Source organism: Desulfovibrio sp. JY (assembly GCA_021730285.1).
GTDB lineage: Bacteria > Desulfobacterota > Desulfovibrionia > Desulfovibrionales > Desulfovibrionaceae > Solidesulfovibrio.
Genome location: CP082962.1, coordinates 3,357,501 through 3,414,294 on the forward strand (window position 1 = coordinate 3,357,501; position 56,794 = coordinate 3,414,294).

51 protein-coding genes and 2 rRNA genes (2 of these 53 only partly in view) are annotated in these 56,794 nt (G+C 63.9%); 23 read left to right on the top strand and 30 right to left on the bottom strand.

Translation table 11 applies throughout. The features are described 5' to 3' along the window. Both K9F62_14945 and rrf read left to right on the top strand, forming a co-directional pair. Positions 1 to 1,280: ribosomal RNA gene (locus K9F62_14945) — 23S ribosomal RNA — on the top strand; it begins 1,644 nt to the left of the window's first position. A 45-nt stretch (positions 1,281 to 1,325) separates the two neighbouring features. After that, a 5S ribosomal RNA gene (gene rrf / locus K9F62_14950) occupies positions 1,326 to 1,440 on the top strand. 575 nt (positions 1,441 to 2,015) lie between these two features. Here rrf and K9F62_14955 read toward each other — a convergent pair. Beyond that, positions 2,016 to 4,001 carry a glycosyltransferase family 39 protein gene (locus K9F62_14955; GenBank protein ID UJX40001.1) on the bottom strand — a complete coding sequence of 662 codons (1,986 nt, stop codon included), beginning with the start codon at positions 3,999 to 4,001 and terminating at the stop codon, positions 2,016 to 2,018. A gap of 215 nt (positions 4,002 to 4,216) precedes the next feature. On the opposite strand from K9F62_14955, the gene K9F62_14960 reads away from it, so the two are divergent. From K9F62_14960 to mltG, 3 genes are read left to right on the top strand one after another with little or no spacing between them, the layout of a single operon-like run. Further along, positions 4,217 to 7,741: an FAD-binding oxidoreductase gene (locus tag K9F62_14960; protein UJX40002.1), complete on the top strand. Its 3,525-nt coding sequence runs from the start codon at positions 4,217 to 4,219 to the stop codon at positions 7,739 to 7,741. Positions 7,742 to 7,751: 10 nt separating this feature from the next. Further along, positions 7,752 to 8,195, top strand: coding sequence for a Holliday junction resolvase RuvX (gene ruvX / locus K9F62_14965; protein ID UJX40003.1), 444 nt, complete (start codon positions 7,752 to 7,754; stop codon positions 8,193 to 8,195). Then, on the top strand, positions 8,165 to 9,178 hold the full coding sequence (gene mltG, locus K9F62_14970; protein UJX40004.1) for an endolytic transglycosylase MltG: 1,014 nt from the start codon (positions 8,165 to 8,167) through the stop codon (positions 9,176 to 9,178). Before ruvX ends, mltG begins: the two co-directional genes overlap by 31 nt. Positions 9,179 to 9,721: 543 nt before the next feature. On the opposite strand, the gene trpS is transcribed toward mltG, so the two are convergent. The 3 genes from trpS to K9F62_14985 form a co-directional block, all read right to left on the bottom strand. After that, a complete protein-coding gene (trpS, locus tag K9F62_14975) occupies positions 9,722 to 10,729 on the bottom strand; it encodes a tryptophan--tRNA ligase (GenBank protein UJX40005.1) in 1,008 nt (335 codons plus the stop codon). 54 nt (positions 10,730 to 10,783) lie between these two features. Continuing rightward, the gene (locus tag K9F62_14980) at positions 10,784 to 11,428 is read right to left on the bottom strand and encodes a site-2 protease family protein (protein UJX43215.1); all 645 of its coding nucleotides are present in this window, start codon (positions 11,426 to 11,428) and stop codon (positions 10,784 to 10,786) included. A gap of 115 nt (positions 11,429 to 11,543) precedes the next feature. Then, positions 11,544 to 11,909 carry a response regulator gene (locus K9F62_14985; protein ID UJX40006.1) on the bottom strand — a complete coding sequence of 122 codons (366 nt, stop codon included), beginning with the start codon at positions 11,907 to 11,909 and terminating at the stop codon, positions 11,544 to 11,546. Between the two features lie 146 nt (positions 11,910 to 12,055). Between K9F62_14985 and K9F62_14990 the strand changes: the two genes are divergently transcribed. Together K9F62_14990 and K9F62_14995 are read left to right on the top strand one after the other, a co-directional pair. Then, positions 12,056 to 12,253, top strand: a complete 198-nt coding sequence (locus K9F62_14990; protein ID UJX40007.1) for a hypothetical protein — start codon at positions 12,056 to 12,058, stop codon at positions 12,251 to 12,253. 392 nt (positions 12,254 to 12,645) lie between these two features. Then, positions 12,646 to 13,554 carry an adenine nucleotide alpha hydrolase family protein gene (locus K9F62_14995; protein ID UJX40008.1) on the top strand — a complete coding sequence of 303 codons (909 nt, stop codon included), beginning with the start codon at positions 12,646 to 12,648 and terminating at the stop codon, positions 13,552 to 13,554. 6 nt (positions 13,555 to 13,560) lie between these two features. Here the strand turns inward: K9F62_14995 and K9F62_15000 are convergent, their stop codons facing one another. After that, the gene (locus K9F62_15000; GenBank protein ID UJX40009.1) at positions 13,561 to 14,697 is read right to left on the bottom strand and encodes an aminotransferase class V-fold PLP-dependent enzyme; all 1,137 of its coding nucleotides are present in this window, start codon (positions 14,695 to 14,697) and stop codon (positions 13,561 to 13,563) included. 146 nt (positions 14,698 to 14,843) lie between these two features. Between K9F62_15000 and K9F62_15005 the strand changes: the two genes are divergently transcribed. Next, positions 14,844 to 15,020, top strand: a complete 177-nt coding sequence (locus tag K9F62_15005) for a hypothetical protein (protein ID UJX40010.1) — start codon at positions 14,844 to 14,846, stop codon at positions 15,018 to 15,020. A 111-nt stretch (positions 15,021 to 15,131) separates the two neighbouring features. Continuing rightward, complete coding sequence (locus K9F62_15010; GenBank protein UJX40011.1) at positions 15,132 to 17,687, top strand: molybdopterin-dependent oxidoreductase; 2,556 nt, start codon at positions 15,132 to 15,134, stop codon at positions 17,685 to 17,687. Positions 17,688 to 17,816: 129 nt separating this feature from the next. Here the strand turns inward: K9F62_15010 and K9F62_15015 are convergent, their stop codons facing one another. Then, complete coding sequence (locus K9F62_15015) at positions 17,817 to 18,038, bottom strand: hypothetical protein (GenBank protein UJX40012.1); 222 nt, start codon at positions 18,036 to 18,038, stop codon at positions 17,817 to 17,819. A gap of 201 nt (positions 18,039 to 18,239) precedes the next feature. Between K9F62_15015 and serB the strand changes: the two genes are divergently transcribed. Then, positions 18,240 to 19,460 (top strand): phosphoserine phosphatase SerB, encoded by a 1,221-nt coding sequence (gene serB / locus K9F62_15020; protein UJX40013.1) that lies wholly within the window; start codon positions 18,240 to 18,242, stop codon positions 19,458 to 19,460. 161 nt (positions 19,461 to 19,621) lie between these two features. Further along, on the top strand, positions 19,622 to 20,287 hold the full coding sequence (gene phoU / locus K9F62_15025; protein UJX40014.1) for a phosphate signaling complex protein PhoU: 666 nt from the start codon (positions 19,622 to 19,624) through the stop codon (positions 20,285 to 20,287). Positions 20,288 to 20,378: 91 nt separating this feature from the next. On the opposite strand, the gene K9F62_15030 is transcribed toward phoU, so the two are convergent. Continuing rightward, positions 20,379 to 22,838 carry a ComEC/Rec2 family competence protein gene (locus K9F62_15030; GenBank protein UJX40015.1) on the bottom strand — a complete coding sequence of 820 codons (2,460 nt, stop codon included), beginning with the start codon at positions 22,836 to 22,838 and terminating at the stop codon, positions 20,379 to 20,381. Between the two features lie 153 nt (positions 22,839 to 22,991). On the opposite strand from K9F62_15030, the gene K9F62_15035 reads away from it, so the two are divergent. The 7 genes from K9F62_15035 (at position 22,992) to K9F62_15065 (ending at position 30,591) form a co-directional block, all read left to right on the top strand. Then, positions 22,992 to 23,333, top strand: coding sequence for a hypothetical protein (locus tag K9F62_15035; protein ID UJX40016.1), 342 nt, complete (start codon positions 22,992 to 22,994; stop codon positions 23,331 to 23,333). Positions 23,334 to 23,412: 79 nt separating this feature from the next. Next, a complete protein-coding gene (locus K9F62_15040) occupies positions 23,413 to 24,000 on the top strand; it encodes a DJ-1/PfpI family protein (GenBank protein ID UJX40017.1) in 588 nt (195 codons plus the stop codon). A gap of 276 nt (positions 24,001 to 24,276) precedes the next feature. Then, positions 24,277 to 24,696 (top strand): hypothetical protein, encoded by a 420-nt coding sequence (locus K9F62_15045; protein UJX40018.1) that lies wholly within the window; start codon positions 24,277 to 24,279, stop codon positions 24,694 to 24,696. A gap of 367 nt (positions 24,697 to 25,063) precedes the next feature. After that, a complete protein-coding gene (locus tag K9F62_15050) occupies positions 25,064 to 26,062 on the top strand; it encodes a cation diffusion facilitator family transporter (GenBank protein ID UJX40019.1) in 999 nt (332 codons plus the stop codon). 56 nt (positions 26,063 to 26,118) lie between these two features. Continuing rightward, entirely contained in the window at positions 26,119 to 26,886 is a 768-nt protein-coding gene (locus K9F62_15055; protein ID UJX40020.1) for a LytTR family DNA-binding domain-containing protein, read from the top strand. A gap of 9 nt (positions 26,887 to 26,895) precedes the next feature. Continuing rightward, positions 26,896 to 28,668, top strand: coding sequence for a histidine kinase (locus tag K9F62_15060; GenBank protein UJX40021.1), 1,773 nt, complete (start codon positions 26,896 to 26,898; stop codon positions 28,666 to 28,668). 111 nt (positions 28,669 to 28,779) lie between these two features. Further along, positions 28,780 to 30,591 (top strand): carbon starvation protein A, encoded by a 1,812-nt coding sequence (locus K9F62_15065; GenBank protein ID UJX40022.1) that lies wholly within the window; start codon positions 28,780 to 28,782, stop codon positions 30,589 to 30,591. Between the two features lie 74 nt (positions 30,592 to 30,665). Here K9F62_15065 and K9F62_15070 read toward each other — a convergent pair whose 3' ends face one another. Further along, positions 30,666 to 31,232 (bottom strand): response regulator, encoded by a 567-nt coding sequence (locus K9F62_15070; GenBank protein ID UJX40023.1) that lies wholly within the window; start codon positions 31,230 to 31,232, stop codon positions 30,666 to 30,668. 514 nt (positions 31,233 to 31,746) lie between these two features. Here K9F62_15070 and K9F62_15075 point away from each other — a divergent pair. Beyond that, positions 31,747 to 32,022 (top strand): iron-only hydrogenase system regulator, encoded by a 276-nt coding sequence (locus tag K9F62_15075; GenBank protein ID UJX40024.1) that lies wholly within the window; start codon positions 31,747 to 31,749, stop codon positions 32,020 to 32,022. Beyond that, positions 32,015 to 33,451: a [FeFe] hydrogenase H-cluster radical SAM maturase HydG gene (gene hydG / locus K9F62_15080; protein UJX40025.1), complete on the top strand. Its 1,437-nt coding sequence runs from the start codon at positions 32,015 to 32,017 to the stop codon at positions 33,449 to 33,451. Before K9F62_15075 ends, hydG begins: the two co-directional genes overlap by 8 nt. Positions 33,452 to 33,984: 533 nt before the next feature. On the opposite strand, the gene K9F62_15085 is transcribed toward hydG, so the two are convergent. The 21 genes from K9F62_15085 to K9F62_15185 all read right to left on the bottom strand — a co-directional run bounded on the left by K9F62_15085 (position 33,985) and on the right by K9F62_15185 (position 54,033). Next, positions 33,985 to 34,581 carry a PqiC family protein gene (locus K9F62_15085; GenBank protein UJX40026.1) on the bottom strand — a complete coding sequence of 199 codons (597 nt, stop codon included), beginning with the start codon at positions 34,579 to 34,581 and terminating at the stop codon, positions 33,985 to 33,987. Next, on the bottom strand, positions 34,578 to 35,591 hold the full coding sequence (locus tag K9F62_15090; protein UJX40027.1) for an MlaD family protein: 1,014 nt from the start codon (positions 35,589 to 35,591) through the stop codon (positions 34,578 to 34,580). Before K9F62_15090 ends, K9F62_15085 begins: the two co-directional genes overlap by 4 nt. Before the next feature lie 32 nt (positions 35,592 to 35,623). Continuing rightward, entirely contained in the window at positions 35,624 to 36,412 is a 789-nt protein-coding gene (locus tag K9F62_15095) for an ATP-binding cassette domain-containing protein (protein ID UJX40028.1), read from the bottom strand. A gap of 6 nt (positions 36,413 to 36,418) precedes the next feature. Next, positions 36,419 to 37,576 (bottom strand): ABC transporter permease, encoded by a 1,158-nt coding sequence (locus K9F62_15100; GenBank protein ID UJX40029.1) that lies wholly within the window; start codon positions 37,574 to 37,576, stop codon positions 36,419 to 36,421. Between the two features lie 194 nt (positions 37,577 to 37,770). Then, entirely contained in the window at positions 37,771 to 38,115 is a 345-nt protein-coding gene (locus K9F62_15105) for a hypothetical protein (GenBank protein ID UJX40030.1), read from the bottom strand. A 107-nt stretch (positions 38,116 to 38,222) separates the two neighbouring features. Then, a complete protein-coding gene (locus tag K9F62_15110) occupies positions 38,223 to 38,996 on the bottom strand; it encodes a prepilin peptidase (protein ID UJX43216.1) in 774 nt (257 codons plus the stop codon). A 190-nt stretch (positions 38,997 to 39,186) separates the two neighbouring features. Next, entirely contained in the window at positions 39,187 to 39,900 is a 714-nt protein-coding gene (locus tag K9F62_15115; GenBank protein UJX43217.1) for a hypothetical protein, read from the bottom strand. A gap of 21 nt (positions 39,901 to 39,921) precedes the next feature. Further along, positions 39,922 to 40,068 carry a hypothetical protein gene (locus K9F62_15120; GenBank protein ID UJX40031.1) on the bottom strand — a complete coding sequence of 49 codons (147 nt, stop codon included), beginning with the start codon at positions 40,066 to 40,068 and terminating at the stop codon, positions 39,922 to 39,924. Positions 40,069 to 40,102: 34 nt separating this feature from the next. Next, complete coding sequence (locus K9F62_15125; protein UJX40032.1) at positions 40,103 to 40,969, bottom strand: hypothetical protein; 867 nt, start codon at positions 40,967 to 40,969, stop codon at positions 40,103 to 40,105. Between the two features lie 7 nt (positions 40,970 to 40,976). Further along, complete coding sequence (locus K9F62_15130; protein UJX43218.1) at positions 40,977 to 41,252, bottom strand: integration host factor subunit beta; 276 nt, start codon at positions 41,250 to 41,252, stop codon at positions 40,977 to 40,979. Between the two features lie 112 nt (positions 41,253 to 41,364). Further along, entirely contained in the window at positions 41,365 to 42,195 is an 831-nt protein-coding gene (locus K9F62_15135; GenBank protein UJX40033.1) for a MinD/ParA family protein, read from the bottom strand. A gap of 8 nt (positions 42,196 to 42,203) precedes the next feature. After that, positions 42,204 to 43,070: a GGDEF domain-containing protein gene (locus K9F62_15140; GenBank protein ID UJX40034.1), complete on the bottom strand. Its 867-nt coding sequence runs from the start codon at positions 43,068 to 43,070 to the stop codon at positions 42,204 to 42,206. Further along, positions 43,060 to 44,167 (bottom strand): peptide chain release factor 2 gene (prfB, locus tag K9F62_15145; GenBank protein UJX40035.1). Its coding sequence is split into 2 segments (ribosomal slippage): positions 43,060 to 44,091 and positions 44,093 to 44,167, totalling 1,107 coding nucleotides; the frame shifts between segments, so codons are not numbered across the junction. Before prfB ends, K9F62_15140 begins: the two co-directional genes overlap by 11 nt. 15 nt (positions 44,168 to 44,182) lie before the next feature. Then, positions 44,183 to 45,685 (bottom strand): apolipoprotein N-acyltransferase, encoded by a 1,503-nt coding sequence (gene lnt, locus K9F62_15150; protein UJX43219.1) that lies wholly within the window; start codon positions 45,683 to 45,685, stop codon positions 44,183 to 44,185. Positions 45,686 to 45,781: 96 nt separating this feature from the next. Continuing rightward, entirely contained in the window at positions 45,782 to 46,597 is an 816-nt protein-coding gene (locus K9F62_15155) for a hemolysin family protein (GenBank protein ID UJX40036.1), read from the bottom strand. 351 nt (positions 46,598 to 46,948) lie between these two features. Further along, on the bottom strand, positions 46,949 to 48,034 hold the full coding sequence (locus tag K9F62_15160) for a hypothetical protein (GenBank protein ID UJX40037.1): 1,086 nt from the start codon (positions 48,032 to 48,034) through the stop codon (positions 46,949 to 46,951). A 45-nt stretch (positions 48,035 to 48,079) separates the two neighbouring features. After that, positions 48,080 to 49,936: a tRNA uridine-5-carboxymethylaminomethyl(34) synthesis enzyme MnmG gene (gene mnmG / locus K9F62_15165; GenBank protein UJX40038.1), complete on the bottom strand. Its 1,857-nt coding sequence runs from the start codon at positions 49,934 to 49,936 to the stop codon at positions 48,080 to 48,082. A 194-nt stretch (positions 49,937 to 50,130) separates the two neighbouring features. After that, positions 50,131 to 50,805, bottom strand: coding sequence for a class I SAM-dependent methyltransferase (locus K9F62_15170; GenBank protein UJX40039.1), 675 nt, complete (start codon positions 50,803 to 50,805; stop codon positions 50,131 to 50,133). A 92-nt stretch (positions 50,806 to 50,897) separates the two neighbouring features. After that, positions 50,898 to 52,121: a M20 family metallo-hydrolase gene (locus K9F62_15175; GenBank protein UJX40040.1), complete on the bottom strand. Its 1,224-nt coding sequence runs from the start codon at positions 52,119 to 52,121 to the stop codon at positions 50,898 to 50,900. 246 nt (positions 52,122 to 52,367) lie between these two features. Next, on the bottom strand, positions 52,368 to 52,610 hold the full coding sequence (locus tag K9F62_15180; GenBank protein ID UJX40041.1) for a PxxKW family cysteine-rich protein: 243 nt from the start codon (positions 52,608 to 52,610) through the stop codon (positions 52,368 to 52,370). An 88-nt stretch (positions 52,611 to 52,698) separates the two neighbouring features. After that, complete coding sequence (locus K9F62_15185) at positions 52,699 to 54,033, bottom strand: amidohydrolase (GenBank protein ID UJX40042.1); 1,335 nt, start codon at positions 54,031 to 54,033, stop codon at positions 52,699 to 52,701. 109 nt (positions 54,034 to 54,142) lie between these two features. On the opposite strand from K9F62_15185, the gene K9F62_15190 reads away from it, so the two are divergent. Then, a complete protein-coding gene (locus K9F62_15190; GenBank protein UJX40043.1) occupies positions 54,143 to 54,658 on the top strand; it encodes an adenine phosphoribosyltransferase in 516 nt (171 codons plus the stop codon). A gap of 141 nt (positions 54,659 to 54,799) precedes the next feature. Beyond that, positions 54,800 to 55,543 carry an S-methyl-5'-thioadenosine phosphorylase gene (gene mtnP / locus K9F62_15195; protein UJX40044.1) on the top strand — a complete coding sequence of 248 codons (744 nt, stop codon included), beginning with the start codon at positions 54,800 to 54,802 and terminating at the stop codon, positions 55,541 to 55,543. A gap of 72 nt (positions 55,544 to 55,615) precedes the next feature. On the opposite strand, the gene K9F62_15200 is transcribed toward mtnP, so the two are convergent. Further along, the gene (locus K9F62_15200) at positions 55,616 to 56,782 is read right to left on the bottom strand and encodes a DUF5343 domain-containing protein (protein UJX40045.1); all 1,167 of its coding nucleotides are present in this window, start codon (positions 56,780 to 56,782) and stop codon (positions 55,616 to 55,618) included. Here K9F62_15200 and K9F62_15205 point away from each other — a divergent pair. Further along, positions 56,775 to 56,794: the 5' end (the start) of a hypothetical protein gene (locus K9F62_15205; protein ID UJX40046.1), read on the top strand. 277 nt of this gene lie beyond the right edge of the window; the window shows 20 of its 297 coding nt (coding positions 1–20); the start codon lies at positions 56,775 to 56,777; its stop codon lies beyond the right edge, outside the window. The two genes, K9F62_15200 and K9F62_15205, sit on opposite strands and share 8 nt — an antisense overlap.

Here is a 56,794-nt window from a genome sequence, read left to right on the forward strand (position 1 = left end):
CGTAAACCAACTCAGGTGGGCGGGGAGAGTATCCCAAGGCGCTTGAGAGAACTCTGGTTAAGGAACTCGGCAAAATGACCCCGTAACTTCGGGATAAGGGGTGCCCCCTTTGGTGAAGTACTTGCTGCGTAAGCCTGAGGGGGCCGCAGAGAAATGGTGGTGGCGACTGTTTACTAAAAACACAGGTCTGTGCGAAGTCGTAAGACGACGTATACGGACTGACACCTGCCCGGTGCCGGAAGGTTAAGGGGTGGAGTCAGCGCAAGCGAAGCTCTAAACCGAAGCCCCGGTAAACGGCGGCCGTAACTATAACGGTCCTAAGGTAGCGAAATTCCTTGTCGGGTAAGTTCCGACCTGCACGAATGGTGTAACGATCTCCACGCTGTCTCAACCAGAGACTCAGTGAAATTGATGTGGCGGTGAAAATGCCGTCTACCCGCGGAAAGACGGAAAGACCCTGTGCACCTTTACTACAGCTTGACATTGGAGCTTGGGCACTCGTGTGTAGGATAGGTGGGAGGCTGTGAAACCGGCGCGCTAGCGTCGGCGGAGCCAACCTTGAAATACCACCCTCGATTGTCTAAGCTTCTAACCTGATGCCGTTATCCGGCTCGGGGACATTGTCTGGCGGGTAGTTTGACTGGGGCGGTCGCCTCCCAAAAAGTAACGGAGGCATGCAAAGGTTCCCTCAGGCTGATTGGAAACCAGCCGTCGAGTGCAAAGGCATAAGGGAGCTTGACTGTGAGAGAGACATCTCGAGCAGGCACGAAAGTGGGCCTTAGTGATCCGGTGGTCCCGCATGGAAGGGCCATCGCTCAATGGATAAAAGGTACGCCGGGGATAACAGGCTGATCGCATCCAAGAGTTCATATCGACGATGCGGTTTGGCACCTCGATGTCGGCTCATCACATCCTGGGGCTGGAGCAGGTCCCAAGGGTTCGGCTGTTCGCCGATTAAAGTGGTACGCGAGCTGGGTTTAAAACGTCGTGAGACAGTTTGGTCCCTATCTTCCGTGGGCGTTGGAGAATTGAGAGGGTTTGTCCCTAGTACGAGAGGACCGGGATGAACGAACCCCTGGTGTTCCTGTTGTCGTGCCAACGGCATCGCAGGGTAGCCACGTTCGGAAGGGATAACCGCTGAAAGCATCTAAGCGGGAAGCCCGCCTCAAGACGAGTTCTCCCCGAAGGACCCAGGTAGACTACCTGGTTGATAGGCCGGATGTGCAAGTACAGCAATGTGCTCAGCAAACCGGTACTAATAGTCCGTTCGACTTGATTTTTGCCATCCAAACAATCCCATCCCTTATTTTAACTTATATATTTGTCCTGGTGGTCATAGAGGAGGGGGTACACCCGACCCCATTCCGAACTCGGAAGTTAAGCCCTCCTTCGCCGATGATACTGCGTACTCTTGCGTGGGAAAGTAGGTCGCCGCCAGGGCTCTTTTTAAAAGCCCCGAAGTTGCTAAACAACTCCGGGGCTTTTTTTATGCCTAAGGCCTAATCCATATGGGACGGGGTGGCCGGTTTGGCGACGCGGTTCAGCTCGCGTCCGGTTGGTGCTCTTGCCGCCTAAAAGGCCAAGTGGCCGTTTCTCCCTCTGTGGGGGGAATGGGGGGGGGCAAGATGCCGCGCAAGGAGTGGCTCCGATGAGCCCGGCCGTCCGCTGTGCGTGGTCGGAATGGCGTTGCGTGAAGATTGGCGTTGACCCGACTTCCCTGTGAAGCGCGTGGCAGAGACGTTTGACGTGGCCCGCTCGCAGTTGTCCGAACGACTGGCGACCGGCCCAAGGAACCGTCCTTCCCGTTACTCCAAGACCCATGACGAAGTCCTGCTGCCTTTGATCCGGTGAGATCGTCGATGGACGGCTGAGTTACGGCTCCCGGCGGGTGTGTGCCCTCGTCAAGGGGCTGCGAATGCGATCGCACGGGAGTTTCTTCGCGCAATCGATATCGCGGCCTGTCCGGTTTAGCAGGGGCAACTCCAGGTGGAGGCAACTCCAGCGGAGCAGAGAGGCTACGGCGCGACGGCTTTTTCCCGTGATGCGCCAGGCGCGAATACCAGCACCTTTCCCCAAGGGGCCTGGGTGGTCATGACGGTTTTTTCTCCGGAAAGGCAGGCCGCGGCGGCCGGGGATTCCATGATCACAGCCACGTCGAACCGGTCCACCAATCGGCGCAGGGAAGGGCATTGGCACATGTCGTAGCGCTCGCCGTCGACGACGGCCGCTGGCGCATCCTCGCCCATGACCAGCCAGTGTTGCCTGTGCCCGTAAAAAAGGATCGGGTAGACCCAGCTGTCCTTGCCGGCGACGAGCAGTCCCCGGCCGCCGGGATAAAGCCCCCGGGACAGGTAGTCGAGCAGCAGCGGGCCGTGAAAATAGGCGTCGTAAACGCCACGCCGGCCTCCCGGGCGATCGAAGAGCGACGCCTCGAAGGGAGGATCGACTTTCGGCAGATACGCCGCGTCAACGAGTGGTCGGTCCTGGTTGGCCAGTTTCGCCGCGCCAAGGGTGCAAACCGCCAGGACGAGCACAGGGAGCCGGACCCATTTCCGGTCGTGCCACCATCCCCGTGCGGCGGCCAGGGCCGGCGCGCTTGCCGCGAAAAAGAGCGTCAGAAACCGGTTGTTGAAGGAAAACCAGGTGATCGTGGCGCAAAGGGCCAGGAAAAAGGTCCACTGGGCGAGGGCGGCCAGACGGACGAGTGTGTCGCGTCGACGAAAAAGGGCCAACAGGCTGCAGGGAACCACGAGTACGCCCCCAAGTAGGCCAAATGCCGCCGAATCCTCCCGCAGGGCGTTGCCCGGAGCGAAATAGGCGTTATAGGCCATGGTCGCGCCCGGCCCCTTGCCCGGGCCGAAAAGGGCTGCATGGATGTCGCGGCGGGTCGTGAACCACCATTTCCCCGGAATATCGATGCTGTTGAGGACGTATCGGGTCAGGTTGGCCGCCGCGCCCGGCAGTCCGTCGTGATTTTCGTGCAGGGCCACGGCCTGGCGCGGACCGAAGGCATCACCGTAACGGGCTAGGTTGATCCATTGGCTGCCGAGGCACAGCGCCAGGACGGCAAGCATGGCCAGGATGCCAAAGGCCAGACGCAGGGGAGCCCTGCGTGACCACTCTCGCACCATTTTGCTCAGTTCCCGGTCTCGCGCGAGGAAAAGGAGTACGGTGAGCGGAGCGCCGAAAAAGGCGAAATGGGCCTTGGTCGAAAGCCCGTAACAGGCGCAGGTGACGAAAAAGACCAGGATCCCGGGACCGGGACGATCGAGCAGTCGGGCGGCGCCGATCAGGCAGGCCACGGCCATGGCCGCCGCGCCGATGTCGTTCTTGGTGGAGGTGGCTTCCAGGGGCAAGAGCGTCAACGAAGCCACGATAAGCGCCGTACGCAGGGCGAAACGGGCGTCGCCGTATCGTCTGGCCACAGAAAAGCTTCCCGCGATGATGGTCAGGTAGGCGAGAAAGGAAAAAATAGCGATGGCCCGGTCCGTGTGGTAGCGGAGAAAGAACCAGTGCAGCAGGTCGAAGCCCGGGCTGAAGGATACCTGCCGGAAGGTGTTTATGTGTTCCGGAGCCAGGGTGTTTTCCTGCATCATGATGCACACCCGGGCCAGATTGTAGGTCATGGAATCCCAGTTGGCCGGCGGAGCGACCCACACCGTCAGCGCCAGCAGGGCGCAGCCCGCGGCCAGCACCCAGGCACTGGCGGAGGTGGCGGCCACGCGGCAGGCCTCGCGAAGATCCGGGAGAAATCGCCTCTTGCCCCGCCGCCAGGCATAGGCGAAAAAGACGGCTGCGTCCGCATCCAAGAGCCAGGGATACCGGGCCAGACCCAAGGCGAAAAGAAATTGGACGGCCAGGCCCAACCCGGCAAGCGTCAGGGCTAGGGCGCACGCGAGTGCCTCGCCGATGCCGGATGCGGGGTCTTGCAGCCTGTACCAGGCGGCAAGGACGCAACCCAGTTCGGCCAATAAAACAAAGGCGATGCAACTTTCGAGCATGGACCTCCCGCGGGCCCTGCGCCAGAAGGCTCGAACGCGGCCAAGGGATGTTTGTGGAAAGGCTTGATCGAAAAAAAACAGGTACACCCATGCATGGTGGGGCACTGCACGAAACGTTACGGGTCCGGAATCGGGGCAGGCGGTCCTTGCCAAACGCCGACATCGGCATTATCTGACTCCCTCCCGTATTTCAACCCTCGCTGGAAGCGCTTAATATGTCTGAGCGAACACCGCATATATCCCTCCCCCTTGAGCGGCTCGTACCCCGCGTCCTCGACATCTCGCCCAAGGAGATCGAGGCGTGGCCCGAGGACGCCAGGAATCTTGCCGTGGCCGTGGCCGCCGAACTTTTCCTCGTGCGCGCCAATCCCTTCATCAACCCCGACGACGTCAAGGCTTCGGTGGAAAAGCGTCTGGCCGGGGCCAATCCCAAGGCCTGGGGCGATTATCCGCGCCTGATCAAGAAGGCCTACAAGGCCTTTTGGGACGTCTACGAATCGGACAAGCGCTTCCGGGAGAACCTGGTCGAGCGGTTACGCCGTTTCCTGCCGGCCGAGGACGTGGTCACCGCCGCCCACTCCCTGGTGGAGTGCTCCACCGACGCCACGGATTTGCGCATGGAGATGCCCATTTGCATGCTCCTGCCCGAAACCGCCGACCATATCCGTCAGATTCTGCGTCTGGCCTACGAGCTGGAATTCGCCATCATTCCGCGCGGCGGCGGCTCGGGGCTGACCGGCGGGGCCGTACCGGCCCATAGGCGTTCGGTCATTCTCAGCCTGTCAAAATTCAAGAAGATCCTGGCCATCGACGAGGAGGCCCGGACCCTTTGCGCCCAGACCGGCGTCATCACCATGCACGCCATCAAGGCGGCCGCGGCCAAGGGGCTGCTTTTCACCGTGGACCCGGCTTCCAAGGCGGCCTCGTCGCTCGGCGGCAATATCGCCGAGAACGCCGGCGGGCCGTTCGCCTTCGAGTACGGCACCACCCTCGACAACATCATCAGCTATAAGATGGTCGAGGCCACGGGCGAGATTATCGAGGTGCGCCGGGTCAATCACCCGCGCCACAAGATTCGCCCGGAAGAGACGGCCGTTTTCGAGATTCTTGACGGGGAAGGCAGCGTGCGCGATGTGGTGCGCCTGCCCGGCCGGGACATCCGCGCCCCCAACCTCGGCAAGGACGTGTCCAACAAGTTCCTTGGCGGGCTTCCCGGCGTGCAGAAAGAGGGCGTGGACGGCATCATCACCGAGGCCTGTTTCGCCCTGTATCCCGTCCCCAAGTATTCGCGCACGCTGTGCCTGGAATTTTTCGGCCGGTCGATGAATAACGCCATGTGCGTCATCCGCGACGTGGTCGGGCTCAGAAACCGTATCCGCGAGGAAGGCGACGCGGTCAAGATTTCGGCCCTGGAGGAGTTCAACTCCAAGTACGTCAAGGCCATCAATTACGCCAAGAAGTCCTCACAGTACGAGGGCGACCCGATTTCGGTGCTGCTGCTCCAGCTCGACTCCGACAAGGAGGACGCGCTCCTGCGCGCGGCGGCCGACATCGTGGACATTGTCGATCCCTATGACAATGTGGACGTTTTCGAGGCCAAGGACGCCAAGACGGCGGAGCTGTACTGGGAGGACCGGCACAAACTCTCGGCCATTTCCAAGCGCACCTCGGGATTCAAGATCAACGAGGACGTGGTCATTCCGCTGTCCGTCGTGCCGGAGTTCGCCCAGTTCCTGGAAGACCTGAACCTCCACTGCATTGCCCACGCCTACCGAACGGCCCTGCAAAACGCCGGCCGGCTGCCCGGCATCCCGGCCTCGGACGAATTCGTGGCCATGGAGCTGGAATTTTGCGACCGGGTGCTGCGCGGCAAGATCACGGCCCGGGACCTGTCGGATTCGGAAGTGGAGGTGCAGACCCACTACTTCTTCACCGATCTGGCCTCGCGCTATCCCAAGCTCAAGGAGCAGCTCGCCGCCATCCACACCGAGATGACCGCCACCCGCATCGAGGTGGCGAGCCATATGCACGCCGGCGACGGCAACTGCCACGTCAACATCCCGGTCAATTCCAACGATCCGGAGATGATGCGGCAAGCCTTGGAAGCGGCGGAAAAGGTTTTCGAGAAGGTCACCACCCTTGGCGGCGCGGTTTCGGGCGAGCACGGCATCGGCATCACCAAGATCGCCTTTCTGGACGACGCCAAGATCGAGGCGCTTCGCGCCTACAAGAAGCGGGTGGACCCGAAAAACATCATCAACCCGGGCAAGCTGACCACCCGTACGCTTCGGGTCGAGCCCTACACATTCTCGTTTAACAGGCTGATTCGCGACATCAAGAAGACCGCACTGCCGGACAAGGATACGCTGATTTCGATTCTAAGCGGCATTCAGTTCTGCAACCGTTGCGGCAAATGCAAGCAGGTCTGCCCCATGTTCGCCCCGGAACATGGCATGCTCTATCATCCGCGCAACAAGAACATCGCCATCGGGGCGCTGATCGAGGCCATCTACTATTCCCAGATCAGCCACGGCGAGCCCGACCCGGCGCTTTTGGACAAGCTGCGCAAGCTGGTTGATCACTGCACGGCCTGCGGCAAGTGCACGAGCGTGTGCTCGGTGAAAATCGAGTCCGGCAAGGTGGCCCTCGGACTGCGCAATTTCCTCGACCAGCAGGGTTGCGGCGGCCATCCCATCAAGCACAAGATTTTGTCCTACCTTGTCGAGGACGTGGAGAACCGCGCGCCCAAGGCGGCCAAGCTCGCGGCCTATGGCCAGCAATTCCACAACAAGGTCATGCCGCTTTTGCCCCGGTTCTGGCGCAACCGCATCGAGAACCCAGGGCTTCGCGGCCCCAATCCGAATCTTGGCCTGCGCAGCCTGAGCGAACGCCTGGACCTGGACAAGGGCTCCATTTTCATTCCCCAGGAAGGGCGCGAGGCTCCGGAGACCGTGCTCTATTTCCCGGGCTGCGGGGCGTCGCTCTTTTCCAGCGCCATCGGTATGGCCGCCATCCACCTGCTGCTTCGGGCCGAAGTGGCGGTGCTCGTGCCCCATCGGCATCTGTGCTGCGGCTATCCGCTTCTGGCGGCCGGCATGGGCGAGGCGTACCGGCAAAACCGGGAGCACAACCGGGCCGCCCTGGCCGCGCTTTTGGCCGAGGCCGAATCCCTTGGCCTTTTGCCGGCATTTAGCCTCACCAGCTGCGGCACCTGTCGGGAAGCCCTGGAGGAGCACGATCTCGTGGCCCTGCGGCCCGATCTCGTGCACATGGATGTGACCCAGTTCCTGCTTGGCCGGCTGGAGTTCCCGGCGGGCGAGGACAAGACGCCCATCCTCTACCACGCCGCCTGCCACAGCGAATGGGCCGGCGTGGCGAAAAACAAGGCCGCGGGCATGTATATGGACGCGTTGCGCAAGGTCACGGGCCGGCCTGTGGACCTTTCGCCCCACTGCTGCGGCGAATCGGGCATGGGGGCCATGACCACGCCGGCCATCTACAACCGGTTGCGGGAGCGCAAGCGCATCACCCTGGCCGAGAATCTGGCCGAGGCGTCGGAGGCCATGCCCATCCTGGTCGGCTGTCCGTCGTGCAAGATGGGCATCCAGCGTATCCTTTCAGAAATGCACGACAAACATCAGGTCATGCATACGTTGGAGTATCTGGCCGAGGCGCTCGACGGGCCGAAGTGGAAAAAGGTGTTGCGTAAAAACGCCAAGGCCGCCCGCGTTCGGGGTTGACCACGGCCGCATGCCGCCACTGCTCGCCATCGATTACGGCCAGGCCCGGGTGGGACTGGCCATAACCGACCCCGAGGCCCGGGTCGTCTTCCCCCTGCGCACCCTGGCCTGGGAGACCCGCGACGCCTTGTTTCACGAACTGCTTGCGGTTATAAGCGACCAGGCCGTCACACGCATCGTGGTCGGCTACCCCGTGCGGGCCGGCGGCGACGAGGGCCTTACCGGACGGCAGGTGCGCAATTTCGTGGCCCGCCTTACCCGGCGCACCAACGTGCCCGTGGAACTCGTCGACGAAGCCCTTTCCACCGAAGAAGCCGCCGAACGGCTGCGGGAAGCCGGATACGCCGGCAAGGAACTCCTCGCCCGCGTCGACGCCCAGGCGGCGGCCGTCATCCTCGAGCGCTATCTGCGCGGCGGAGCATTATGCTGCGAACCATCCTCCTCGGAATCCTGATCTGTGCCCTGGTCGTGGGAGGCCTCGTCGGCTACCACGCCTACACCTTCCTGACCATCCCGCCCCAATCGCCGGGCGAAACGAAAACCGTCACCATCGAGCCGGGCCAGTCCTTCGACGCCACAGCCAAGATGCTCGTGGCCGAAGGGGTGCTGCGCGACGCCGACGGTTTCAAACTCCTGGCCAAAGTCACGGAAATGGGCGGCAAGATCAAAGCCGGTGAATTCGAAGTCAGCACCGGCTGGACCCCCTACAAGCTGCTCAACTACCTGACCACCGCCAAAAGCATCCAGCACAAGCTCGCCGCGCCGGAAGGCCTGACCATGCGCCAGATCGCCAAACTGGCCGATCAGGCCGGTCTGTGCTCGGAGCAGGCCTTCCTCAAGGCCGCCCGCGACCCGCAACTCCTGGCGAAATACCATATCCCGGCCAAGACCGCCGAAGGGTTCCTGTTCCCCAACACCTACCTCTTCACCCGCAGACACGACGACGACGGCACCTACGTCGTCGAAGCCATGCTCAAGGAATTCTGGCGACAAGCCAATTTCGTCTGGCCCACCGCCAAACCCGAAGGCAAGAATCTTCTCGACGCCGTGACCCTGGCTTCCATCGTGGAAAAGGAAACCGGCGTCGACGCCGAACGCCCCCGCGTGGCCGGCGTCTTCCTCAACCGCATGGCCAAAGGCATGCTGCTCCAAACCGATCCCACCATCATCTACGGCCTCGGCGATAAATTTACCGGCAACCTTACCCGCGCCCACCTCGAAGACCCCACCAACCTCTACAATACCTACGTCCACCCCGGACTCCCCCCAGGTCCCATCTGCTCCCCCGGCCTCAAATCCCTCCAGGCCGTCGCCGCGCCCGAAATCCACGACTACTATTACTTCGTCGCCAACGGCCAAGGCGAACACAAATTCAGCAAGACCCTCGAAGAACACATCAACGCCGTCAATAAATACCAGCGCCACGGCCGGAAGTAGAATGTGGTGATGCCTCCGGCGGCCAGCCAGGGGCTCTGCCCCTGGACCCCGCCGGGGGACTTGATGTCCCCCGGACCCCCTTTTACCGGGTTGGGTTGGTGAAGTGGGAGTGGGGTGGGGGGATGTATTGGTTGGTGTTGTTGGGCGGCGGGACGCCGTATGTTTGTTGCCGCAATCGGCCCGGCGACACGAGGCGCTTACGCGCCTCGACGCCGGACACGATTGCGGCAACAACCGCGCCAGCGGCGAAGCGCCGCATTTTAAGAAGAGAATAGTTTTCTGAATGTCGCCCCCTTGGGGCGACCGGCGTGGTGGAGGCGGAATTTGCTCGGGACGAGCTTGTCGCGAAGCGACATGCACCGTCCCGACAAATTCCGCCTCCATCTTCTCCACACTCCGCGCTCCCGCCAGTCAAGCCATCCCCCGCCCGGCCAAAGCACACCGGAAGGGGGGACCGGGGGGCCCGTGGCCTCCCGGCGGGTCCAGGGCAGCGCCCTGGCGGGGTCTGGGGCGGAGCCCCAGCCAGCAAGCCAGCTTGTCAGCCTAAAAGTTGAAGTTCAGCTTTTTCTTGAGGGCGTCGAGGTTGCGGCTGGCGCAGGCGCGGGCTTTGGCGTTGCCTTGTTCGAGCAGATCCCAGACGAGGTTGGGGTCTGTGTCGAAGGCTTTTCGCCGGTCGCGGATCGGTTCGAGGAAGGCGGTCATGGATTCGACGAGCAGTTTCTTGCAGTCGCCGCAGCCCCAGGTGGCGTGGGTGCAGCCTTCGACGATTTCGGGCAACCGCTCGGGGGCTGTGAGCAGTTCGTGGTAGGGGTAGAGGTTGCATTCCTTGGGATCGCCGGGGTCGGTCAGGCGGGCGCGTTTTTCGCAGGTGAGCATGCTCATGACTTTTTTCTTCATGGTGCCCGGGTCTTCGGACAGGCCGATGGAGTTGCCGTAGCTTTTGCTCATCTTGCGGCCGTCGAGGCCGGCCAGTTTGGCGTCCGGGGTGAGCAGGGCCTGGGGCTCGGGGAAGAAGTTCCCGTAGAGGTGGTTGGCCCGGCGGGCGATTTCCCGGGTGAGTTCCATATGGGGCAGCTGATCCTGGCCCACGGGCACGAATCCGGGCCGGTAGATCAGGATATCCGAGGCCATGAGCACGGGGTAGCCGAGGAAGCCGTAGGTGGCGAGGTCCTTGGCGGCCAGTTCGGTGAGCTGGTCCTTGTAGGTGGGGTTGCGTTCCAGCCAGGACACGGGGGTGACCATGGAAAGGAGCAGGTGCAGTTCGACGTGCTCCTTGATCTGGGACTGTTGGAACAGCACGCATTTTTCCGGATCAAGCCCGGCGGCGACCCAGTCCTTGACCAGTTCCGGCACGAACCCCTTGATGCGCTTGGGGGTGGCGTATTCGGTGGTCAGGGCGTGCCAGTCGGCCACGAAGAAGAAGCATTCGTGGGTGTCCTGGAGGGCGACCCAGTTTTTGAGCACGCCGAAGTAGTGGCCCAGGTGCAGGGGGCCGGTGGGGCGCATGCCGGAAACGATCCGTTTGTTTTCCTTGGGGGTGTTTTCGCTCATGGGAAGTGATCCGTTCGCCGTGAAAGGGATGGGGAAGGGACCGGTCGGACCGGTCTAGACCAGTAGTTGATAGAGAAAGGAGACCGGGGGGAGGATGATCTTGCCGAGCACCCCGACCACGGCGAGCAGGATGAGCAGCAAAAATCCCCAGCGGCCGAACTCCTGGTAACGAAGCGCCATGCGTGGCGGCAGGAAGCCGGCCAGGATGTTGCTGCCATCGAGCGGCGGCACGGGGAGCAGGTTGAAGATGCCGAGGGCCAGGTTGACCGTGACGCCGGCCGCGCACATGTAGAGCAGCGGCTCCAGGATGCGGAAGGCCACAGTGCCCTGGACCACGCCGACGCCGAGGTATTCGATGCCATGCACGGACAGGGCGAAGAGTACGGCCAAAAGGAAGTTCATGGCCGGCCCGGCCAGGGCCACGAGCATCATGCCGCGCGCCGGGTTGCGGAAATAGCGCGGGTTCACGGGCACGGGCTTGGCCCAGCCGATCATGCGCGTGATCAGGAAGGCCAGGGTGCCGAGCACGTCGAGATGGCGGATGGGGTTTAAGGTGAGCCGCCCGGCGAGTCGGGCCGTGGGATCACCCAGCCAGTTGGCGACAAAGCCGTGGGCCGCCTCGTGGAAGGTCACGGCCATGAGCACCGGGACGACCAGCAGGGCGATTTCCTGGATTGTTTGGGAAATATCCGGAGACATGGAGATGGCGGCTAGCACGAACGGCTGGCCGGGGCAAGGGGCGCATCCGCAAGGACCGTGGTCCGCCCCGGATATGTTGCCTGCGCTCCGGGGCGGGGACGGTGCATGTGACGGATTACCCGGCTTTTTCCATGGCCAGGGCCACCTTGTTTTTCAGTTCGCCGAGGTCCACGGATTTGACCACGTAATAGTCGGCCGCGATGGACTTCAGGTCGTGCTGAAAGCTGTCGTAGGCCGTGCTCAGGATAACGGGCACGCTCTGGTCCTTGCCGCGGATCTCCTGGAGCAGGTCCAATCCCGAGCGGTTGCCGCCGAGCTTGATGTCGAGCACCACCACGTCCGGCGAGACCTTGGCCATCAGCGGCAAGATGTCTTCCTCGCCGTCGGAGGTCACCACCTCGTAGCCTTCGCCCTCGAGTTCTTCCTGATAGAGCATCCGAATGTGCTTCTCGTCGTCGACGACCAATATCTTCCCGCTCATAGGTACAACTCCTTACAGCACGACACGTTGTCGTCATTTCCTGCGTTTCTCGACTCGATCTTATGCGGAAAAGCTCGGCCCCGGTCAACCGTTTTCCCGGACCGCTGCCTTGATTCCCAAGCCCCGCCGCGCTACACGGCCAGACCATGATCACCGTTACACTTGGTTCGGACAAACAACCAGTCACTTATCCTAAAATCAAGACCGTCTTGCAATTGCTCCAGAAACTCAACCTCCGCGTCAATGATGCCCTGATTATCCGCGACGGCGAGCTGCTCACCCCGGACAGGCATCTGCACGACGGCGACCATGTCACCGTGCGCCCCGTGACCTCGCGCGGCTAGGCCGGGGGGAAGAGGCTGGGGCTCCGCCCCAGACCCCGCCAGGGCGCTGCCCTGGACCCGCCGGGAGGCCACGGGCCCCCCGGCCCCCCCTTCCCGGCTCTGACGGAGCGGGACTCTGGCGGGGGGGCGGTCAGGTGGATGTCTGGAAGATGGAGGCGGAATTTGCCGGGACGGTGCATGTCGCTTCGCGACAAGCTCGTCCCAAACAAATTCCGCCTCCACCACGCCGTCGCCCCTCCGGGGCGAAGGGGATCGGTAAAGCGTACCTGATTTTCGCTACAACCCTTTAAGAGTTTTTGGGGAGGGTGGGGGGGGGCGGGGGGAGGGGACCCCTTTTTGCAAAAAGGGGTCCCCTCCCCCCGCATCTCGCTCCTCCTCTCCCGGAAATATCCATGAAGTGCAAACGATGCGGCGAGACGGCGGCGGTGAAGCTGCCGAGTCATCATGCGGGCTTTTGTCCGGAGTGTTTCGAGCGGTTTTTCAGGAAGCAGGTGGAGACGGCCATACGGCGTCACGGGATGATACTCCCGGGCGAGAAGGTGCTGGTGGCTGTTTCGGGCGGCAAGGATTCGTTGGCGCTCCTGCGGGTGTTGTCCGATCTGGGCCATGACGTGACCGGGCTGCATGTGCATTTGGGGATTCCGGACAGTTCGGACCCGGTGTGCGAGCGCACCGAGGCGTATTGCCGGGAAAATGGCTTTGCGCTGCATGTGTTGCGCTTGGCGGAGGTCGGGTTGGCCATTCCGGAGGTGAAGGATGCGGTACGCCGGCCGATCTGCTCCGTGTGCGGCAAGATCAAGCGCCATTATTTCAACCGGTTCGCCTACGAAAATGGGTATGCCGCCCTGGCCACGGGGCACAATTTGGACGACGAGGTGGCGCGGCTTTTCGCCAACGTACTGCGCTGGGATGCGGCCTATCTGGGCGGGCAAGGGCCGATGTTGCCGGCCGAGGGGCGTTTTGTGCGCAAGATCAAGCCGCTTTATCGCCTCACGGAGTTCGAGACGGCGGCGTACTGTTTTTTCAAGGGCATCGACCACTGGAAGGCGGCCTGCCCGTACAGCGGCGGGGCGAGCTTTACCGGGCACAAGCGGCTTTTTGCCGACCTGGAGGACAGGAGCCCTGGCCAGAAAACGGCCTTTTACGAGGCGTTTCTGGCCAAGGGCAAATCGCATTTCGCCGGTGTGGGCGAGGAGAACGGGCCGGTGCTTCAGCCCTGCGAGCGCTGCGGTTATCCGTCCTCGAGCGAGGTCTGCGGCGTGTGCCGCATCCGGGCTCTGGTGGAGAAGGCGGGGGAATAGCGCGCCTTAGCGCGCGGCCAGCACCGCGCCGAGGGTGTCCAGGAATCCCCGCAGCATGTCCGGGCTGATGTCGCCCATGTGTCCGATGCGGAAGATGGGGCGTTTGCCGGCCGCTTCCAGGTCCTCGTTGAGCTTGGCGTAGCCGGGGTCGAACAGGTAGCCCTTGGCCCGCATGGCTTCCTTGACGTCCCTCAGCCCGGCGAAGGTCATGCCTTCGGGCGCGGCGGCCGTGGTCACGGTCGGGGAGCGGTAGCCCTCCTGGGCGAACGCGGTCAGGCCGGGCTGGGCGGCGACGAAGGCCTGGGCCATGTCCCGCATGGCCTCGTGGCGGGTGAAGCGGGCGGCGATGCCTTCTTCCTTCACGATATATTCGAGCTGGACGAACATCTGGTTGCCGAGCGCGCCGTTGGGCGTGGACTGGGTCTGGTATTTCGCGGCCCGGCCGAGGTGGGAGAGGATGTCCGAGGCGTGTCCCCGGGCCGTGACGTGCCTGGCCTTGTCCACGGCTTCGGGGCTCACGAAGCCGATGCCGAAGCCGGCATGCAGCCCGAGCGACTTCTGGGTGGCGGTGCAGTACATGGCGCAGCCGGATTCCCGGATGCCGGTAGGCGCGCCGCCGAAGATGCTCACGCCATCGACAAGGGCCAGCGCGCCGCGGGCCTTGATTGCCCGGCAAAGGGGCACCACGTCGTTGCACACGCCGGTGGAGGTCTCGTTGTGGGTGATGGCCACCACGGCCGGCTTATGCTGGTCCATGGCCGCCTCAAGGGTGGCGACGTCGGCGGCGCGTCCGGGCTCGAAGGCGAGCAGGGCGGCTTTCTTGCCGTTTTCCAACGAAATCTTGTGCCACATGTCGCCGAAGGCGCCGACCGACACGTGGAGCACGGTCTCGTCCGTGGCGACAAGGGAGCGGATGGCCGCTTCCATGGCCGTGGAGCCGGAGCCGAGGAAGAGGATGGTCTTGTAGTCTTGCGGCAGGTCGGCGATGGCCGCGAGGTCCTCGAAAATGGGGCGGAAGCGTTTGGCGTTTTCCGCATCGCGATGGCCGAATTCCGGCCAGGCGGCGGCCGCACGCACCTCGGGCCGGATATAGGTCGGACCGGTGATGAAAAGCTTGAGTCCCGGAAAAGGCGCGTCTGGCATGGTCATACTCCCTGGTTGCTGTGGGCGCGCACGATACGGCAAAAGCCCGGCCCGGGCAATCGGGCCGCTTTGAGGGCGCTTACGGGCATGCAACATGCATAAACGGAATGGCGGCCGGAAAAATCGGCCGTTCAAGGAGCCCCGCCATGCTGCGCTACCTCGTGCCGCTTCTGGCCTTTGTGGCCGCCGCCTGTGCCCCCATCGCCAACGGCGAGCTGGAGCGGAAACTGGACTTCGAGACCAACAACTGTCTGACCCAGGTACAGGGGCGGCAGGATTTTCGGACGTTCCGGCAGAAAACGCCGTCGTTTCTCCTGCCCTGAGCCCCGCCCGCTTGTCGGGTCACGATTTTAAAAGAAACTGTGTTTGTCATTGACCCCCTGCCGCGTCCCCTTTAGGGGAGAAATAGGAAATACCTGTTAGCGGAGGGCGTCATGATCAGACTTAGCGTCAATGGCCAGCCGCATGAGCTGGACGTTCCGGACGACATGCCCCTTTTGTGGGTGTTGCGCGACGTTTTGGACATCACGGGGCCGAAGTTCGGCTGCGGCGCCGGGCACTGCTGGGGCTGCACCGTGCTCGTCGACGGCAAGGCCCGCCCGTCCTGCGGCATAAAGGCCAAGGCCGCATCCGGCACAACCGTCATCACCATCGAAGGCATCGCCGACGACCATCCGGTCAAAGCGGCCTGGCGGGCCGAGCAGGTGCCCCAGTGCGGTTATTGCCAGCCGGGCCAGATCCTGCGGGCCGTGGCCCTGCTTGAGGAAAATCCCGATCCCTCCGATGCGGACATCGCCAAGGCCATGCGGCGGCATCTGTGCCGTTGCGGCACCTACCAGCGCATTCATGCGGCGATCCGCCGCGCCGCCGCCATGCGACAAGGGCAGGCCGCGCAGCGTCCCGCCGCCTCCCGCCGTCCGGCCGATGCCGACGGCCCGGGAACGTATGTCCTCAATCCCTTTGTCAGCCTCGATGCCGACGGCACGGTCACGGTCCAGGCCAAACACCTGGAGATGGGCCAGGGGACGCATACCGGGCTGGCCACGTTGGTGGCGGAGGAAATGGGCGCGCGGTGGGACGCCGTGCGCTGCGTGGGCGCACCGGCCGACGAGCGGGTCTTCAACAATCTGCTTTTCGGCCCCATGCAGGGAACGGGCGGCAGCACGGCCATGGCCAATGCCTTTATGCAATATCGGCGGGCCGGGGCCGAGGCCCGTGAGATGCTGCGACAGGCCGCCGCGCAACTGTGGGACACGGATGCCGGGGCGTTGCGCCTTGCAAACGGCGAGGTCGTCGACACGGCCTCCGGGCGTCGGGCCGGGTTCGGGGAACTGGCCGCGCGCGCCGCGACAATCGCCCCTCCTGACGACCCGTCCCTGACCGCTCCGGAAGCTTTCCGCTATATCGGCGCAAGCGAGCCCCTGGAACGGCTGGATGTGGCGGACAAGGTGTCCGGCATGGCCCGTTTCGCCCTGGACGTGCGCCTGCCCGGCATGCGTCGGGCCGTGGTGGCCCGTCCGCCGCGCTTCGGGGGCAAGGTCGCCTCGTTCGATCCCGGACCGGCCCTGGCTGTTGCCGGCGTGACCGACGTGGTGGAGATTCCCTCGGGCGTGGCCGTGGTGGCCGAGAACACCTGGGCGGCGCTTCGCGGCCGGGACGCCTTGCGGGTCGCCTGGGACGACGCCGGGGCGGAAACGCGCGGCACGGAGCAGTTGCGCCAGAAGTATGGCGAGCTTCTGGAAACGCCCGGCGTCGTGGTGCGTGACGACGGCGACGCGGCGGCGGCGCTTGCTGAGGCGACGCAACGGCTTTCGGCGGTCTACGAAGCGCCTTACCTTGCCCATGCGCCCCTTGAGCCGCTCAACTGCGTGGTGCGGCTGACCGACGGCGCCTGCGAGATCTTCGCCGGCGACCAGTTCCAGACCGTGGACCAGGAAAACGCCGCTGCCGCGGCCGGGCTTGCGGACAAGCGGGCCGTGACCATCCACACCCTGTACGCGGGAGGCAGCTTTGGCCGCCGGGCCAACCCGGGGTCGGATTACATTGTCGAAGCGGTCGCCGTGGCCAGGGCCATTGGCGGCGAAAGACCCGTCCAGTTGTTGTGGGATCGCGGCGACGACCTGCGCGGCGGGCGCTACCGCCCGATGATGCTGCACCGCGTCGAGGCGGGCCTGGACGGGCAGGGGAATCTTCGCGCCTGGAAGCACCGTATCGTCGGGCAGTCGATCAATACGAACACGCCCTTCGAGGGGGCGCTGATCAAGGACGGCGTGGACATCACCTCGGTGGAGGGCGTTTCGGACATGGCCTACGCCATCCCGAATCTGGCCGTGGAGCTGCATACGACCACGGTCGGCGTGCCGGTCCTGTGGTGGCGCTCGGTGGGGCATTCCCATACCGCCTTTGCCGTGGAATCCTTTCTCGACGAGGTCGCCCAGGCAGCCGGGCGCGACCCGGTGGCCTTTCGCCGGGAGCTTCTGGCCGGGGATGCGCGCCGGCTGGCGGTGCTGGACGCGGCCGTGGCGGCCGCCGGCTGGGAAGCGCCGCTGGAAGCGGGACATGGACGCGGCGTTGCCGTGCACAGGTCCTTCGAGACGTACGTGGCCCATGTGGCCGAGGTGGCGGCCGAGGCGGACGGCGGATTTGCCGTGACGCGGGTGACCTGCGCCGTGGACTGCGGCCTGGTGATCAATCCGGACGTGGTGCGGGCCCAGATGGAGGGCGGCGTGGCCTTCGGGCTTTCGGCGGCTCTGGGCGAAGCGGTGCCGCTTGAAAACGGGGGCGTGCCTCTCGGCAATTTCGACCGCTATCCCGTGCTGCGGTTTGACCGCATGCCCCGGGTGGATGTGGTCATCGTCAATTCCGGAGCCGAACCGACCGGGGTCGGCGAGCCGGGCGTCGCGCCCCTGGCCGCTGCCGTGGCCAACGCCGTGTTCGCGGCCACGGGGCGGCGTCTGCGCCGGCTGCCGTTTACGGGCCAACAGCCGTAAGACCCAATGCCGTGTGGTCCCGCGAAGGTGTCGACCGCGAAACAAACGGACGGCGTCCTTCCGGGGCCACGGAAGCGGCACGGGGCCGGGCGTTTTACGAAACGAACGCCAAACGGCCGCGGCAGACGGTTATGAAGCGGGTTTGTCCGGCTCGGAGGCCGGCGTCGTGTCGGAAGCGGGGTCGGTTGCTGGTTCGGGCTCGGGATAGATGATTTCTCCCGTCGCCTCGTCGAAGTAGGGGCCGTCCTCGACCGAGGGGCGCTCGGTTTTGCGCTGGAGTTTTTCTTCCTTTTTTTTCTTCTTGGCCAGTTCCTTGGCGCGCTTGGCGAAGGTATAGGCGTTTTTTGCCACTTGTCCTCCTGTGTCAGGGTGTTCGCTATTTGGAGGCGGGACGTGGAAGCCTGTCCCGGCGCTACGGAAAGGAAGACGGGACGATACCGTCTCTTGCCTAGGATAGCCGAAAGCGGCGCAGGGGAAAAGAGGAAATCCCGGGGTGAAATCGTGCCCATTCTCCATCTTGCCCGTCGGCCCGGCTGACGCTATAGCCTCCCGATGCACGAGCCCGAAATCATCCTCATCCGCGTTTCCGGCGAGGACAAGCCCGGCCTGACCGCCGCCGTCGCCGCCGAACTGGCCCGGCACGGGGCGGACGTCCTCGATATCGGCCAGTCCGTCATCCACGATACCCTGTCGCTTGGCATCCTGGTCAAGTCGCCGTCCGGGGGGGAATCCACGCCGTTTCTCAAGGACCTGCTTTTTTGCGGCCACAAGCTCGGCGTCAACCTCACCTTCACCCCGGTCGACGCCGACAGCTACGAGTCCTGGGTCGACGCCCAGGGCAAGGACCGGCGCATCGTGACCTTGTTGTCCCGGCATCTGACCGCCGCCCACATTGCCGCCGTCACCGGCGTCATCGCCGAAAACGGGCTCAATATCGACGTGATCACGCGCCTTTCCGGCCGGGCCTCTCTCGACTCGGCTCATTGCCCGCGTACGGCCTGCGTGGAATTCTCCGTGCGCGGCACTCCGGCCGACCTGACGGCGCTCAAAAGCGAATTTCTCAGTATATCCGCTGAAATGGGCGTGGATATCGCCATCCAGGAAGACAATGCCTTCCGCCGCAACCGCCGACTTGTGGCCTTCGACATGGACTCGACGCTCATTGCCGCCGAGGTCATCGACGAATTGGCCAAGGCGGCCGGTGTGGGCGAGAAGGTCGCCGCCATTACCGAATCGGCCATGCGCGGCGAGATCGACTTCAAGGAGAGCCTGCGCCGCCGGCTGCGGTTGCTCAAGGGACTTTCGGCCGACACCCTGGAAACCGTGGCCAACCGCATTCCGCTCAACGACGGCGCCCAGCGACTCATCGCCAACCTCAAGCGGTTCGGCTACAAGATCGCGATTATTTCCGGCGGATTCACCTATTTCGGACAGCGTCTCCAGGAGAAGCTCGGCATCGACTACGTGTTCGCCAACGAGCTGGAGATCACGGACGGGGTGCTTACCGGCGAGGTGGTGGGCGACATCGTGGACGCGGCCAAAAAGGCCGATGTGCTGCGCATGATCGCCGAGCGCGAGGGCCTTTCCCTGCAACAGGTCATTGCCGTGGGCGACGGGGCCAACGATCTGCCCATGCTGGGCATTGCCGGGCTCGGCATCGCCTACCATGCCAAGCCGGTGGTGAAAAAAGGCGCCGGGCAGGCCATTTCCACCTTGGGCCTGGACAGCATCTTGTATCTGGTCGGCGTTCGCGACCGCGACACGTTATCGTAACATATTATTCCAAAAAAGTTTTCTCCTCCCAACGGGTTGACGGCTTTTTGTCAAATTGTCACAATTCGAACATGAAGGCGTCACCGCGAACGGTTCGTGACAAGGGTTACGTCTGCAATTGCCATGCGGCTGGGAGCCGCCGGCCAACCCGGGAGCCTGCTTTGGAAACCCCGCTCGACAACGCCATCCACAAACTCAAGGTGGATGTGCTGCAAATGATGCATCTGGCCCAGGATGCCGTGCGCAAAGCCGTGGCCAGCTTGCTGGAGCATAATGCCGCCAAGGCCCGGGAAGTCATCGACGCGGACCGCGAGATCAACGATTTCGAATGCCGCGTCGATTCGGAAAGCCTCAAGATCCTCGCGCTGCACCATCCGGTGGCCAAGGACCTGCGTTTCATCGTGGGTTCCATGCGGATGCTGGTCAATATCGAACGCCTGGGCGACGAGGCGGTCAACATCGCCGAGCGGGTGTTGGTCCTGACCAGCGAGCCGCGACAGCCTCTGCATGCCAACGTCCGGCAACTGGCCGATCTGGCCCAGGACCTCTTGCGCGCCTCCATTGCCTGCTACATGGACCTTGACGCCGAGGCCGCGCTTGGCGTCATCGAGCAAAACGCCGCCGCGTTGGACCTCAACGTGCGGATCTTCCGGGAAGTGACCAGCGAAATGATCCGCGAGGCCCGGCCCGTGGAGCGCGCCGTGCAGGAATCCTTCGTCGCCCACAGCCTCAAGCGCATCTGCGACCAGTGCGCCAATATCGCGGAGTCGACGATCTTTATCCGCAAGGCCATCGACTACAAGCACAAGTGCGGTCCCCAGGGCTGATCCGCCCTTTCGCCCCGTGTTTCGCGGCAGGCTGTGCCGTGCCGCGCCCGAACCTCCGTTTCCCGCGTTTTTCCGCCTGTACGGCGTCGTGTCATTGTTTCCGTTCGCCGGCCGTCGCGACGCGCGGTGTGCCGTCCGGCGCGTCGAAGCCCACGGTGACGGCCCCGTCGCGGTTGGTGGCGTAGACAGCGCAGCCCAGGCGCTTCAGGGTGGCCGCGACCTTATTGGCCGGATAGCGTCCGCCTTCGCCGCAACTGGCGATGGCGACATGCGGCGAGACGGCCGTGAGGAAGCGCTTGGTCAGGCTGGTCACGGAGCCGTGGTGCGGCAGGACGAGCACGGCGGCGTCAAGCGCTTCCCCGGATGCGGCCAGCCGGCGCAACACCCCGCGTTCGGCGTCGCCGGGAATGACGGCCAGCCCATGGCCGTTCCAGGTCAGCCGCAGGATGAGCGAGCCGTTGTTGCCGTCGCGATCGTCGTCCGGACCCGGGTGGAGCACGGCAAGGCGCAGTCCGTCGCCAAGGTCGAGGGCGTCGCCGGCGGCCAGGGCCGCGTGGGGGATGTGTCGTCTGGCCAGGGCGTCCCCTATCGGCGCGGCCAGATTCCCCTCGGGCGTGCCGCCGTTGTCGTAGTATTTCCCGACGGCAAAGCGGTCGAGCAGGGAAATGAACCCCTTGATGTGGTCGCGGTGTGGATGGCTGGCCAAGGCGGCCGTAAGCCGCGGCGGCCGGCCGTCGGTCAGGTACGCTCCGATCACGGCCCGGCCCACGTCGAAGTTGCCGAAGAGTCCGCCCGCATCCACCAGCAACCGCTTGCCGCCCGGCAGTTCGAGGGCCACGGACTGGCCCTGGCCGACGTCGAGGACCGTGATGCGTACGAGCTCCCGCATGTCGGAAAGCGAGCGCCAGACCGTGGGGAAGAGCAGCAGGACGAGGCTTGCCGCCATGGCGGCCATGGGCCGTCGGCCGCCGGAGACGACCATGGCCAGGGCGGCCAGGAGCCCCAGGCAGCCGATGGTCTCGACCCAGCCCGGCCGCAGTACGGCCGAGGAGAGGAGCAGGCCGTGGGCGTTTGCCACTGCCAGCAGGCGCATAAGTCCTTCGCAGCAGGCCGCCGCCGCGCCGAGGAGCCCCGCGCCGAGGCCCATCAGCCCCGGGATGACCGATGCGGCCAGCCCGGCCAGGGCCAGTGGCATGGCCACGCCGCCAAGTACCGGCAGCCACAGCAGGTTGATCCAGGGATTGGGCGTCAGGTCGCCGTACAGCCGGGCGATAAGCGGCATGACCGCGGCTTCGGCGCAAAGGCTCACCCAAAGCGTGCCCCCGATCCACAAGAAGACGGTCATGGCCGGTCCCTTAAACGGCACATGGCGCGAAAATCGGGTAAAAAGGGGCCAGAATACGCCGATGCCGGCCACGGCCAGGGCCGAAAGCTGCAACCGGGGATCGAAGGCGGCCAGGGGTGCGACGACAAGGATCGCGGCCAGGGCCAGAAAAAGCCCGTCCAGAAGGGCCCTGTCGCGGCGCAGCAGCAGCATGAGCCCGAACGCGGCGAACATGAGCGCCGCCCGGGCAAGCGACGGCGTCAGCCCGCCCAGCCAGCAGTAGGCCGCGACCGGCGGGCCGGCGAAAAGCACGATCAGGTGGGGCCTGGGGATGGAAAGGTAGATACGCGGCCATAACCGGCCAAGCAGCGTGGCTAGCCCTGCGCCCAAGGCGGCGACAAAACCCACATGCATGCCGGAAAGGGCCAGCGTGTGGGCCAGCGAGGCCCGGCGCACCAGATCGACGTCGGCTTCCGTCAGTCCCGAGCGGTCGCCAAAGACAAGGGCCGCCACCATGGCCCGGCCGGCCCGCGCGGCCGGGTCGGCGCCTTCCGGCGGGACCAGACTGGCCATGACGCGTCGGCGCAAGGCTTCACGCCAGCGGGCCGGGAGGTCGCGGCTTGGCGTGATGCGTCGCACCGGCGCGCCCTTGTCGCCCCGGGCATAAGCCCGGAAAAAGATGTCCTCCAGCCGCCGGGAAAAGGCGTAATCGGTGGCGCCGGGATTTTGAAATCCCCGGGTCGGCCGCACCCGGGCCGTGACCGCAAGCGTATCGCCGGGGATGGGCCGGAAGGCCGGTCGGTCGATGGTCAGGGCCAGCCGGCCGGGAAGCGGGGCGTCTTTGCAATCCGGGCCGGACAGGCGGACGTCCTCCAGGGTCACGGACAGGCGCGCCTCGGGATTGGCCGCGACCGCCATCACGCGTCCGCTGACGGCCAGGGGCGCGTCGGACGTCAGGCAGGGCGGCATGTTTCGGGGGATGCTCGGCAGGGCGATAAGGCCGACCACAAGCCCCAGGCCCCATGCGCCCACAAGCGCGGCCACGGAAGGGCGACCTTTGGCCGGCCGGGGAAAGGCCAGCAGCAACAGCAGCGCGACGCAGGCGGCCGGGAAAAAATGCGCGGCCACAATGCCCGCGCCATAGGCCAGCAGGCACGGCTGCCAGGGCAGAAGCGGCGGCACGCGCGGCGGGTCTTTGGGTTTTCGGCGTTTGGCGCTAAGCTCCATGGGGAGCGACATCTTGTTTTGGTTGGGAAATATTGGCAATCGTAGAATCGTTGCCGCCTCAGGGCAAGGCCGGCTTGTCATGATTTGGGCTTGCGGTTAGGGATAGATGCAAAGAGTGCAAATCCCGCCGGCCATGGGCGGGGAGGAGTTCGCGTGTCGCGCCCGATCCTGCTTGCCCTTGCTGTCGGTTGCCTCGCCTTCTGGGGCTGTACCAGAGTCGAACCCATCATCACGCCCCAGGAATACGCGGCCTCCTGCCAGGCTGCCCCGGTCGGGGCCGATGCGGCCTGCGCCTCCCGCGTTTGCGCCGTCTATCAGGCTGTGGTGACGGACTATTACGAGAACAAGGACGGCTGTCGGGCTGCCTGCAAGGCCAGGGCCGAAGAACTCTCGCAAAGCGCCCCGGCCGCGTGCGGGGCCAAGATCGAGGCCGCCAGGGACGCCTGCCTGGAATTTTGCCAGCGCAAGTTTTTCCGGTGCAATTGCACCAAATAGCTTTCCGACCGCTTGGTTGGGAATCATTGCGCGCCGCCGCCCGGTCGCGGTGGCCAAACCATGCCAAAGGAGCAGAGGTATGGCCGTAAAGAAAATTTTGATGCTTGTCGGCGACTATGTCGAGGACTACGAAGTCATGGTCCCCTTCCAGATGTTGCTGATGGTCGGCCATGACGTGCATGCCGTGTGCCCGGGCAAAAAATCCGGCGAACAGGTGCGCACCGCGATCCACGATTTCGAAGGCGACCAGACCTACAGCGAAAAGCCCGGCCACAACTTCACCCTGAACGCCAATTTCGATGCTGTGGACCCGGCCGCCTACGACGCCCTGGTCGTGCCCGGCGGGCGCGCCCCGGAATACATCCGGCTCAATCCCCGCGTCATCGAGATCGTCAAACACTTCGGCGCGACCAAAAAGCCCATCGCCGCCATCTGCCACGGCCCGCAACTGCTGGCGGCCGCCGGGGTGGTGGCCGGCTGCTCCCTCATGGCCTACCCGTCCGTGCAGCCCGAAATCGAACTTGCCGGCGGCACCTACGTCAGCCCCAACGAAACCTTCACCAGCGCCGTGGTCAGCAATAATTTGGTGACCAGCCCGGCCTGGCCGGCCCATCCGGAATGGATTCGCAAATTTCTGGAAATGCTCGGCACCAAGATCGAACCCTAGTTCCCTGTTTTTTTAACGCGGCGATGCCTTTACGGAAAAGTAATTATTCAAATGCGTTATTTTCGAAATTCGTATGAACGCGTTTCGAGGACGCGACACTGATCGCATCATGTTGTTCGTCGGCCGCCGCCACTTGCCATATGCCGCCCAGGGCGACCCGGGTTTACCCGGATCGCCCTTGATTCTTCTCTTTTTTCCCTTGTCCAAGGGTGGTATAGCCCTTTCCGTCACGCGGCCCGGCGGTCGATCCGACCACCGCCGGGGCAATGAGGAGCTATGATCGATACGTTAAAGTTGGAACGGCTGCGGCAGGCCATCGGCGATTTCGCCGTCAACAAGGGAAAGGTCCTGCTGATCTTTTCCTTTCTCCTGTTCATCGTGGCCGCCTATTATGTCGTCGATTTCGTCACCGAAGACAGCTTGGCTGTGAAATACAAGAAGACCACCGCGCTGGTGGAGGAAGTTCAGGAAACCAAGAACGTCCTGACCATCGTCACCAGCCAGGGTTTCTTTGTCGTCGACCCTGGTCTGCGTTCGGATAAGTTTAAAAATATCGCCGACTTCTTTCGGAAAGTGAAGGAAGACGGTTCACCCGTGCGCATCGACTACAAGGACGTCGGCAACGACAAGGTCATCGAAAACGTTTTCTACCGGGCCGAATCCACCAAGTTCGGCAAGATCGGTTCGCTGAAGTAGCCGCGCGGTAGGGTGGGGCTCTGCCCCAGGCCCCGCCGGGGCGCTATCGGGGCTAAAGTTAAAAAGAAGGGTTTTCCCCTATTTCTTAAATGCGGCGCTTCGCCGCTGGCGCGGTTGTGGCCGCAATCGCGTCCGGCGTCGAGGGGCGCAAGCCCCTCGTGTCGCCGGGCCGATTGCGGCCACAAACAGTCGAGGCCTCGTCGCCCAAAAAACACCAACCCTACCTCCTCCCATCATCCCGACCCGGTAAAAGGGGGTTCGGGGGACATCAAGTCCCCCGACGGGGTGCAGGGGCGGAGCCCCTGCCGGGTCCAGGGCGGCGCCCTGGCACTTCACGACTCCAACCTCAAAACATAACGAATATCCCATGCACCAACCCATCCCCCGCAAATCCGGTCCGGAGATTCGGGCGGCCCGCTTGTCCCTGGGGGTTGCTGTCATATTGTTGTGCGTCAAGATGGCGGCCTGGTGGTTGACCGGCTCGGCCGCGATCATGTCCGACGCGTTGGAGTCCATCATCAACGTCGTGGCTGCCGCGTTCGCGGTGGTCAGCGTGTCCGTGGCCGCCACGCCGCCGGACGAGGGCCATCCGTACGGGCACGGCAACATCGAGTATTACGCGGCCTGGCTTGAGGGTATGCTGATTTTGCTGGCTTCGGTCGGCATTTTTTACGAATCCTGGGACAAGATTTTCCATCCCGCGCCCGTGCCGCATCTGGGCGGCGGCATCGCGCTTTTGGCCGGGGCCGGGGCGGTCAATTTGTGGCTGGGCCTTATGCTGCTGCGTGAGGGACGGCGGGCGGGATCGCTGACGCTTGTGGCCGACGGCAAGCATGTGCTGACCGACGTGTACACGTCGGTCGGAGTGCTGGTGGGGTTGGGGCTCGTGTGGGCCACGGGCTGGCTGTGGCTGGACGGCGCGGTGGCCTGTCTGGTCGGGGCCAACATCGCCTGGGCCGGAGTGGACCTGGTGCGCCGGTCGGTTTCGGGGTTCATGATCGAATCCGATCCGGTGTTGCTCGAGGGCATTTGCACGTTGCTGCGGGATAACCGCCATCCGGCCTGGATCGACATCCATCGGCTGCGGGCCATCAAGACCGGTCGGCGGGTCCATGTGGACATGCACCTGATCTTGCCCCGCGAGATGCCGCTTTACGAGGCCCATATCCAGGTCGACGCCATGGAGGCGCTGCTCCATTCCTATCTGGGGCCGGACGCCGACATCATGATCCACGCCGATCCGTGCAACGACGGCCGCTGTCCGGTATGCGACGCCGATCCGTGCGATCTGCGCACCGCGCCGGCCAGCGCCACGCCGGTCTGGACGCCGCAAACCACGGGCGACCCCGACGCAAAGAAGCGCTGACGCACCGCCGCGACCGCCGCTTTACAGCCGCTTTCCCCGGCGCTACCAACGAGGCCATGGTTTTGCGCGCCCTGATTGTCGACGATGAAAAGCCGGCCCGCGACGAGCTGGCCTATCTGCTTGCCGCCCATCCGGACATCCAGATCACCCAGGCTGATTGCGCTGACGCCGCCCTGGCCGCCATCGAGGGCGACAAACCCGACATCGTGCTGCTCGATATCCGCATGCCCGGCCAGGACGGATTCGAGGTGTTGCGCCAGGCCAGGGACTTCGCCCATGTGCCGCTTTTCATCTTCGTGACCGCCTTCGACGAATACGCCATCAAGGCCTTCGAGCAAAACGCCGTGGATTACCTGCTCAAGCCCGTGGCTCCCGAGCGCCTGGCCGAAAGCCTGGACCGGGCCCGGCGGCGTCTGGCGGCCGGTCGCGGCCGGATGGCCGATGCCCTCACCTCGCTTTTGGAGGGCCTTGGCCGGGGGGCGCGCGCGGCGCGGGTGGCGGTGGAGCGCCATGGCCGCATTGCGCTGTTGCCCCCGGCCGAGGTCCTGTGCCTGGAGGCCGACGACAAAGGCATCACCGCGTTGACCGTTCAAGGGCGTTACCCCTGCCACGGGCTGCCGACGCTCACCCGGGCCGAGGAGCGCCTGGCCGGGCTGCCTTTTTTCCGGGCCAATAGGGCGGTCATGGTCAATCTGGAGCGCATTGCCGAGCTTTCGCCCTGGGTCGGCGGCAAATACCTCATCGTGCTCGACGATGCGGACCGCACCGAAGTCACGGTCAGCCGCAACCGGGTGCGGGAGTTCAAGGAACGGTTGGGATTGTAGGGGGAAGCCATGCACATCGCCCTGTTCGCCCCGGAGGTCCCGGAACTTTTCATCACTTTGTCCCAGCGGTTCGGACTGCTTTTGGCCGGCGGTTTCGCCATCATGACGCTCGCGCCCTTCGAGCGCATGAATATCGGCCGCGACCGGCCGCTTTGGAGCACCCTCGCCGCCATTGTGTTGTTCGGGCTTTTCGGCATTCTCGGCACCTACACCGGCAACTATGTTTTCCATTCCTACGCCAACCTGCGGGCCATCGGCGTGATCACGGCCGGACTGTACGGCGGCCCGGTGGTCGGCATCGGGGCCGGGCTCATCGCCGGCGGCGAGCGGTATCTCATCGACATCGGCGGCTTCAGCGCCGTGCCCTGCGCCGTGGCCACCATCCTCGAAGGCACGGCGGCGGGGCTCGTTGCCCGGCGTTTTCCCGGCAAGAGCCTGGACTGGGGCGTGGCCATGGTGCTCGGCATCCTGGGTGAATCCGTGCACATGGGGCTTGTGCTGGCCTTGTCGCGGCCCTTTGCCGAGGCGGTGGAACTGGTACAGGTCATCGGCGTGCCGATGATCGTGGTCAATGCCGTGGGCGCGGCCATTTTCGTCAAGGCGCTCAGGTTGCAGCGGCGCCTGCGCGAGCAGCGCGATTCCAGCGAGGCACGGCGTATCCTGTCCATCGCCAGCCAGACCGTGGCCCATCTGCGCGGCGGCCTGACTCCGGAGTCGGCTCGGGCCACGGCCGCCATCATCCGGGCCGAGACGGGCGTGGCCGCGGTGGCCATTACCGGCGAGGCCACCATCCTGGCCCATGTGGGCGTCGGCGAGGACCATCATCAGGCCGGGACCCACTGGCGCACCAGGGGCACCCGGCTGGCCTTCGAGACGGGCACAGCCCTTTTCCTGCGCGACCGCGACAGCATCGGCTGCGACAAGGCCGGTTGTCCGCTGTGCGAGGCCATCATCGTGCCGCTGCGCAAGGGGCAGGCCATTCGCGGCTGCCTCAAAATCTACGGCACCAAGAGCCGCCCCCTGGACCAGCCGCTGTTCGAGCTGGCCAAGGGGCTGGCCGAGCTTTTTTCCACCCAGCTCGAGTTGGAGGACATCGGCATCACCAACCAGCTCCTGGCCCATGCCGAAATCCGGCGGTTGCAGGCCCAGATCACCCCCCATTTCCTGTTCAACTCCCTGAACACCATCGCCTCTTTTTGCCGCACCGCCCCGGGGCAGGCCCGGGAACTGCTGCTCGATCTGGCCCGCTACATGCGGCGCAACCTCGACAGTTCGCGGGGACTCGTGCGCCTAAACGAGGAGATGGAACAGGTGCGCTCCTATCTGGCCATCGAGCAGGCCCGATTCGGCGAACGCATCACGAGCGAGATCGAGCTGGAGGAGGGCTGCGACGCCTGGCTCGTGCCGCCGCTGCTCATCCAGCCGCTGGTGGAAAACAGCGTGCGCCACGGCCTGCAAGGCCGCCAGCAGGGGGGGCGGGTACGCATCGAGGCCCGCCGGGAAAACGACCACCTGCGCGTGATGGTGGAGGACGACGGCCTCGGCATGACCCCGGACACCATCCGGGAAATCCTCTCCCCGCGCGACCTCGCATCCATGACCGTGGGCGTGGGAGCCCGCAATTCCAACCAGCGCCTGGTCCAGCTCTTCGGCCAACAGTACGCCCTTCATATCGAGAGCGCCCCCGGCCGGGGCAGCCGCATCTCGTTTCGCATCCCGCCCGCGGCCGCCTCGGGCGGCCCATGTCCGTCAACCCCGCAAACCGTCGCCTCAGCCCCGTAATTATCCCTTTGGGCCTCACGGTCTTGTTGTCATCCCCCGGGCCATGCCAAGGCAGGGCCAACATCGCAAACGGGCTAACCGCAGGGGATGTCCAAAACACGGGAGGCAGTCATGAATGCGTTGACACTCGTCTTCGCCGCCCTGTGCGTATTTGCCATAGGCTACCGCTTTTACGGGATCTTTTTTACCAAAAAGGTCCTTGGCATCAACGATGCGCGTCTGACGCCGGCGGTGACCATGGCCGATGGGCACGACTATGTGAAGACCAACAAGTATGTGCTGTTCGGGCACCATTTCGCGGCCATCGCCGCCGCAGGGCCGCTCATCGGCCCGGTGCTGGCCGCCCAGTTCGGCTACCTGCCGGGCGCGCTGTGGATTCTCGTCGGCTGCGTCCTGGGTGGATGCGTCCACGACACGGTGGTGCTGTTCGCCTCGGTGCGCCATAAGGGCCGCTCGCTCGCCTACATCGCCTCCCAGGAAGTGGGCAAGGCCACGGGCTCGGTGGCCGGGTTCGCGGTGCTTTTCATCCTGCTTCTGACCCTGGCCGGCCTGTCCATCGCCGTGGTCAACGCCATGCACAACAGCCCCTGGGGCACCTTCACCGTCTTCGCCACCATTCCCATCGCCATCATTATGGGCGTGTACATGCAGCATGCCCCGGGCGGCGGCGTGGTCGGCGGCTCGGTGATCGGCGTGGTGCTTTTGGCCCTGGCCATCATCGTCGGACCGTATATCGCCAGCAGTCCCTTCTGGTCCTCGATTTTCAACATGTCGCGCCCGACCATCGCCGTCACCATCCCGGTCTACGGCTTCGTGGCCTCGGTGCTTCCGGTCTGGCTGCTCCTGTGCCCGCGCGATTACCTCTCCACCTACCTGAAGGTGGGCACCATCGGCGCGCTGGCCATCGGCATCTTCTGGGTGCACCCGCAGCTCGTCATGCCGGCCCTGACTTCGTTTGACGCCGGCGGCGGCCCCATCATCCACGGCCCCGTCTTCCCGTTCCTTTTCATCACCATCGCCTGCGGGGCGCTCTCGGGCTTCCATGCCATCATCGGCTCCGGCACCACGCCCAAGATGCTCGACAGCGAGCATCACCTGCTCTTCGTCGGCTTCGGGGCCATGCTCATGGAAGGCTTCGTGGCCATCATGGCGCTCATTGCCGCCTGCGTGCTGGTTCCGGCCGACTACTTCGCGATCAACACCCCGGTGGCCGTTTTCGCCAAGCTCGGCATGACCCCGGTCGATTTGAACAGCCTGGCCCAGGCCGTGGGCGAAAACATCCAGGGCCGTCCCGGCGGGGCCGTTTCCCTGGCCGTCGGCATGGCCCACATCTTCTCCTCGATTCCGGTCATGTCCCACCTCATGGCCTACTGGTATCACTTCGCCATCATGTTCGAGGCCGTCTTCATCCTGACCGCCGTGGACGCGGGCACCCGGGTCGGCCGTTTCTTCCTGCAGGAAATGATCGGCCAGGTGATCCCCAAGTTCCGCGAGAAGCACTGGGTGCCGGGCATCCTTTTCACCTCGGCCATCTTCACCTTCGCCTGGGGCTACTTCGTCTATACGGGCAACATCTCCACCATCTGGCCGCTTTTTGGCATGTCCAACCAGCTGCTGGCGGCCGTGAGCCTTCTTATCGGCACCACCATGATCATCCGCATGGGCCGGGCGCGCTATGCCTGGACAACGGCGGTTCCGGGGTTGGCCATGGTCGGCATCACCTTCTGGGCCGGCTACCTGCAGGTCACCGTGACCTACCTGCCCAAGGGTTTGTACCTGCTGGCCTCCCTGGCGGTGATCATCCTGGTGCTCATGGCCATCGTCATCGTCGGCACCGTGCGCCGCTGGATGGAGCTTCTCGGCATCAAGACCCCTGTCGTCGACAACTACGGCGACAAGGTGCTGGAAGTGGTTCCGGAATAAACACGAAGGAAGTATCCTGCGCCTCTTGGCGAGATGCGATGAAGCCGGGGCGGCCACGCCGCCCCGGCTTTTTTTTACGCGCCGACGGCCCGGCGCAGGACTTCGATGAGCCGGCTCTTGCGAATGGGTTTGGTCATGAAGCCGTCGCAGCCGGCGGCCAGGCCCTTTTGTTCGTAATCGGCAAAGGCGTGGGCCGACAACATGAGAATGGGCGTGCGCCTGGTTCCGCTGGCTGCCTCCAGACGCCGAATGGCTTCGGTTGCGGCGCAACCGTCCAGCTCGGGCATCTCCATGTCCATGAGGATCACGTCGAAAGCGCCGGGGGAGAAAAGGGCCAGGGCCTCGCGTCCCGTTTCGGCCATGACGATTTCATAGGGCTCGTGTTCCAGAAAAAGCCGGAGCAGTTCGCGATTGGAGACGGAGTCTTCGGCAATAAGCAGGCGGAAGTGTTTTTCGTTTTCCCGCAAGGCCGCGAAGGTTTCCAGAAACTGTGCGTCGCCACGGCTGGTGGAACAAAGCGCGCAAGCGGAGGTGTTTTTGCTGTGCGCCGCCCCGGCCGAATGATGCGCGGGATTCGAGGCGGGCTCCGTATGCTTTGATAGATGGGTTGTATCGCTTTTCAGCTTTTTTGGTGGCGGCATTTTCTGCTGTATCTTTGTGCAACGACTGCTAACTGATAATATTATAACGAGTAAGTTTTGTTTGGAACGAATCGTGGCTATACTAATACGCCAGGGCAAGAAGTTCCGCAATATACCTTAGCCTCTTCTCTGCGCCGTCCTGTATGGCTGCGGTCCCCCGATTCGTTTGGCCGCCAGGCTAACTTTCACCGCTGGTTCGGGCAAGGCGTGGTGGGAGCAAGACGAAAAAGATGCCGAGCGGTTGGAAAGGCAAAACGGTCATGATGCGGCATAATTATAGTGTTATAAATTTTATTTCGTAACACTAGCCAGGGCTTGCAAAAAAGCCTATTGGTAAGTCGCTGCCGCACCGGGTCCCCACGGACCGGGTGCGAAGGCGGGAAACGACATACCGCACTCTGCTGGCAAGGGGCCGCCCCTGCGCCGAGGATGACGCCATGAACCAGGACATTTGCCAAGCCTTCTTACGCCCTCGGCGTTCGAAGGCTTTTTTTATTGCCCGGGGAGGGTGGACATGAACAGACGCATCGGCGTGGTCGGCATCGTCATCGAAGAGCCCAAGCATGTTTCGGAAAAGGTCAATGCCATCATCAGCGACCACGGCCACCTCGTTCTCGGCCGCATGGGCATTCCCAAGCCGGAATACCAGGTTGGCGTCATGTCGTTGATCATCGAGGGCACAACCGACGAGATCGGTTCGTTAACAGGCAAGCTCGGGAATCTCCCCGGCGTGACAGTCAAATCCGCGCTCACGACCAAGACCTTGCACAAGGAGCAAGACCATGATTGACGAATCCCAGCGTACCTCCGACGCATTCATCGACGAAGATCGCATCGCCGCCGCGCTGGCGGCCGCCAAGACGGCTTCCAAGGATAAGGACGCCGTGTCCGCCATCATCACGAAGGCGCTCGAGTACAAGGGGCTTACGGCCGAGGAAGTGGCCGTGCTGCTCGAAGTGGACGACCCGGACCTGCTCGATTCCATGTACAAGGCCGCCAAAACGGTCAAGGAAGCCATCTACGGCAAGCGTATTGTCCTTTTCGCGCCCCTGTACCTGTCGAGCTTTTGCGTCAACAACTGCGTCTACTGCGGCTACAAGCGCAGCAACAAGGACCAGCTGCGCAAACGCCTGACCATGGACGAAATCAAAAGCGAAGTGGAAATCCTCGAATCGCTCGGGCACAAGCGTCTGGCCGTGGAAGCCGGCGAGGATCCGAAAAACAACCCCATCGAATACATCACCGACGCCATCAAAGCCATCTACAGCATCCGTGACGGCAACGGTTCCATCCGCCGCGTCAACATCAACATCGCCGCCACGACCATCGAGGATTACCAGAAGCTCAAGGCCGCCGAAATCGGCACCTATATCCTGTTCCAGGAAACCTACCACCGCGAAACCTACGCCAAGCTGCATCCCTCCGGCCCCAAGCACGACTACAACTGGCACACCACCGCCATGGACCGCGCCCAGACCGCCGGCATCGACGACGTAGGCATCGGCGTGCTCTACGGCCTCTACGACTGGAAATACGAAACCGTGGCCATGTTCCTGCATGCCGAACACCTCGAAAAAACGTTCGGCGTCGGACCCCACACCATCTCCGTGCCCCGTATGCGCCCGGCCGGAGCCGTCAACCTGGACACCTTCCCCTATCTCGTCGAGGACCCGGATTTCAAAAAGATCATCGCCACCATCCGCCTTGCCGTCCCCTACACCGGTATGATTCTCTCCACCCGCGAGGACCCGGATTTCCGCGACGAACTCATCGACTGTGGTATCTCCCAGATCAGTGCCGGCTCCTGCACCGGCGTGGGCGGCTACCAGAAGGTCGTCGTGGAACACGAATCCACCCACAACACCAACAACGGCCAACAGTTCGAGCCAAGCGACCAGCGTTCCCCCAACGAAATCATCCGGATGCTGTGCCAGCGCGGCTACGTGCCCAGCTACTGCACCGCCTGTTACCGGCAAGGCCGCACCGGCGACCGGTTCATGTCCCTGGCCAAGGTCGGCGCCATCCAGAACGTCTGCCTGCCGAACGCGCTGCTTACCTTCAAGGAATACCTTATCGACTATGCCGATCCGGAAACCAAGGCCGTCGGCGAAGAACGCATCAAGGAAGCCCTGGATACCATCCCCAAGGAAGGTATCCGCGACCTGACCATCCAACGTTTGAACGACATCGAGTGCGGGCGCCGCGATTTGTTTTTCTAGCGGCGGTTGACGGGTTGCCTCTGGCGGCCAGGGGAGGCGCTGCCTCCCCTGGACCCCTCCGCCGGGGGGCTTGATGCCCCCCGGTCCCCCCGTTACGCTTTGCCGGGTGGGACGGCGGTGGGGTGACGACGATTGGGTTGATCTTTTTTGTTGCCGCAATCGGCCCGGCGGCACGAGGCGCAAAAGCGCCTCGACGCCGGACACGATTGCGGCAACAACCACGCCAGCGGCGAAGCGCCGCATTTTAAGAAGAAGATAGTTTTCTGGAAGAAGAGAGTTTTCTGAATGTCGCCCCCTTGGGGCGACCGGCGTGGTGGCGGCGGAATTTGCTTGGGACGAGCCTGCCGCGAAGCGGCGGCATCGTCCCGACAAATTCCGCCGCCATCTTCTCCACTCTCCGCCTGACCGCGCACAACCCGAGATTCCGCCCGACCAAAGCACACCGGTTGGGGGGACCGGGGGGCCCGTGGCCTCCCGGCGGGGGTGCGGGGGCAGAGCCCCCGCCTCTTCGTCTCCGTTACGTCTTCGTTCGCCTACTGCCGCAACGTATCGGCGACGTCCTTGGCGAATTTCTCCACGAGTTTGCTTTGGGCGGCGGCGAGGTCGGCGTAGCCCGGGCCGGTGGTGGCTTCCTGGTATTCGACGCTGCGCCAGGCGAGGTTGTTGCCGTCGGCGTCGACCACGGACCAGCTGGCGCGCAGGGTGGCGTTCTGGCCGAGTGTGCCGTCGAAGCGGGCGACCTGGATAACGATCTGCTTGTCCGGGTGTCCGCCCACGGGCCATGGGTAGGTGACGAGGGGCTTGGCGCAGAGCAGCATGCCGAGGTTTTCGGCCAGGGCCCGCTGGAAGTTGTCGCGCAGCGGTTCGGCCCATTGGTCGAATTCGGCCAGGTGCATCTGGTTGGGCCCCAGGCGCGTGACGATCTGGGCGCGGTCGAGGTAGGCCGGGAAATCCACGGGACCGATGCCGATGGACTGGCAGGGCCCTGTTACGGGCGCGGTTTTTTCCTGGGCCGCATTGCTCAAGGAAAAGAAGTGGGTGGGCGCGGATTTGCCGCAGCCCGTCAAAAGCGGCAGGCAGCAGGCGGCGACGGCCACGGCGGCGGTGAGGGTACGGGGGCGAAGGCTCATTTGCGGGGTCCTCCCTTGCCTTGGATCAGGGCTTCGGGGTGGCGTTCGAGGAAATTGGCCAGTTCGCGGATGGACCGGGCGGCGTTGGCAATTTCGCCCAGGGCCCGGTTGAGGTCCGTAACGGTCGGCGAGTTGGAGTTGATGATTTTCTGGAAATTGCCGATGGCGCTGCGACCGTCCTTGAGGGTGGCGTCCAGGGACTGGATCGCGCCCTTGGCCGAGGAGCTCAGGCCTTCGCTGCGGCGGTCGAGGTTCTTGGCCAGGTCGGAGTAGTTCTGGAGGGCCTGGTCGAGCTTCTGGGCCAGGGGGCCCACCTTGCCGCGGATTTCGGTCAGGATGTCGCCGCCGTTGGTGAGGGCTGTGTCGATCTTGCCGGGAATGGCTTTGACTTCAGGCGAATTGATGAGCTGCTCGAAGCCCGAAACCGCACTGATGAGCCGGTTGACCAGTTCCTCGAGGGGCAGGCGCTTGATGGTTTCCGTCAGCTTTTCGAAGGTCGAGGGAACGGTGGGGATTTCGGGCAGGTTGGTGTTGCCGACCAAGCGTACGGGGGTATCGGGCATGAGGTCCAGGGAAACGGCGAGCTGGCCGGTCACGAAACTCTGGGTAATGAGCTGGGCGCGAAGGCCCTTGTCGATCAACTGGGTCAGCAGCGTTTCCGAGCCTTCATCACGCGCCTGGGCCAGGTTTTGAAGCCCCTTCTGCATGCCCTTGTCGTGGATGATCTTGATCTTGCCGCCCATGATTTCCACCACCACGGGGATGAAGAAGTGCAGCCGGGTGGGATCGGCCTCGATGCTGATTTCGGTGACCGAGCCGATGGGAACTCCCCGGAAAAGTACCGGCGCGCCGACTTCGAGTCCGCTGACGGAATTGGGGAAGAACATGATGCAGCTGTATTTTTGCGTGAAAAACATGCCCGAGCCCAGAGCCACGATGGCCCCGAGGGCCAGGGCCAGGGCCCCGAGGACGAACAGGCCGAGCAGGGTTTTGTTGGTTTTGGCGCTCATGGGTGCTTTTTTGTGTCCTGGCCGCGAGGCCGTTATTCCTGGCCCCGGGTAAGAAAGTGGCGCAGGTTGGGATCGGTTGTATGGGCCAGGAGTTCCTTGGGATCGCCGCTGGCGCTCATGGTCCGGGTCTCGACGTTTAAGAAAACGGAATTGTTGCCGATGGCGAAAATGCTGGCCAGTTCGTGGGTGACGACCACGAAGGTGGCGCGCAGGCTGTCGCGCAGCTCCATGATGAGTTCGTCGAGCAGGTGGGCGCTGATCGGGTCGAGGCCGGCCGACGGCTCGTCGAAAAACAGGATGTCCGGGTCAAGGGCCATGGCCCGGGCCAGCCCGGCCCGTTTGCACATGCCGCCGCTTATTTCCGAAGGGTAGAAGTCCTCGAATCCGGCCAGCCCGACCAGGGCCAGTTTGAGGGAGGCCAGTTCGCGGATCTCTTTCGGTTTGAGCTTGGTGTATTGCGACAAGGGAAGGCTGATGTTTTCGGCCAGGGTCATGGAGCTGAAAAGCGCGCCGGACTGGTAGAGGATGCCGGTGCGGCGAAGGATCGTGTCGCGGTTCTCGGGCGTGGCGTCCCAGAGGCTGCCCTCGCGATAGAACACCTTGCCGACGGCGGGCTCCTTGAGCCCGACCAGCACGCGCAGCAGCGTGGATTTGCCGCAGCCGCTGCCGCCCATGATAATGAAGATATCGCCCCTGTTCACCGTGAAATTCAGCTCGCGCATGATGACGAAGTCGCCGTAGGCCATGGTCAGGTTTTCGACGCGGATGGCCGGCTTTTCGCTAGCTGCGGGAGTCGGGGTGGAGGTTGTCGTTGCGTCCATGGGGCCTCACACGCCGATGATGTTGCAGGACACGGTGATGATGGCCGTGGCGATGATGATTGCCAGGATGCTCGTGACCACGGCCGCCGTGGTGGCCTGCCCGACGCCCAGGGCGCTCCTGCCGCAGCGCATGCCCCGGTAGCAGCCAGCCATGGCCACCAGCACCCCGAAGATCGTGCTGTGGACCATGCCGATCCAGAAATTGGCCAGGGGTACGGACTGCCAGGTGTGGGTCAGGTACTGGACGGGGTTGATCTTGAGCATGAACACCCCGACGATAAAACCGCCGAGGATGCCCATGATGTCGGCATAGACGCACAAGAGGGGCATCATGAGCACCAGCGCGATCATCCGCGGCAGGACCAGAAATTGCGTCGGCGAGAAGCCGAAGGTGCGCAGCGCGTCGATTTCCTCGTTGACCTGCATGGTGCCGAGCTCGGCGGCGTAGGCCGCGCCGGTGCGGCCGGCCATGATGATGCCGGTCATGATCGCGCCCATGACCCGGACCATGGCGATGCCGACAATGGTGGAAACGTAAATTTGGGCCCCGAACTGGGAAAGCTGGATGGCGCCGACAAAGGCCAGGATCAGGCCGACCAGAAGGCTTATGAGCGAGACGATGGGCAGCGCCTCGACGCCGGCCTGGTAGATGAGCGCCCAAAGGTTCGAACGCTGGAATACGGCTTTGCCGCGCGCCAGGGCAAGGCAGGCCAGAGTGACGTCGCCGAGGAATTCCAGCAGGTTGTGCACGCCCTGCCAGGCGCCGAGGGCCAGGTCGGCCACCTGGGCGAGAAACGGCGTCCGGGCTTTGTTGCGGGCGGCTCCCTGGCGTTCGGGCACTTTTTCGGCCAGTTCCAGCAGGCTTTTCGCGCCGGAGGGCAAGCCGGACAAGTCGGGTTCGACGCCATGGGCCTTGGCCAGGGCTAGGATGGCGCGGCATTGGGTCAGAAAACGGCTGTCCCAATCCGTAACCTTGGCGCTTTCAAAGGCCAGCCCCGTGGGCGCCGGCGTTTTGGCCAGGGCCGCCCGGACCGGGGAAAGATCGGGGAACGGCCTGTCGATGCGCCATGTCCCGGAAAAGGTCAGGGTGAGCACACCGTTCGACTCGGCCATACTGCGGGCCGGGGCGTCGGGGGGAGGGCTGGGAAGCGGGGAGTGTGTCATGGCAAGGCAAGCCGTGGGGGAATCTGTTTTTGGACCCGGTTTAAATCCAATGGAAACAGGCAACTGTCAAGCGACAACCTGATGTCGGAGGTGTCGGTTTCGGCTCTGCCCGCCCTGGATGATCTTGGCGGAACAGGCGCGCCGCCTTGCTTCGGCAGCGCGCCGTGTCCTTTGGCCGAGGTATTTTACGGGCGTTATTTTTTTGCGGGATACTGGCGCAGGCATTCCTGGTCGCACAGGTCGCTGCCGCGATCAAGCATGTACCCGCAATCCTGCATGTCGTACCCCTGAAAGTAGAGGTGATTGTAGACCTGGTTGCAGGCCGTACGGCAGGCCCCGGAGGTGGCGTATTTCTGCGAAATGACGTTGTCGAACTGCTGACAGATGTTCATATCGGAACCGCAGGGGTCCGATCCGGGGGGGGTAATGCAGTTGCCGTAGAACATGGAAGGCGAGGCGGGTTTGAGTGGGGCGCAGCCCGCAACGAGACCCAGCAGAGCCGTTGCGGCCAGAAAAAGGTAGATGACGCGGCGTGACATGGCTTCCTCCCTCTGTTGATGGATGCGGGATACACAGATTCGTCAGGATATGCCTAGCATGGTCCGGTGGCAAAAAGCCAGCCCGACGTTGCATTGCGCGTAAATCCTTAGTGCCCGAGCAGCAGACGGAAGATGGCCGGGCCGTAAAGCATCTGCACCATGCCCCCGAAACAGAGAAACGGACCAAAGGGAATGGGCATGGATCGCTGCCTGCCGCGGCCCAGGATGAAGAACGGGCTGGCCAAAAGTGCGGCCACGGAACCGATGAGCACCGCGTAGGGCAGCCCGAGGGCGCCCACCACGCCACCGATGGAGAGCATGAGTTTGACGTCGCCCCCGCCCAGGCCGTCCACGCCCTTGGCCAGCCGGTAGCCGGCGGCAAGCAGCCAGAAGACGCCGAATCCCGCCGCCGCGCCGATAAGCGCCGGATATAGCCCTATGCCGGGATGCAGGATGCCCATGGTGATGCCGAGCGCCCCCGCCGGGTAGGTCAGGACGTCGGGCAGCAGATAGACCTGAAAATCGATGCCCGAGGCCACGATATAAAGTCCGCCCAAAGCCAGGCAGGCGAGAAACCACCAGCCTGGGCCGAAGGCCAGGGCCGCCAGCACGGCCCAGACCGCCGAGGCCGACTCGATAAGCGGGTAGAGGGGGGAAATGCGCTTCCGGCAGGACGAGCAGCGTCCCCGCAACAGCACATAACTTACGACCGGCAACAGCTCCCACCAGCGAAGCCTGTGGCCGCAGCGCGGACAGTGCGACGGCGGCCGGACAATGGATGTGCCGGCGATGCCCCGCGACACGCACACCGAATAAAAACTGCCGAGCACAAGACCCAGCACCCCGGCGGCTGTGGGGAAGAGGTAAGGGAAAAAAAGCATAGGCATGAAGGTGCGAGAGGGGAAACCCTTTAAAAAGGGTTCTCCCCTCTCGCGCTCTCCCCTTCCTAAATTTTTTATCGTTGCACGTGGTTGATGGATAACATGATATTATTATTAAAAGTCTTTGGAAAGGGGGCCTGGGGGAAAACTTTTCGTAAGACAAAGTTTTCCCCCGGATTCTTTAGGGCGGCTATTGGAAAAGCTCTTCCACGGCCGGGTTGGCGGGATAGCGCTCGTCCAGGGAGATGACCGAGGTCTTGTAGGTCTGGCCGGGTTTCCAGGCGAAGTCCGGGCCGCCGGGCAGAGCGAACAGATCCAGGCGGTTTATGGTCTTGCCCTTGATGTATGTCCGGGCCCATAGGGTCTTGCCGTCGGCCGAGGGCTGCCCGGCGTTACCGGCGTTGGGGCCGCTGCCGAGCAGGATATCCAGGGTGCCGGGGTGGGCTTCGAGGAAGGCCTTTTCGTCGCCCATGCCCAGGCCGCTTAGGCCGATGACGAGGCGGGCCTTGTCCCGAAGCGCCTTGGCCGCCTTGGCCACGGCGTCGCCGATGGCGGCCGGAGCCGGCTTTTTCGGGTCGGGCGAGGGTGGGAAAAAGACGATGCCGATGGTATCCCCGCCAAGGGTCACCAGCTTCGTTTGGGGGGCGGTGGCAAGAACGGTGAAGGCGGCGGGCAGGGGCGCGCCGGATTTCTTGAGAAAGGCCGCCTCGTCGGGGGTGAGCGCCCCGGCGTCGTAGCCCATCATATTCAGGGCCGTGACCATGCCGGGCATCTTTCGCGGATCGGGTTTGGCTTCCAGATCGTAGTCGGGAAGGACCTCGAAGGGACAGGCCAGAAGCAACAGCCTGTCATGCAGCGACGGGGCGTTGCGCAGGGTTTTGATGAAGGCGGCCCGCCGGGCCAGCCCGCCGATGAGCTTGCCGCCTCAGGAGGGGCACGGCGCGACGTTGCCGTAGGTGTTGCCGGTAAAAAGGATGGTGAGCACGGGCTCGGCCGCCCGGGCGGGCGGGGTGGCCTGGGCACAAATCAGGAGCACGGCGGCCAGGACGGCGCGCAATATCGTTTGCAGCACGGGAAAACCTTTTCAGACGGTGTGGGACGTCGGATCAGAACAGCTTTTCGATGGCTTCGTCCTGGGGAAAGGCCGCGTCCAGGGGCTGGACCTTGGCCATGAAGTTGTCGCCAACCTTCCAGGTGAAGCCGGACGCGCCGGGCAACGCGAACAGGTCGAGCCGGTTGATCGTCTTGCCCTTGATGTAGGCCCGGGTCCACAGCGTTTTGCCGTTCTTCGAGGTCCGGGAGGGAAAGCCCGAGCCTCCGCCACTGCCGAGCAGCACATCCACCGCGCCGACGCGGGTGTTGATGAAGGCTTCCTCGTCGATGGCCCCCCAGGGGCTGATGCCGACGACCAGGGCCGTCTTGCCGCGCAGCCCGGCCGCCGCCTTGGCCACGGCGTCCATGAGCTTGTCCGGCACAGGGGCGCTCACATCGGCGGGCATGGGGAAAAAGACGAGCCCCACGGCCTTGCCGCCGATGGTCATGATCCTCGTGGTCGGTTCCTGGCCGAGGACGACCGCACCCTGGGGCACGGCGGCCTTGTGGTCGGCCAGGACCTTCACCTCGGCCGGGGTCACGGCCATGACGTCATAGCCCAGGCGCTCGTGGGCCTTGGCCACGACAGGAAGCTTTTCGGGCTCGGGCGGGGCGGCCGCAACTTCGGGCAGAAACTCCCAGGCCCCGGCCACGACCAGGGTCTTGCCGGCCGTGGGCGGCTGGGTGCGCAGGGTGTGGATGTAGGTCGCGCGCCGGGCCAGGCCGCCGAGCTTCTCGGGGCCGCAGGTGGGGCAGGGATCGTAGTAGCCGTAGGTGTTGCCGGAAAACAGGATGGTCAGCACGGGATCGGCGGCAAAAGCCGGCCGGATCGCCGGAACCATAAGGACCAGGCTCAGGAGAAAAAAACGCAGTGATCGCATGGGGAGCCTATTTGTTCAGGTATTCCTTGAGTTCCTTGCCGGGGCGGAAAAACGGGAGCTTTTTCGGGGCCACGGTGACCACGTCGCCGGATTTGGGGTTGCGGCCGGTATAGCCTTTGTAGCCTTTGAGCTTGAAGCTGCCGAACCCCCGGATTTCCACGCGGTCTTCGTTTATGAGCGCCTGCTTGACGGAATCGACGAAGGCATTGACGATGTCCGCCGCCTCATCGATATGCAGGTCCTTGGTTTCGGCCAGGGTTTTGATGAGTTCGCTTTTGTTCATCGCGGTGTCCTCGCGCTGTTGACGGTTGACCGGGTGCCGCCGGATGCTGACGGTCGAGCAATCGTCCATCTATTTCATACCATTGCCGAAAAATGATGCCCTTCGTCAAGGGCTACTTCGGGGAATGGGGAAGTTTTCCCAGCACCGGCATGCTTTGCAAGGCCTCCTGGCGGGATTGCCGGATGCGGTGCAGCTTGACGGCGCTGGCCAAAATATCCTGCGCTGCCGGGCACCTGGGCGCATGGCGCAACAGCGGTATCTGGCGGCGCACCGCGTCGGGCAGGGACGGGTCGGACCGAACGCCGCCGAGCAGTTCCGGGGTAAATCCCAGGAAATGCTGGCAGGCCGAAGCCAGGCGTCCATAGGTGGCCTTGGTGTCGGCGGCGCTGCCCACCTGATTGACCAGCACGTGGAAGTCGGAAATCCCGTACTGGGAATGGAGCACCTTGATGACCGCGTAGGAGTCGGTCAGGGACGTGGGCTCGGGCGTGACCACCAGTACATGCACATGACTCATGGCGGCAACGGAGAGCACGGTCTGGGATATGCCGGCCCCGAGGTCGAGCATGAGGTAATCGTAGTCGCCAAAGGCGTTGTTGAGCTTGTGGAAAAGGATCTCGCGCATGTCGTCGTCCATTTCCAGCAGTTCGGGCACGCCGCTGGCCGCCGGCAGGAAGTCGAAGCCGCCTTCTTCCACGGACAGCATGACCTCCTCGGCCTTGATTTCGGGGCGGAAGAGGTCCTGCAGGTTTTTTTCCGGCGACAGGCCGAGCAGCACGTCCACATTGGCCAGTCCCACGTCGAAATCCATGAGCAGGACCTTGTGCCCGGCGCGGAACAGGGCATAGCTCAGGTTGAGCGCGAGATTGGTTTTTCCCACGCCTCCCTTGCCGCTCAAAATGGCGACGGACAGGGAGCTCCTGGGGTTTATGACTTGGGACATATGCCGCCTTATCCTTTGGTTAAACCGGTAAAAAGAAATCTTTTTTCGTCCGCGCGCACAAGCGTCTTCTCCGGGGGGCCGGTCAGGTCGGCAATGGGCGCGGCCATGACCCGGTCCTTGCCCGCGGCCTTGGCCTGATACAGGGCCGCATCGGCCAGGGAGTAGAGCTTTTCCCTGGTGGTGGGAATCTTGCCCTTGGTGATGGACAATCCGGCGGAGATGGTGATGTGGAGCGGCGTGGGCACGTTGTCGCACAGGATCGTCATGCCCCGGGCCGCAGCCAGGACGCGGCTGACGACCATTTCCGCCCGCACCAGACCCACGCTCGGCAGGATCAGGGCGAACTCTTCACCGCCGATCCGGGCGGCGTAGTCGTAGGTGCGCTTCTCGGCCAGCAGCATGGCCGCGAGGTTTTCGAGCACCTTGTCGCCGCAGGGATGGCCGTAGGTGTCGTTGACGGTCTTGAAATCGTCGACGTCGAGCAGCACCAGGGCCAGGGACTGGCCGGCCCGGTAGGCCCGGACCAGTTCGGCGGACAGGATGCGCTCGAAGGCTCCCCGGTTGTACAGCTTGGTCAGGGGGTCGTGTTCGGAGAGGAAGACCAGCTCCTTGAGCGTTTCCTGGATGCGCGCGAGAAAAGGCAGGGGGTTGGTGTGCAGGGGCAGGGCCAGCCAGTCCCGAAAGTCCCGCTGCCTGTTCATGGTCTCCCAGTCGGCAAGGCACAGCCCCGAGCACAGGCGCATGATGATCATGCCGTCCCCGTCCGCATCGCTGGAGGGCTTTTCCACGTCGGCCAGCAGGCGTCGCAACGTCTCCAGTTCCGCCAGCAACTCCTCCCTGGTGGTGAAGGGCGGTTGGCCGTTTTCAGGATTCATTGCCGGCCTGCAGCAGGTAGCCGCGTATGAACTTGTCCAGATCGCCGTCGAGCACAGCCTCGACGTCGCCCATTTCCACGCCGGTGCGGTGGTCCTTGACCAGTCTGTAGGGCTGCATGGTGTAGGTCCTTATCTGGGAGCCGAAGCCGATGGCGTTTTTCGACTCGTAGCTTTCCTGCTTTTCGGCCTGGAGTTTTTTGAGCTCCAGATCGTAGAGCCGGGCCTTGAGGACTTTCATGGCCGTTTCGCGGTTGCGATGCTGCGACTTCTCGTTTTGGCACTGCACCACGATGTTGGTCGGCAGGTGGGTGATTCGGATGGCCGAGGATGTCTTGTTGACGTGCTGTCCGCCGGGGCCCGAGGCCCGAAACACGTCGATGCGCAGGTCCTCTTCCTTGATGTCGATATCGATGTCCACACCCGCGTCGGGATAGACGTCCACCGAAGCGAACGAGGTGTGGCGGCGACCCGAGGAGTCGAAGGGCGAGATGCGGATAAGCCGGTGGATGCCTTTTTCCACGGCGAGCATGCCGTAAACGTAGGGGCCGGAAAATTGGAGCGTAACGCTTTTGACGCCGGCCTCGTCGCCGGGCAGGTAATCGAGGATCTTGACGTTAAATTGCTTGCGCTCGGCCCAGCGGCGGTACATGCGCAGGAGCATCTCGGCCCAGTCCTGGGCCTCTGTCCCGCCGGCTCCGGGATGGATTTCCAGGATGGCGTCGACGTTGTCCTCGGCCCGGAAAAAGGCGGCCAGCTCGGCATCGGCCAACTCGCCGTCAAGCACGGCGATCTGTTCGGCCAGGGCGTCGAGGACCTCCGGGCTGCCGTCCTCCTTGGCCATGGACAGCCACTCGTCGAGGTCCGCCTTGGCGGCCAGCAGTTTCTCACCGTTTTCGACCCGGGAGGTCAGCATGCTTTTCTCCCGCAAAACCGGCGTCAGGCGCTCGGGAGCATCCCAGGCGCCAGGTTTGGCCAGTTCGGCCTCGATGGCCGACAGACGGGATTTAGTCTGTTCCAGGTCAAAGACGCCTCCAGAATTCATCGAATTTTTCGAGAAGCTCCGTGCCCGTGGTGCGCAGTTCCGAATATTGCAACATGAAAGGATGGCTCGCTTAGAGGGTTTTGCCGCGGGGGGATACGGCATCGCGGCGATTGCGGGAAAAAAGGGCGATCAGACACAGCGCCAGGAAAGCGCCCGGCACGGCAAAAGTCAACAACTGGAAGTGGCGGTGGAACCAAGTCGTTTCCGAAACGATGGGCACCTCCGGGCATGGCAGGGTCAAGGTGGTGAAAAGTCCGCCCTGGGCCATGATGCGTCCCCGGGGGTCTATCACGGCGGAAATGCCCGAGTTGGTGCCGCGGATGATGGCCCGCCCCTGCTCTACGGCGCGAAGCAGGGCCACATCGAGATGCTGGCGCGGCGCGGCGGAATCGCCAAACCAGGAGTCGTTGGAGATGTTGACCAGGATATTGGCCCCGGCCGTCACCCGCTGTTGTGCCAGTTCCGGAAAGATTGCTTCATAGCAGATGAGCATGCCCAGGGCAAGATTGCCTTCGCCGAGCGGCTTCTCGGCGTGGCCGGGCCGGAAATCGCCCACGCCCTCGACAAGCTTGTGGATGAAGGGAAGGTACTTGCCGAAAGGCACATACTCGCCAAAGGGCACGAGGTGCTCCTTGTCGTAGTAGCTTTCGCGTCCCGACGGCATGAGCAGGTAGGCCCGGTTGAAAAGCACCGGCCCCTCGGGCCGCCGCTCGTAGGCCGGCGCGCCGAAGACCACCGGCACCTTGGATGCGGCCACGAAATCGATCAGCATCGTGGACAAGGGCCCGTGATCCTGGAAGTAGAACGGCATGGTGGTTTCCGGCCATACGAGCAGGTCGGTGGGCGCATCCTTTATGGCCTGCCGCGACAGGGCGATGTACTTTTCCACGGTGTCGCGCTGGGATTCGGGGTCCCATTTGCGGCTTTGGTCCACATTGCCCTGGACGATGGTGGCGTGGATGGTGCCGTCCTTGGCAATGGGCTCGTCGAGGCGGCTATTGCCCAGGAAAAAAAGTCCCACGGCCACGAGCACGGCGACGAGTCCCTGACGGGAGACGGGGCCGCACACGGCGATCCAGCCGGCAAGACCGGCCAGCAGGCCGGAAAGGCCATACGAGCCGATAAAGGCCGCGCCCTGGATGGTCGCCGGCCAGGGGGAAAACGCACCGGCCAGGGCCAGCCAGGGAAAGCCGGTCAAAAGCGTGCCCCGGGCCATTTCCAGACAGGCCCAGGCCAGCGCGTAAAAAGGTCCGAACAGCCACGGAGACAGCCGGTCAGCGCCAAAACGGGTTAGGCCGGCCAAAACCATGGTGTAAAGCCCGAGCACCATGCCGACCAGCACCGGCACGGGCAGGGCCAACGGCCAGGCCAGGCCGCCGTAGTCGTGGATGGGCAGGGCTGTCCAGTACAGGCTGCCGCAGGCGGCGAGCCCCCCGATCAGCCAGCCGGCCTTGAGCGCGGATTTGAGCGATGGGGCCCTTACGGCGGCCGCCGCCAGCCCGGCCGGAAACAGCAGGACCAGTACGGGCAGGCGGTAGAGGGGATTGGCGAAACCGAGCCAGGCGCCGATCACGGCCAATATGCAAGCTGTCGTCACGATGGTTCTTTGTGGACGCCACAGGTTGAAAAGATGCCGAAGGGATTGTTCACAGGGGACAAGGTGGTGCGCCTAGGCGGCGGGCTCGATGGCGATCCAGCGGATCTGGCGGCGATCCGCCTCGCGGATGGTGAAGCGCCGTCCTTCCAGGGTGAAGGCGTCGCCCTGGCGCGGCACCCGGCCGGCCAGTTCGGTCAAAAAGCCGCCGATGGTCTCCACCTGTTCCGATTCCAGGTCGAGGCCCAGGGCGGCATTCAGGTCTTCCAGGGGGAAGCGGCCGGAAACGCGGTAGACGCCGGGGCTTGTTTCCTGGATTTCCTCGGGCTTGCTCGGGTCGTGCTCGTCCTCGATCTCGCCCACGATCTCCTCCAGCACATCCTCCAAGGTGATGAGCCCCGAAGTGCCGCCGTACTCGTCCAGGGCGACGGCCATATGCTTTTTCTGGCTGCGAAATTCCAGCAGCATGCGCTTGAGGTCGAGGGTTTCGGGAACGAACAACGGGGCCCGCATGATGGCCCTGGGGTCGGGCTGTTCCCCGCCGGCTCCGACGATATGGGCGAGCAGGTCCTTGGCATAGACGATGCCCAGGATGTTGTCCCGGTTGCCCTCGTAGACGGGGATGCGGGAATGGCCATGGGTGCGGATAAGTTCGCAGATGGCCAGAATTCCATCGTCGGCTTCGGTGCAGACGATGTCGGGCCGGGGAATCATGATGTCGAAGACCTGCTTTTTTTCCAGGCGCAGGATGTTGAGCAGCATGGAGGCGTCTTCCTGGATGAGGCTGCCTTCCGCCTTGGCCTCCAGGATGAGTTCTTCGATGGAAATGCTTTTCTGGCGGAAAAACTTCCCCAAGGCGCCCCAAAATCGACTGTCGGAATCGTCGTCCAACCCCTTTCTCCTTGGCGGGCCCGTCCGGGCCGCGCTCCTCGTGCCGTATTCGCGAAACGAGTCTATACGAATTACGACGACAACACAGCTGGATAATTATTTATTTTTCTAAAAAATACCGCGGTATTTTTCCGGCGGCACAATGCCGTCCATCCTATCCGCCGCGCGTGACGTCCTGTCGACGATTTACGAAAAAAACGTGGCCCGGATAGCAAAATCGCCGCACCCCGTCCATGGGACCGGCTGGCCCGGTCGGGGATTTCCCGTCTTCCCATGGACCGTAAGCCCGGCGGGCGGTCCGGTGCGTTCCCCCGCCGTCCTTCGCGTTTTTTTCGGCAGCCGGGGTTCGCTTCATTCCCCCCGTGACCGGTACATGGCCAGATGCCTTCGGAAAGCCCAATCGTCCAGGGCCGGCACGCCGGTGGCCGCCGTCTTCCAGGACAGGTTTTCACGGGTCTCCTCGGACGTCGGCACGCCGAAGCTCAAAATATGGAACCCGAAGCCCTTGGTGCCGCTTGTTCCCGGATCGCCGTAGGCGTTTTGCAGGCGCAGGGCCAGGAAAAATTCCACCGGCTGCCCGGCTTCCGGTTCGGCCAAAAGCAGTTGCATGAGAAAACGGTTGGCCGGCTCGAACAACGAGGCGTGTTTTTGGATGGGCTCGGCCGGGACTTCCAGGCGCAGGCCGCCGCCGGAAATGTTGCGCAGTTCGACAGCCGGCAGCGGAAGGCCGGGATCGAGGCGCAGTATCGGTTTGCCCCAGGTGGAGGGAGTGGCGAAGTTGCCCTTGGCCAGCTTGATGGTGTTTTCATGCCACAACGCCAGTTCGAGCACGAGGTTGCGGGGCGGCTCCACCCGCAGAAAACCGCGTTTCTGCTCGAGTTCGAGCCGGTTCGGCCAGCCCACGCGCATGTGGACGAACGAGTCGCTGGCCTTGCGCACGGTGATGATGGGGGCCACGAAGTTGTAAAAGCTCTGATAGTCCTTGCGCGGGTCCAGACGCAGCCGGAAATCGCAGACCACCAGTTTGCCGGCCCAGGACGGGGTCGCCCGCACGAGGGAAGTCATCTCCAGCTCGATGCCCCGGCCGGGATCGGCGGACAGGATGGAGGCGTCGGTGGAGCGGGCGCCGGGATCGTCGCGTACGAAACTGACCCGCACCTTGCTGCGCTGGGTCTGGGCCGTGTCGAGCAGGGCGCGGATCTCGCCGGGATTGACGATCCAGGAAGAGGGGCCGGTTTCCCTGTTGCCGATGCGGATCTTGAGGAGGAAGCCGGCCGCGATGCACAGGAAGGCGAAGCCAAAGACGCTCGCCATCAGGATCATGGCCTCGGGCGAATAATGCCCCGACGTGGTGGAGTCGAGCATGCGATTCCACCAACCGGGATCGAACAGGCTCAAAAAAGCCGGCAGTTCGCCTATGGCCCTGGAAGAAAGCATAAATTCTCCATAAGCGAACATTCTGACGGGCACAAGCCCATGCGTTTATCCGGCGTGCTTTTTCAGATGGATTTCCAGGCAGGAAAGCGCGGCCGGGGTGACGCCCGAGATCCGTCCGGCCTGCCCCAGGGTGCGCGGCGTGATGCGCGACAGCTTTTCCACCACCTCCCGCGACAGTCCGGCCACGGCGGCATAGTCCGTATCCGGCGGCAACAACACGGCTTCCAGGCGGTCCATGCGGCCGGCCAGCTCTTCCTGGCGACGCAGGTAGCCTTCGTATTTGATCCGCGTTTCGGCTTCCACCGCGATGGTCGCGTCGAGGACCGCCAGCTCCGGCCAGAAGCGGGCCAGGTCGGCAATCCCCACCTCGGGCCGGCGCAGCAGTTCGTCCAGGCGCAGGCTGCGGTCGTGGGGACGGCCGCCAAGCGCCTGCCAGCCTGCGTCGTCGCAGTCGTCGGGCCGCACGCGGCGTCCGGTTATCCCGTCGATGATGGCGGCGAGGGCGGTCTCCTTGCGGCGATAGAGGTCCCACTGGCGGTCGCCGACAAGACCCAGTTCGCGCCCCATGGGGGTGAGCCGGGCGTCGGCGTTGCCCTCGCGCAACAGCAGCCGGTGCTCGGCCCGGGAGGTGAACATGCGGTACGGCTCGCTGGTCCCCTTGGTGACCAGGTCGTCGACCAGCACGGCGATGTAGGCCTGGTCGCGCCGGGGCAGAAACGGCTCGCGACCGGCCAGGGCGCAAAAGACATTCAGTGCCGCCCACAGCCCTTGTCCCGCCGCTTCCTCGTAGCCGGAAGTGCCGTTGATCTGTCCGGCCAGATAGAGCCCGGGCAGGGCCTTGGTCTCGAGCGTCGGCAAAAGCTGCACCGGATCGGCGTAGTCGTATTCGATGGCATAGCCGGGGCGCACGATGACCGCCTTCTCCAGCCCCGGGATGGTGGCGATCATGGCTTTTTGCGTCTCGATGGGCAGGCTCGTGGAGATGCCGTTGGGATAGATTTCCGGGCTCTCCAGGCCTTCGGGTTCCAGAAAGACATGGTGGCGGTCGCGCTCGGGAAACCGCGCCACCTTGTCCTCCACCGACGGGCAGTAGCGCGCGCCCGTGCCTTCGATGGCGCCGGTAAAAAGCGGCGAGCGGTCGAACCCGGCCCGGATGGCCTCGTGGGTGTGGGCGTTGGTGTAGGTCAGATGGCAGGGCACCTGCGGCAGGACCGGTCCCGGGCCGTGGAAACTGAAGGGCGGCGGCGGCGTGTCCCCGGGCTGGGGCGTGGTGGCGGAAAAGTCGATGCTCTTGGCCAAAAGCCGCGGCGTTGTGCCGGTCTTGAGCCGGCCAAGGGCAATGCCGTGGCGGCGCAGGCTGGCCGAAAGCCCGTCGGAAGGCGGGTCGCCAAGCCTTCCGCCGCGAAGCTTGGTCAGCCCGATATGCATGAGGCCGCAAAGAAACGTGCCGGTGGTGAGCAGGACCGCCCGGGCGGCGAAATCTTCGCCCGAGGCCACGCGCACGCCGCAGGCCCGGCCTCCCTCGGCCCGCACCTCCTCGACCGAATCCTGGCGCACGGTCAGGTTGTCCTGGTCGAAAACAGCCGCCTTGACCACGCGCATGTAGGCGTCGCGGTCGATCTGGGCCCGTGTGGAGCGCACGGCCGGGCCCTTGCGGGTGTTTAACGTGCGGAACTGGATGCCGGCCGCGTCGGCCCAAAGGCCCATCATGCCGCCGAGCGCGTCGATCTCGCGGACCATATGCCCCTTGGCCAGTCCGCCGATGGCCGGGTTGCAGGACAAATGACCGATGCGGTCCACGTTTTGGGTCACGAGCAGCGTCGTAAGTCCCAGCCGGGCCGCGGCCATGGCCGCTTCGCACCCGGCGTGCCCGGCGCCGACGACGATCAGGTCGAATGTCATGGGATGGGATGCCTCCGGCGGGCAGGGGGAAACTTTTTGAAAAAAGTTTCCCCCTGCACCCCCTTCAAAAACTTCTAACGGGGGTGGTGATGGACACAGAGAATACGTTGGGGAAAAATAGACCAATTTGTATGGTAGTATGCATAGATAACTATGAAAATTTTTTGGAAGGGGGTTCGGGGGGAACTTTTTTTTTAAAAAAAGTTCCCCCCGGCCGCCGGAGGCCCCTTCTTGCGGCCGACGCAGCAGACCCAGCCTTCCTCGGTGTGCTCGTAGACACCGATGCCGTCGAAACCGGCGGCGGCGAGGCAGTCGTGAAATTCCGTCGTGTCGAGGTAGGCCATGGGCGTGAGTTCCAGCCATTTGCGGTTGCGGGCGTCGTAGCGGTCACAACGGTAGATTTCGGCGATCAGCAGAAAGCTGCCGCCCGGCCGCAGCACGCGTAAAATCTCGGCCATGCCCTTGGTGATGTCGGGCCAGAAATAATGCGTCTCCACGGCCGTGGCCAGATGGAAGGTGTCCGCCGGGAAGGGGAGTTCCATGACCGACGCCTTGCGGATGGCCACATGGCCGTGTCGCATGGCCTTGCGGTTGACGCGTCGGGAAAGGTCCAGGCTCTTGTCCGAGACGTCGATGCCGACGACCAGGCCGTCCGACGCGACCTTGGCCAGCCGGCCCACGGTACGGCCGCCGCCGCAGCCGACATCCAAGATGAAATTGTCTTTTCCGATCAGAACGTGATCCAGGCCCCAGCTTGTCAGCGGATAATGGTATCGGTTCATGCGCCGGCCCACGTACTCACCCAAAAGGCCCGACGGTCGGCGACATTGGCCGATGCGTTTCTCCTTCAACCACCGCATGAAGTTCATGTTTTCTCCGCCAGCGTTGTCAAGCGTGAGGGGGGACCGGGGGACTTGCAGCCCCCCGGCGTGGGGCGGGGCCGAGCCCCGATTGATTTTTCCTACTCGAACAACACCCGGGCTATGACCTTGGCGTCGCCCAAGGTCGCGCGGATGCTGGAGCGTTCGTTGGGCTGGTGGGCGTTGTGCACGAGGGTGGCCCAGACCACGGTCGGGTAGCCGCGCCGGCGCAGGTAGGCGGCCACCGTGCCGCCGCCGATGCCCATGGGGCGCGGATTGACGCCGTAGACCGCCCGGACGGCGTCCATGACCTTGCGCACGATGGGGGCGTCGTCGGGAGTGGCCGGGGCGGCCTGTTCCTGCTGCACGACTTCGTAGTCGATGGTCACGCCACAGGCGGCCTCGACCTTGGCGCCGTCTTCGCGGATGGCGGCGAGCACGTCGTCCAGGGAATATTCGGGCAGCACCCGGCAATCGACGTAGAAGACGTCGCGGCCAGGGATGGTGTTGATGTTCTCCACGTTGGCTTCTTTCTTGGTCGGCTCGAAGGTGGAGTTGGCCGGCTGGAAAAGCGGATTTCTGGCCGGGAAGCGGTCGTGGAGCTTGGGGATCTTGAGGATGAAAAGGGCGGCGGCGGCCAGGGAGTTGACGCCGGCTTCCGGGGTGGAGGCATGGCATTGCCGGCCGTTGACGATAATTTTCAGCCACAGCATGCTTTTTTCGGCCACCTCGACCATCTCGCTGTCGGCCTGGCCGAAGTCGGGCACGAGAAAGAGGTCGTCCGGAGTGAAAAGGCCGTCGTGGTGTTCGGCCACGTAATCGAGGCCGTACCGGCTGCCGGTTTCCTCGTCGGCCACGAAGAGCAGGCCGTAATTGATGGGCGGCGTCTCCCCGGCGTCGAGGATGGCCTTGCCGAGGGCCACGGAACTGGCGATGGCCTGCTGGTTGTCTTCCACGCCCCGTCCGAAAATGGCGTCGCCGTCCACGGTCAGGGTGTAGGGATCGGTTTTCCACAGGGTAAGGTCCCCGGGCGGCACGATGTCGATATGGGAAATGACCCACAGGGTGCGGGAGGTGTCCTGGCCCGGGATGACCACGGCCAGATTGGGCCGGTGGCCGCAGGGGACGCGGGGGTCGGGGGCGTTTATCTCCCGGGGCGCGGGAAAGCCCAAGCCGGCGAGCAGGGCTTTTAAACGATCGGCTTTTTCCCGTTCGCCGGGGCCGCCGTTGTCCGGGCCGAGGGCGGGGATGGCGGTCAGTTCGCGTTGCAGGTCGATGACCGTGTCGCGCATGGTGTCGAGCCGCGCAAGCAGGGCGTCTAACATAGGGGCTCCGGGCGGTTGAAGGGATATTTCGTCATACCGTTCATGCATAGCCGCTTGGTTGGGCGATGGCAAACCGGACACGCAAACGCAAAAAGCCGGAAGGCAAAGCCTCCCGGCGCGGACACAAAAAACGGAGTGGAATACCCGTAAAAGGTAAGAAATTGAGGAAGGGGAGAGCGCGAGAGGGGAGAACCCTTTTTAAAGGGTTTCCCCTCTCGCATTCTTCACCTGCCTGTAAATTCTCGCCTAACGGCCGCGGGCGGCGCGCTTGGAGGCCTTCAAGGGGTTGATCTTGACCTTGCCGCCCTTATCGACCTCGAGCTTGACGTGGGTGGCGAAGTTGCAGACTTTCTGAGCCCATTTGCGTTCGGGCATGGGATAGCTCTTGCAGTATTTGCCGCCGTCCTGCTCCAGGATGCGTTCGCAGCCCTCGCATTTTTCCACGATGGGATGGCACTCGACGCCATTGATGGTAATGACCTGGGACATTGGGAATAACCTCCGGGCCGCGCAGGATTGGGGCGCGGGAATGATTTCAGCGGAAAGCCAGCCTTTATTATGGAGTTGGCGGGTCTTGTCAAGGGGCCGGGCGCACCAGTCGTGCCGCCGTTTCCTTGAAGGCGGCCAGGAGGGCGGGATAGTCGCAGCCCGGAAACGCGCCGTTTCGGTAGAGCACCTTGCCCGCCACCATGGTGCAGACGACTTCGCCGCCGTTGGCCGCGTAGACGGCGTCCGAGACGGGATCGAAAGCCGGGGCGAGCTGGGGCCGGCTCAGGTCCAGGGCGCACAGGTCGGCCGGACCGCCGACCGCCAGGCGTCCGAGTTCCGGCCAGCCGAGGGCGTCCGCGCCGTCCCGGGTGGCCATGTCCAGGGCCGCGTCGGCCTCAAGCAGGGTGGGATCGCAGGCGGCCACTTTCTGGAGCAGGGCGGCGGTCTGCATTTCCGAAAAGAGGTTCAGGGTATTGTTGCTGGCCGCGCCGTCGGTGCCGAGGCCCACCGTCACCCCGGCCGCGCGCAGGGCGGCCACGGGCGCGATGCCGCTGCCGAGCTTCATGTTGCTTTTGGGGCAATGGGCCACTGCCGTGCCGGTCGCGGCCAGGATGCCGATATCGTCGCTATCAAGGGCCACGCCGTGGGCAAGCAGGGTTTGCGGGCCGAGCAGCCCCAGGTCGTTGAGGTAGGCAATGACCCGCGTGCCGTTGGCCTGGAGGCAATCCGTGTTTTCCCGGGCGGTTTCCGCGGCGTGGGTGGAGAGCAGCACGTTTCGGGAATGGGCGAAATCGGCGCAGCGCGTCAGCGTTTTCGCCGAGCAGGTATAGACCGCGTGGGGGAAAATGGCCGGACGCAGCCGGTCGTTGCCGGCCAGCCGGTCGGCGAGCGCCCCGGCGGCGTTTAACGCTGCGTCCACGGTCTTGAACCCGGCGTTTTCGATCTCGAAGACGCCCTGGCTGATGACGGCGCGCATGCCCGAGGCCTGCACCGCGTCGGCGATGGCGTCGACGTAGAGGTAGGCGTCGCAAAAACAGGTCGTGCCCGTGGCCAGCATTTCGGCGCAGGCAAGCCGCGTGCCGAGGGCCACCGCCGCCGCGTCGAGCCGGGCCTCGGCCGGCCAGATGTGTTCGGAAAGCCAGACCTGAAGGGGCGCGTCGTCGCACAGCCCCCGGAAAAGCGTCATGGCCGCGTGGCCGTGGGTGTTGACGAGTCCGGGCAGGACCAGGCAGCCCGACAGGTCGAGGGTCTCTTTCGGGTCGTATGCGTCTGCCAGGACGTCGGCCGGGCCAAAGGCCGCGATGCGTCCGTCGGTCACGGCCAGGGCCGCATCGGCCAGGATTTGCCGGTCGTCGTTTTGGCTGACCAGGACACCGGCTGTCACAAGCGTGTCGCAGGGGATGGCGTGGTGTTGTGTTTGCATGCCGGCCTTTTAGCCCAGCTTCCCCTTCGGGCCAAGGGCGGCTTGACCGGGACAGGCAAAATCCCTAATCCGACTCGGTACCACTCTGCATTTTCTCAAGGAGACGGCCATGGATCTGCGCAAACTCATCCGCGATATTCCGGACTATCCCAAGCAGGGCATTCTCTTTTTCGACATCACGCCGCTTCTGGGCGATCCGGAGGGGTTTCGCCGGGCCGTGGACGCGCTGGCCGAACGCTTTGCCGCGTCCGGGGCGACCAAGATCGTGGCCGCCGAGGCCCGGGGATTCATTTTCGGCGCGGCGCTCGCCTACAAGATGGGCATCGGCTTCGTGCCGGTGCGAAAGCCCGGCAAGCTGCCCTACAAGACGCGATCCGTCTCCTATGACCTGGAATACGGTTCCGATACGCTGTGCATGCACGAGGACGCGCTGTTGCGCGGCGAAAAAGTGCTGGTCATCGACGACCTACTGGCCACCGGCGGCACGCTAAGTGGCGTGATCAAACTGGTGGAAGAGTTCGGGGCGGCAATCGTCGGCATCGGCGTGGTCATCGAACTGACCTTTTTAAACGGCAAGGAACAGTTCAGCGCCTACGACTGCGAAAGCATTTTGCAGATAGCCTGACGCGAAATTGAAATCATAACGTCCGGTATAATCTGAAACGTGCATGCTATCAATCGGCGTCCGGCCGGCTAGCGACAACTTGCAACACGGAGGCGGTCCGCCCGGCCTTGGCGGCCACGGACCGTCGGAGAGCGCAACAGCATGAAGATCGGCATTATCGGCGGCAGCGGCCTGGACGATCCCAACATCCTCGACAACCCCACCGACCTGGAGATCGACACCCCGTACGGGCCGCCGAATTCGACCCTGCGCCAGGGCAGGATCGGCGGCAAGAGCGTGGTGCTCCTGGCCCGACATGGGCGTTCCCACACGGCCACGCCGAGCCACGTCAATTACCGGGCCAACATTCATGCCCTGCGCACGGTCGGCTGCGCGGCCATCCTTTCCACCACGGCCGTGGGGTCGTTGCGCCAGGAGATCGGCCGGGGCGACCTCGTCATCCTCGACCAGTTCATCGATTTCACCAAGCGTCGCATCGCGACCTTTCACGACCGTTTCGAGCCGCACAACCCGGCCCACACCCCCATGGCCGACCCGTTTTCCGAGCCGTTGCGCGAGCTTTGCATCAATGCCTGCCGCAAGTTCGGCTATCACCACCACGACAAGGGCACGGTGGTGACCATCGAGGGACCCCGTTTTTCCACCCGGGCCGAGTCCAACATGTTTCGCCTCCTCGGAGCCGACGTCATCAACATGAGCGTGGCCACGGAGTGCGCCCTGGCCGTGGAGGCCGGCGTGCCCTACGCGGCCGTGGCCATGAGCACGGATTACGATTGCTGGAAGACGGACGAGCCGCCGGTGAACTGGGAAGAGATCGTCACGATTTTCAAGGAGAACGCCGAGAAAGTGACCAATGTGCTGGTCGAGGTCATCAAGAACATGTGACGGCGCGCGGCGTCGTTTCCAAGCAAAAAGGCGCTCCGGTCGGGGCGCCTTTTTGCGTTTCGGCGGGGAGTCTTATTCAGGTTTGAGAAGCTGCCGCTTGAAGCTGGCGAAAATGGCTTCATACACGGCCGGGTCCCGGGTCTCGGGCAGCACGAAATTGACGGTTTGGGACGGGCCGTCGACGGCGTTTGTGCCGCGTATGGAAAGCCGCTTCGCGGCGGCAGGGACCGGGTCCGGCTCGCGCGGGGGAGCTTCCGGAAGGTCTTTTAAAACGTGATCGGAAGCCGGCGGCGTCTCCGGGGAAAAGGCGGCCGAGGTTGCCTGCGCGACAGTTTCTGGGGCGCGCGCATCGGGAATCGGCGGGGCAGGCTCCGCCGTCACGATCGGTTCGGCCGGTTCGGCCGACTGGGGTGCCTGGGGCCCCTGGGCCGCCGGTTCCGGCGCGGGGGCGGGCGCCATGGCGTCTTCCGGCATCCCCCCGTCCTCCACCGTTCCCGTGGCCTGTACCAGCGGCGGCGTGTCCTCGTCCAGGACAAGGGGCGGCAGGACAAAGCGTTCCTGGATATCGCCCGCAAGCCCCCGCGCATCCGTCGGGGCGGCTGTCAGCGTCGGGGCCTGGGGGGCCGCAGCGGGCTCGGGCCGCGCCAAGAGCACGGGCTCTGCGGTCGCGTCGATGGGAACTGTCGAGGCGGTCGTCTCCGGCAGGTCGCGGGGAACGCCCGGGGCGGCCGGTTCGGGGGTGCCCTCCGGTTCGCCCTGGCCGGCCTCCTTCACCTGCACTTCCATGGCGGCGTGCAGCGGCGGGGGATTGCGATCGATCTCCTCGGCGTATTGGCAAAGCGCTACGAACGTCTTGGCGATGCCAAGGACCATCATGTCGGGTTTGCTTCCGGCATACAGCGTCTTGAGCGTTTCGAATATCTGTTTTTGCGGTTGGGCGCAGGCGTCGGGAGCGGTTTCCAGGAGCCGCCCGTAGGCCTCGCGGATACCGTCAAGGAGCGCATCCGAGGCGGCAATGCCGTCATGGAAGTCGAAATAGCGCCGGGTTGGCCGGCCGTCGGCATCCAGAAAGTGCAATTCCTTGAGGATATCAATGAATGAACGGTCAATGGCGTAGCGAAATCCGATATCGGAAAAAAAAGCCGCATCAAAGACCTCAGGCACGGGCAATGCCAGCAATGCCTGAAAATATTTTGAGATGCTGTTCGTTTTCAGGGAATAGGCGTCAGGCATGGCCATGATGGTCTCTCT

Excerpts from the sequence above, each read along its gene's own strand:
- K9F62_15010 (UJX40011.1), top strand. The coding sequence starts at position 15,132 with ATGATCAGACTTAGCGTCAATGGCCAGCCGCATGAGCTGGACGTTCCG.
- K9F62_15045 (UJX40018.1), top strand. The coding sequence starts at position 24,277 with ATGATCGATACGTTAAAGTTGGAACGGCTGCGGCAGGCCATCGGCGAT.
- K9F62_15110 (UJX43216.1), bottom strand. The coding sequence starts at position 38,996 with ATGCTTTTTTTCCCTTACCTCTTCCCCACAGCCGCCGGGGTGCTGGGT.
- K9F62_15090 (UJX40027.1), bottom strand. The coding sequence starts at position 35,591 with ATGAGCGCCAAAACCAACAAAACCCTGCTCGGCCTGTTCGTCCTCGGG.
- trpS (UJX40005.1), bottom strand. The coding sequence starts at position 10,729 with ATGAGCGAAAACACCCCCAAGGAAAACAAACGGATCGTTTCCGGCATG.
- K9F62_15000 (UJX40009.1), bottom strand. The coding sequence starts at position 14,697 with ATGCCAGACGCGCCTTTTCCGGGACTCAAGCTTTTCATCACCGGTCCG.
- K9F62_15060 (UJX40021.1), top strand. The coding sequence starts at position 26,896 with ATGCACATCGCCCTGTTCGCCCCGGAGGTCCCGGAACTTTTCATCACT.
- K9F62_15170 (UJX40039.1), bottom strand. The coding sequence starts at position 50,805 with ATGAACTTCATGCGGTGGTTGAAGGAGAAACGCATCGGCCAATGTCGC.
- K9F62_15055 (UJX40020.1), top strand. The coding sequence starts at position 26,119 with ATGGTTTTGCGCGCCCTGATTGTCGACGATGAAAAGCCGGCCCGCGAC.
- mltG (UJX40004.1), top strand. The coding sequence starts at position 8,165 with ATGCTGCGAACCATCCTCCTCGGAATCCTGATCTGTGCCCTGGTCGTG.
- K9F62_15125 (UJX40032.1), bottom strand. The coding sequence starts at position 40,969 with ATGCGATCACTGCGTTTTTTTCTCCTGAGCCTGGTCCTTATGGTTCCG.
- ruvX (UJX40003.1), top strand. The coding sequence starts at position 7,752 with ATGCCGCCACTGCTCGCCATCGATTACGGCCAGGCCCGGGTGGGACTG.
- K9F62_15100 (UJX40029.1), bottom strand. The coding sequence starts at position 37,576 with ATGACACACTCCCCGCTTCCCAGCCCTCCCCCCGACGCCCCGGCCCGC.
- mnmG (UJX40038.1), bottom strand. The coding sequence starts at position 49,936 with ATGACATTCGACCTGATCGTCGTCGGCGCCGGGCACGCCGGGTGCGAA.
- K9F62_15050 (UJX40019.1), top strand. The coding sequence starts at position 25,064 with ATGCACCAACCCATCCCCCGCAAATCCGGTCCGGAGATTCGGGCGGCC.
- K9F62_15070 (UJX40023.1), bottom strand. The coding sequence starts at position 31,232 with ATGCCGCCACCAAAAAAGCTGAAAAGCGATACAACCCATCTATCAAAG.
- K9F62_15160 (UJX40037.1), bottom strand. The coding sequence starts at position 48,034 with ATGCTTTCTTCCAGGGCCATAGGCGAACTGCCGGCTTTTTTGAGCCTG.
- K9F62_15075 (UJX40024.1), top strand. The coding sequence starts at position 31,747 with ATGAACAGACGCATCGGCGTGGTCGGCATCGTCATCGAAGAGCCCAAG.
- K9F62_15140 (UJX40034.1), bottom strand. The coding sequence starts at position 43,070 with ATGAATCCTGAAAACGGCCAACCGCCCTTCACCACCAGGGAGGAGTTG.
- K9F62_14960 (UJX40002.1), top strand. The coding sequence starts at position 4,217 with ATGTCTGAGCGAACACCGCATATATCCCTCCCCCTTGAGCGGCTCGTA.
- K9F62_15030 (UJX40015.1), bottom strand. The coding sequence starts at position 22,838 with ATGGAGCTTAGCGCCAAACGCCGAAAACCCAAAGACCCGCCGCGCGTG.
- K9F62_14980 (UJX43215.1), bottom strand. The coding sequence starts at position 11,428 with ATGTCTCCGGATATTTCCCAAACAATCCAGGAAATCGCCCTGCTGGTC.
- K9F62_14985 (UJX40006.1), bottom strand. The coding sequence starts at position 11,909 with ATGAGCGGGAAGATATTGGTCGTCGACGACGAGAAGCACATTCGGATG.
- K9F62_15180 (UJX40041.1), bottom strand. The coding sequence starts at position 52,610 with ATGTCCCAGGTCATTACCATCAATGGCGTCGAGTGCCATCCCATCGTG.
- K9F62_15190 (UJX40043.1), top strand. The coding sequence starts at position 54,143 with ATGGATCTGCGCAAACTCATCCGCGATATTCCGGACTATCCCAAGCAG.
- K9F62_15005 (UJX40010.1), top strand. The coding sequence starts at position 14,844 with ATGCTGCGCTACCTCGTGCCGCTTCTGGCCTTTGTGGCCGCCGCCTGT.
- K9F62_15135 (UJX40033.1), bottom strand. The coding sequence starts at position 42,195 with ATGTCCCAAGTCATAAACCCCAGGAGCTCCCTGTCCGTCGCCATTTTG.
- K9F62_14955 (UJX40001.1), bottom strand. The coding sequence starts at position 4,001 with ATGCTCGAAAGTTGCATCGCCTTTGTTTTATTGGCCGAACTGGGTTGC.
- K9F62_15065 (UJX40022.1), top strand. The coding sequence starts at position 28,780 with ATGAATGCGTTGACACTCGTCTTCGCCGCCCTGTGCGTATTTGCCATA.
- K9F62_15105 (UJX40030.1), bottom strand. The coding sequence starts at position 38,115 with ATGTCACGCCGCGTCATCTACCTTTTTCTGGCCGCAACGGCTCTGCTG.
- K9F62_15040 (UJX40017.1), top strand. The coding sequence starts at position 23,413 with ATGGCCGTAAAGAAAATTTTGATGCTTGTCGGCGACTATGTCGAGGAC.
- K9F62_15085 (UJX40026.1), bottom strand. The coding sequence starts at position 34,581 with ATGAGCCTTCGCCCCCGTACCCTCACCGCCGCCGTGGCCGTCGCCGCC.
- serB (UJX40013.1), top strand. The coding sequence starts at position 18,240 with ATGCACGAGCCCGAAATCATCCTCATCCGCGTTTCCGGCGAGGACAAG.
- mtnP (UJX40044.1), top strand. The coding sequence starts at position 54,800 with ATGAAGATCGGCATTATCGGCGGCAGCGGCCTGGACGATCCCAACATC.
- K9F62_15130 (UJX43218.1), bottom strand. The coding sequence starts at position 41,252 with ATGAACAAAAGCGAACTCATCAAAACCCTGGCCGAAACCAAGGACCTG.
- K9F62_15185 (UJX40042.1), bottom strand. The coding sequence starts at position 54,033 with ATGCAAACACAACACCACGCCATCCCCTGCGACACGCTTGTGACAGCC.
- K9F62_15200 (UJX40045.1), bottom strand. The coding sequence starts at position 56,782 with ATGGCCATGCCTGACGCCTATTCCCTGAAAACGAACAGCATCTCAAAA.
- K9F62_15175 (UJX40040.1), bottom strand. The coding sequence starts at position 52,121 with ATGTTAGACGCCCTGCTTGCGCGGCTCGACACCATGCGCGACACGGTC.
- K9F62_15095 (UJX40028.1), bottom strand. The coding sequence starts at position 36,412 with ATGGACGCAACGACAACCTCCACCCCGACTCCCGCAGCTAGCGAAAAG.
- K9F62_14995 (UJX40008.1), top strand. The coding sequence starts at position 12,646 with ATGAAGTGCAAACGATGCGGCGAGACGGCGGCGGTGAAGCTGCCGAGT.
- K9F62_14990 (UJX40007.1), top strand. The coding sequence starts at position 12,056 with ATGATCACCGTTACACTTGGTTCGGACAAACAACCAGTCACTTATCCT.
- hydG (UJX40025.1), top strand. The coding sequence starts at position 32,015 with ATGATTGACGAATCCCAGCGTACCTCCGACGCATTCATCGACGAAGAT.